The following is a 57671-nucleotide window of genomic DNA, read 5'->3' as shown; positions in this document are numbered from 1 at the left end:
GGGCCCGCGCCGACAGCGGCGGCGCCTCGATCGACCGCACGTTCTCCAGCAGGTGCTCCACGCTGCTCGTCCCCGACAGGATCACGTGCGCGCCGGGCTCGTCCCTGCAGAAGCGGTACGCCGCGTCCGGGAGCGACGCGACGTCCTCCCCCGCGAACAGGCGATCCACCCCTTCGTCGACGAGCGCTCGCGACACCTTGCCCCGCGCCGAGAGCTCGGCGAGCAGCTCCCTCAGCCGCTCGGGCCGGCTCAGCGCGCGCCGGACCGCGAACATGATCAGCGTCCCGATGTCCTTCGCCCGCGTCAGCGGGAAGACCCGCTCACGCGCCGACTGGTTCAGGAGGTTGAACCCGACCATCACCACGTCCCAGAGGTCGTCGCGGAGCGCCTGCGCCAGCATCGCGTGCGTCGGATCGGCGGCGAACGCCTCCGTGATGCCCAGGAAGCGGATCTTGCCCTGCTCGCGCAGGCGCAGCAGCACCGGGACGATCCGCTCCCGCAGGTCGGCGTACCGGTCCGGGAGCACGCCGTGAAGGTGGTAGACGTCGACGTGATCCGTGCCGAGCCGCTCGAGGCTCGCGTGCAGCGACGACACCACGTCTTCCGGCCGGAGGGGCGCGTCGAGGCGCGTCGTCTTCTTCGTGGAGAGCACCACGCGATCGCGCGGCACCTCGCGGAGCGCCTTGCCGATGAGCTCCTCGGTCCCGTACGCCTCCGCCGTGTCGATGAAGCTCACGCCGCGCTCGATGGCCGTACGGACGAGCCGGAGCGACTCCGCCTCGGCGACGCGACCCGACCCGAGCCGGCTGTCGCCGCCCGCGCCCAGGCCGAGCACGCTGACCTCCAGGCCGGTTCGCCCCAGGATGATGCGATTCACGTGGTCCTCTTTCTCTCTGTTCGATGAACGGTGATCCCCCCGGCGCGAGGCGCCCGCCGGCCGGGGGCTCACTCCTTCGGGGCGACCTTCCACGACGTGAAGCGCCGCTCGACGCGCATGAGCAGGTGATTGAACGTCAGCCCGAGCGTCGTGATCGTCAGGATGCCGACATACATGCTCGGGATCTGGAAGTTGTATTGCGCGTAGATGATCAGGTATCCGAGCCCCGCCTTGGCCCCGATCATCTCCGCCGCGACGAGCACGAGCAGCGAGTAGGCGCCCGCCAGGCGGATGCCCACGAAGATCGTCGGGATCGCCGCCGGCAGGATGACCTTGCGGAACAGCTGGAGCGGAGACAGCCCCATCGTCCGCGCCGACTTGACGAGCAGCGGATCGACCCCGCGCACCCCGCTGATCGTGTTGAGCAAGATCGGCCAGGTGCACGAGTAGATGACGAGCGCGATCTTCGAGGCCTCGCCGATCCCGAGCAGCAGGAGGAACACGGGCAGCAGCGCGAGCGCCGCGGTGTTGCGCAGCACCTCGAGCAGCGGGTTGATCGCGTCCGCCACGGCCTTGTACCACCCGATCGCGAGCCCGAGCGGCACGCCCACCAGGATCGCCAGCGAGAAGCCCGTGAGGGAGCGCGACAGGCTCGCCTTGATGTGGCTCAGGAGCTGCCCGTTCTGGAGGAGCTGCCAGCCGGTCGCGAGCACCTCGGACAGCGGCGGCAAGAACGCCCCCTCCACGAGCCCGACCCGCGGCGCCGTCTCCCACAGCGCGGCGACGAGGAGCAGGATCCCGGAGCGCGCGACGGCGCGGCCGAGCCACCTCCCCGCCTCGGCCACGAGCTGCGCCTGCTGCGGCTCCTCGGGCAGCGCGATCGATTGCGGGACGCTAGCCATTGACCGCCACCACGCCCGCCACGGCGCGCCCCTCTGCCGCGCGCTTCTGCTTCCTGAGCCGCTCCTGCTCCTCGGCCTTGAGCACCTCCTCGCGCAGGAGCGCCCAGATCTCGTGCCGCAGCCTGCCGAACTCCGGCGTCGACCGCGCGTCCTCGTAGCCCCGGATCTCCTCGGGGATCTCGATGATCCGCTTCACGCGGCCGGGCCGGGACGTCATGATCGCGACCCGCTGCCCCAGGTACACCGCCTCGTCGATGCTGTGCGTGATGAAGAGGATCGTCTTGCGCGACCGCTCCCAGATCCGGAGCAGCTCGTCCTGCAGCGACTCGCGCGTCTGCGCGTCCAGCGCCGCGAACGGCTCATCCATCATCAGCACCTCCGGGTCGTACGCGAGGCTCCTGGCGATGGCCACGCGCTGCTTCATGCCGCCCGACAGCTCGTGCGGATACCGGTCCTCGAAGCCGGAGAGGCTGACGAGCTCCAGGTAGCGCTGCGCGATCTCCTTGCGCTGGCTCTCCGGGACGCCCTTGGCCTCGAGGCCGAACTCGACGTTCCCGCGCGCCGTCCGCCACGGGAAGAGCGCGTATTGCTGGAACACGATGCCACGATCGAGGGCCGGGCCGGTGATCGGCTTGCCGTCGAGCAGGAGCTTCCCGCTGGACGGCTTCGATAGCCCGCCGAGGAGATCGATGAGCGTCGATTTGCCGCACCCGCTCGGCCCGACGAGGACCAGGAGCTCGCCCGCCCTCACGTCGAGGCAGAGGTCCTCGATGGCCGTGAACCGCGCGCCCTCCTTCGAGCCGGCGGGCCCCTTGACGGCGAACGTCTTGCTCACGTTCTGAAACTGAATCTTGCTCATGGCTCCTCCTGCGGCCGCGCGGGGAGGGACGAGGACGTGATCCTAAAGTCAAGCCCAACCAGCATGGAACGACCGCAACTCCCGCGACGTGGCGCGCCGTCACCCTGGGATCTGCTCCTCCAGGCGTGCCGCGGGGCGCCCTCATCGACCGTGCCGGAGACGCTGAGCACGCGACGTACCAACCGCCCGCCGCCTCACGAGACGCAAATCCGCTATAGCAGAGAGCCGCCTGCTGCTGGCGCAGCAGACGCTGCGCCGGGGGTGTTGCTGTAGCAGCAGTGGAATCGCCCGGAGCAGATCGGCCGGCGCGAAGGAGTAGCCCAAGGACGGAAGCGATCTCGACGACCGGCGAGCGTTCGGGGTACTTTTCCCGTGTACATGACCGTCTCCACTGCGTCTCCGGAAGAAGTCGAGGACGAACGTCTTGCACGCGGGCGCGCGCGCCTTCTTCAGCGCGCGCCGCTTGCGATCGTCCAGTACGGCGCGGATCTCACGATCCAGGACTGGAACGGGGCGGCCGAGCGCCTGTTCGGCCCTGCGCGGCGGGAGGCGCTCGGCCGGCGCGTCGACGAGCTGCTGCCGGCGTCCGGCGACCCCGAGGCGTGGCGCCGGCTGCTGGCGGAGGACGGCGCGGCGCCGCGGGTCTTTCGGCACGTCACCAGGGATGGCGTCGCGGCGCACGTCGAGTGGCGCCATGAGCGCCTCCTCGACGAGCGCGGGGAGGTCATCGGCGTCGGGGTGTTCGGTCACGACGTGACCGAGCGGGTCGAGCAGATCCGCCGCTACGAGCAGAAGGAGCTGGTCCTGCGCACCGTCGCGCAGACGCTGCCGATCATCATCTGGGCGATCGATAGCGAGGGGATTTTCACGTTCCACGAGGGCAGCGGGGTCGCGAACGCGGGGCTTCAGGAGGGCGAGCACGTCGGCAAGAACGTGTTCGAGCTCTACGCCGGCAGCGACGGCATCGACATGCTCCGGCGGGCGCTCGCGGGCGAGGGGAGCCACTCGCTCAACTCGACGCACGGGGTGTTCTGGGAGAACTGGGAGATCCCGGTCCGCGACGAGCGCGGAGAGGTGTACGCGGTCGTCGGCCTCACCCTCGATGTCAGCCAGGCGAAGAACACGGAGCAGGAGCTCCGGACCAAGCTGGAGCTCATCGAGCGGCAACAGCAGGTCATCCGCGATCTGTCGACGCCGATCATCCAGGTGTGGGACGGCATCCTGACGCTGCCGATGATCGGGGTGCTCGACAGCCAGCGGACCGCGGAGGTGATGGACACGCTCCTCGAGGCGATCTCGCGGATGGGCGCGCGGTACGCGATCCTCGATCTCACCGGCGTCGACATGGTGGACACGAAGACGGCGAGCTACCTCCTCGATCTGGTCGGCGCGATCCGGCTCCTCGGCGCCGAGGGCATCGTCACGGGCATCCGTTCGAACGTCGCCCAGACCATCGTGAGCCTCGGCCTCGATCTGAAGAACATCACCACCCTCGGGAACCTCCGCGCCGCGCTCCAGCACTGCATCCGCCAGATGAGCAAGGAGCGCGCGGCCGGCGCGACGCAGCCCGCGCCCGAGCGCCGATGACGGCGCTCCCTATCTCGGACGTCGGATGCAGCGAAGCGAGCTGGAAGGCCGCCGGGAGCGAACAGGATAAAGAGGCCGCGCCGACCACGAGAGGCGTGGCCCCTGCCTAGCGCGCCGTCTTCTCCTTCTTCGCCGCGCCTTCGCCCAGCGCCTTGGCCAGCGTCTCCACGAAGACACGGACCGCCGCCCGCGCGGGCGCCGCGTACACCGCGAAGATGGCGCGCTTCGACGCGCCGTACTCCGGCAGCACGCGCCGCAGCGCGCCGCTCTCGAGGTGCTCCTCTACGACGTAATCAGGCAGGTTGGCCAGCCCGATCCCCGCGACCGCGGCGTCGCGCAGCGTCAGCGTGTCGCTGGAGCGGAGCGTGCCGCTCACCTGGATGACGCGCTCCCCCTCGGGACCCACGAGCGTCCACCGCGGCACTGGCTCCATGTTGTGCGTGATGCAGTCGTGATCGGCCAGGTCCTCCAGGCGCCGCGGCGTCCCGTGGCGCCGCAGGTAGCGCGGGCTCGCGCAGAGCACGCGCCGATCGTCGGCGAGCCGCCGCGCGACCAGCGACGCCGGCGAGATCTCCGCAGCCTGGCGCACCGCCACGTCGATGCGCTCGGCCACCAGATCGACGATGCGATCGGTGATGTCGAGATCGATCCGGAGCTCCGGGTACTTCGCGCGGCAGGCCAGCACGGCGGGCGCGACGCGGATCGTGCCCAAGATCGTGGGCGCCGAGATGCGCAGGGTCCCGCGCGGCGTCCCGTCGAGATCCGCGACCGCGCGCTGCGCCTCCTCGACGTCCGCGAGGATCCGGCCGGCGCGCTCGGCGTAGAGGTCCCCCGCCTCGGTGAGGCTCACGCGGCGCGTGGTGCGCCGGAGGAGCTGCACCCGCAGGCGCTCCTCCAGCCGCGCGACCTGCTTGCTGACCGACGACGACGTGAGCCCGAGCGCCTTCGCCGCCGCCGAGAAGCTCTGCAGCCGCGCGACCTCCAGGAACGCCCTCATCTCGCCCAGATCACCGACCGCCGGCTCCATCCCATTCGTTCCTTCCGCGACGCAATCCTCGTCGGAAGACCAGGATTATCACGAGCATGCGCCGGATCTAGCTTTCCTGGAGCGCGAGGCCGCTGCCTCGCCGCGAAGGAGGATCCCATGCTTACGCAGGCTCGCGGACACACCGGAGTCGCGCTGTTGCTCTTCATCCTGACCTCCGCCTTGACCGCAGATCAGCTGGCCTCGCCGCCCCCGGCGCAGGGCGGGCCGACCACGCTGCGGGCGCTGTACGGCCTCGAACCGGTCGACCGGCTCCACCGGGCGCGCACGGCGCTCGTGCTCGTCGACCTCCAGGAAGAGTTCTTCTCGGGCGGCCTCACGCTGCCGGACGCCCGGGCGGCGCTCGAGAAGGCGACACGCCTGCTCGCCTGGGCCCGGGAGAACGGGATCACGGTCGCGCACGTGCGGAACGTCGGCCCGAAGGGCGCGCGGCTCTTCGCCGAAGGCAGCCCGCGCGCCGACTTCGTCCCCGCGGCGCGGCCGCGCGCCGGGGAGATCGTGATCACGAAATCGATGGCCGGGGGCTTCACGAAGACCGAGCTCGACGCCGAGCTCCGCCGCCGCGGCGTCGACACCATCGTGGTGAGCGGCCTCATGACCCACCTCGCCGTCGACTCGACGGCGCGGGACGGGCTCGTGCTCGGCTACCGCGTCGTGCTCCCGAGCGACGCGTCGGCGAGCCGCGATCTACCCGCCGTCCGGGGCGCGCAGGGCGCTCGCCTCATCGACCATCGCACCCTGCACGAGGTCTCGCTCGCGGCGCTGGCCGATCGCTTCGCCGACGTGCTGCCGACCGACGCCGTCCTCGCGCTGCCGCTCCACGACGCCGCGAGGTGAGCGCGCCGGCCCGCCCCCTCGGCGCCGGCTCACGCCACGCGATCGATCGCCCCCTGAACGCCCTTCTGCTTGGAGCAGTGCGCGCAGCAGTAGAACGCGCCGCCGGCCTCGATGCCGTGCCCCACGATCCGACAGGCGCAGTGGGCGCACGCGGGCGCGAGCTTGTGAATCGCGCACTCGAAGCAGTCGAAGGTGTAGGTCGTGCCGCCCACCATGATCTGGAAGGCCTTGTCGTAGCTGTTACCGCAGCAATCACACGTGTTCATGGGACCTCTCGACGGTTAGGGGTGACGTTGCGCCGCGATTCGAGCTCAGCCGGCCGTCGCGATCACGCCGGGCTCCTTCGGCGGCTGCCCCGGCGCCGGCGGGTCCTCGATCTCCGGAGAGGGCTCTCCGGGCGCAGGAGGCGGGGGCGGGGGATCCCGCCGCGCCGGCTCGCCCGGATCGGGGTCGCGCCGCGGCGGCTTGTCCGGCGTGGGATCCTGCACCGGCGGGCCCTGCTCGGGATCGCCGACCGGCGCGGGGCTGGGTGTTCCTCGGGACGGGGGGGCGTTCACCGACATGCAGGGTCCTTTCCTGGCGCGCGCTTCGTGGATCGCTGAGCTCGCATCGACGCGGCGCGGACAAGGCTGCATGAACCGCGCCACGCGCGCATCCGAGCGGAGCGCCTCGACGGGGCGACGCGCAGCGCTCACCGCGCCTCGTCGTGGAGGGAAAGGCGAGCATTCCTGTCACACTGAGGCGCCGTTGCGCGGGTGAGGCCGGGGTGGCGAGCGGCCGCGAGCGGTCCCGAGGGGCCGCGCGGCGGGCGGCGGCCTCACGCCGGCGACCGGGAGCGCTTCACTTCGGGAGGAAATCGAGGATCTGCCCGAGCGCCTTGGTGAGGCTCGCGGCCTCCAGCACGTCGGGCAGCACCAGCACGCCGAGCACGCTGAGGCCGATGCCCATCAGCGAGCCCCCGGCGATCACGCCCGCGCAGATCGCCTCGGTGTTCTCGGCGGCGAGCGCGTACCAGGGCCGCTTGACCGGCGGGGCGGGCGCCTCCGTGAGCCCGCCGGGCCCCGTCTCGCTCAGCCGCGACTCGCGCTCGCGCGCCCTGTGCCAGGCCGCGGCGCGCCGCTCGATCAGCCAGAAGAGGAACGAGCCGAGGAACATCGACCAGATGTCGGTGAAATTGAGGATGAACGCGAGCCCGAGGGCGACCGCGGAGAGGGGGAATCGGTTCTTCGTGAGCTGCTTCGTGATCTCGACGAGGATCCCGACGATCGCCCCGACCACCACCGCGGACTTGGCGGTCGGGTGGAGGAAGTCGAGCCCCTTCATCAGCACCTCGGCGACGGCCTTCCACGTGAGCGCGCTCGGGACCGGCAGCTGCTCCGTCCCGTAACGGCCGATGTCCCCCTGGATGAGCACGAGATACCAGATGGGGACCGAGAGCACGAGCCCCGCGACCGTCCCGAGCACGTGCCCCATCGCCTGGTGGCGCGGCTTGCCGCCGAGCATGTAGCCCGGCTTGATATCCATCAACAGGTTCGCGGTGTTGCTCGCGACCTCGGCCGTGATCCCGGCCGTCATCAGGTTCGTCGTGATGTTCTTCGGCGCGAGGGCGCCATAGGTGAGCTGCGTCAGCTTGCCGAGCGCCCCGGTCGGGGTGATCGCCGTGATGCCCGTCGAGTTCACGGCGATGAGCGAGAAGACGAACACGAGCGGGACCGCGATGATCCCGAGCCACCAGGAGATGCCGAACCAGAGCTGCCCGAGCACGACGACGACCAGGCCGACGACGGGCACGCCGATGATCGACAGCTTCACCGGCAGCTCGATGTCCGCGAGCACGTCCCTCGCCCCGCCCTTCTTGGAGAGGCCCCGGAACGCGTCGATGATCACCTTGGGCTTGGAGAAGAAGGCGTAAAGGGAGGACGTGGTCATGCACGCGACGCCGCCCCAGAGCGCCCAGAGCGTGATCTGCCCGAACCCATAATGCCCGTTCTTCGGCAGGATGATCCCGTGCTGGATCAAGAGGGGGGCCAGGATCCAGTAGTTGAGGATGCCGCCGAGGAGGAGCGACGCGCCGGTCCGGATCCCCATCAGGCCGCCCGTGGCGACGAAGATGATGCTCGTATCGAAGCGGATCGTGAGCTCGTTCAGGGGGACGCCCCGGATGGCCGGCGAGAGGCCCCATCGCTTGAGCAGGTCGGCGAACCAGCCGTGATAGAAGACCTCGTCGTAATGATGGGGGATGCTCTTGAGCGCGAAGAGCGCGCGCATCACCTTGTCGTCGCGGAGGAGCTCGAGCATGGCGCTCGCGAGGCCGCCGCCGAGGAGGAGCTTCGCCTTGAAGAGGCCCTCCTTCTCGTCGCTCTCGTGCAGCGCGTCCATGACCACGCCGGCGGCCATGCCCTCGGGGAAGGGGAGCTGCTCGTCGTTGATGAAGCGCTTCTTCATCGGGAACGCGAAGAGCACGCCGAGGATGGCGAGGACGAACATCCAGATCATCGCCCGGCCCATGGGGATGATCGTGGTCGTGACCATCGAATAGGCCGCGAGGCTCGTGAAGAGCGGCGCGTTCATGTAGCCGGCCGACGTCGCGATGGACTGCATCGCGTTGTTCTCGAGCACGGTCATGTCGCTCGCGAGGCCCAGCCTGGAGAGGACCTTGAAGAGCCCGAAGGCCAGGATCACGCTCGTGATGCCGACGCCGAGAGACCAGCCGGTGCGCGCGCCGATGTACAGGTTCGTGAGCGAGAGGAAGGCGCCGAGCAGCATGCCCGTGATCCCGGAACGCCACGTGAGCTGGGGCATGTCGCCGCGGTAGACGTTCTTCAGCCACCATGTGTCCTTCTCTTCGAGCGACATGGTGTGGACCTGCTCGGGCGTGAGCTGCTTGATGGCCATCCGGCGACCTCCGCGCACCTTGTACCATGGTGAGCGACGCGCCGTGCATGCCTTCGGCGAGCGCCGGGCGCGCCCGCGCGCCTGGCGTCGAGTCAGGGAAACCCCGAGAGCCGCGAAATAACTGGCCTCGTGTCGCGCGGCCCGCCGCTCTAGTCGCTGTCTCGGCCGCTGCCGGCGAATCCGTCTTCCCGGCGGGCGAAGAGCACGTTGAACGTGGTGAGCGTCCCGTAACAGCCGGTGATGTACGCCTGGAGCTGCACCTTCTCGGCGTCGCTCAGCCCCTCGTGCGCGTTGATCTTCTGCTCCAGCACGCGGAGCTTGTCGCGGAGCATGACGATCTTGTGGAAGAACACGTCGAGCGGGATGTGCTTCTCGGCCGTGCCCTCCTTGCCGGGCCGGAGGACGATCTCCCCGCCTTCCCAGCGGCCGCCCATCTCCGCGCGGCCGACGCCGAGCTCCTCGGAAAGCACCTCGCGCAGCACACGACGGAACTCGTCGATATCCATGTCGATGTCGATCTCCCTTGGCAGTGGCGGACGGAAGGGCTGCGGCGCGGCGCCGGCCCGGCGCTCCGGCGGCGGCGCCCCGGTCGGCCGGGACCTGCCGCCCGAGCCGCGCGGCTGGCCCGCGGCCCGCGGGGGTGGGGGCGGCGGCGGCGCGCCCTTGGCGCGGTAGCGGGCGCACGTCGCGGTCGCCTTGATCGGCGGCGGGTACACCTCGAGGGCGCACTCGCCGACGCGACCGCGCGCTGGATCCTCATGCACCCGGGTGTATGCCGCGCAGCTTCCGCACCGGCCCGCGTAATCGTTCACCGCGGCGCCACTCTACCAGCTTTGCCGGAAACCAGGGGGCGCATTGTCGGCGCGCGGCCGCATCGAGGCCGAAAGGGGCGGCGCGGCGACCCGGCCGGAGCGCGCGGGCCGTCCGGGCCGGCCGCCGCGCTCCCGCCGCGGGGCCACCTCGCGCGCCGCCCGCCGGCCCGCCGCGCCGTGCAGCCTCGTCGCCGCTCGGCCATGCCAGGCGAGCTCATCCACGCTCGCCGGCGAGCTGCTCCCGCCGGCGGGCCAGCCACGCGCGCGCCTCCGCCTCGTCCTCGACGAAGTGGACCGCGACGTCGGCCCCGGTCGCGAGCGCATAGCCGCGGATCACCAGCTCGGTCAGGACCCTGCCCGTGAAGGGCGTGCGGTAATAGACCAGCCCTCGGATGGGGGGCACCCTGCCCGATTCCCTCATGACCGTTTTCCGGGACTCGGCGGGCACCCGGCCGAGCTGGGACACGTCGCCAGTGATCAGCATGTAGCGCTGCCTGGCGAAATGGAGTGCCATGAAGTCGAAGAACCGCGCTGCCTCGTCCGGCGAGACGTCGCCCCGCATCGTCAACTCCAGGGTGTCCGCATGCTCGCCGATGCGGGCGGTATGCTCCCCTATCCTCAGCACGCGCTCGACCATGTGGACTCCCCCTGATGTGATGTTCCGGCACCCCGGGAAAGCTGCGCCGCCGCGTCGCGGGTGAGCGCGAAGCCAGCCAAGGATACGGTTCTACGCGCGGCACCGGCGGCGCGTCAACGTGGGGGGACGCCCGTCGCAGGGAGGGCGAGACCGCCGCCATCGGGCTGCTACCATGGTCGCCCGTGCGTCCCCCGGCCTCGCTCCCCGCCCTCGTCGCGCTCGTCTCCCTCGCCGCCTGCGCCGCCGATCCGTCCCCGCCCGCGTCGGCGCCCCCGCCGGCCGCGGCGGCGGCCGGCAGCCCCGCCGCGGCACCTCCGTCCGGCGCCACGGCGGCGCCCGAGGCGGCGCGGCCGCCGCTCGAGTTCATCCGCGACGACGTGCCGCGGGCGCGCGAGAAGGCCCGGGCCGAGGGCAAGGCGCTGTTCGTCGATGCGTGGGCGCCGTGGTGCCACACCTGCCTGAGCATGAAGCATCACGTGCTGACCGATCCGTCGCTGCGCCCGTTCGCGGATCGGGTGGTGTTCGCCGACATCGACACGGATCGACCGGAGAACGCGCCGTTCCTGGAGCGGCACGAGGTGACGGTGTGGCCGACGTTCTTCGTCCTCGAGCCGGCGGACGGCCAGGTGATCGGGCTCTGGCGGGGCGCCGCCTCGGTGCAGGAGCTGCGCGAGCTGCTCCGCGAGGCGCTGCACACCATGGATTCGAAGGCGGCCTCGGCGCTGCCTCCGGACGACCCGAACCGCCTGCTGGTCGAGGCGAAGCGGGCCCACAGCGCCGGCGACCACGGCGCGGCGGCGGTCGCGTATCAGCGCGCCCTGGCCCGGGGCGGCGAGGCGTGGCCGCGGCGCAGCGAGGCGCTGCTCGGCCTCGTCTCGGCGCTCCGCCGGAAGGACCCCGCGGGGTGCGCGGAGGCCGGCATGAGGCACGTCGCCGAGGTGAAGGGCGCGGCGCTGCCCGCCGATTTCGCGAGCGTCCTGCTCTCCTGCGCGGACGCGCTCACCGACGGCAAGGCCCAGCGCGCCGCGCGCGAGGCGGCGGTCGACCGGCTCCGGTCGATCGTCGCGAGCCCGCCCGCGGACTCGAGCGCGGACGACCGGGCCGACGCGTGGGGCCTGCTCGCCGAGGGGCTCCAGGCGCTCGGCGATGCGGCCGGGGCCCGCGCGGCGAACGAGTCGAAGCTCGCCGTGCTCGAGCGGGCCGCGAAGGAGGCGAAGGCGCCCGAGGCGGCCGCCGCGTACGACTACGGGCGGGCGATGGCGTACCTGGCGCTGTCGCGCGGCGACGAGGCGGTCGCGATGTTGAAGGAGCGCGAGGCGCAGATGCCGGGGTCGTACGAGCCGCCCGCGCGGCTCGCGCAGGTGCTCCACGCGATGGGCCGCGAGGCGGAGGCGCTCGCCGCGGTCGAGCGCGCCATCGGCCGCGCCTACGGCCCGCGGCGGCTGCGTTACCTGAAGCTCCGCGCGGAGATCCATCAGAAGCTCGGGCAGGGCGCGGAGCAGATCGCGACGCTGCGCGAGGAGGTGGCCGGCTACGAGGCGCTCCCGAAGGGCCACGCGAGCCAGGCGGCGCTGGACGACGCGCGTCGGCGGCTCGCCGAGGCAGAGAAGGCGCAGCGCGGGGCGAAGAAGCGCTGACGGAGGCCGCGGGGCAGGTCGCCGCGATAGGGCTTCATCCTCGGGATCTGCGGGGCTCCGCGGCGCCGTCGTCCCGTTACGGGCAGTCACCGCCGATGCTCAGCCCGGTCGCGAAGAGGTGGTGGGCCTCGGGCTCTCCCCGCGCCGTCGCGGTGACGTCCACGCGGATGTTGCACAGGACGTAGTCGCTCGGACCGGCCTCCCACGAGAGGGTCCCGGTGGCGCTGGTCACGCTCGCTTTGCGGCCTCTCGAGCTCCCCGCCGGGCCCTCGCAGTCGGCCGCCCGGTCGGTGATCAACACATAGGCGGCGCTCCAGCCCTCCGGGGCCTCGATGTCGAGGCCCGTCTGGACGAGGGGCGGCGTGATCGCGCTGAGCTGCACGCACCGGTCGAGCTCCCGATCGGCCTTGAGCACGAGCAGGTGATCGGGCCCCGGGTTGTACTGCACGCGGTACTCGGCGGCGGGCGGCGTGTCGCCCTGGCCGTCACCGCCGCCCGTGTCGCCGTGCTCGGAGATGGGCGGCGTCTCGCCCTGGCCGTCACCGCCGCCCGTATCGCCGCGCCCGGGCGCGGGCACGACGACGTTTCCGCAGGCGGCGAGGACGAGCCCGAAGGAGAGCGCGAGGGAAAGGGAAGCAGCGCGGTGCATGAGCCGAGGCTGTCATACCCGGTTGCCGGCGAGGAGCGTCCAGCAGCAATCTGCGCGCGATCGAGCGCTCGGAACGCGCCGGGGAGGAGCGTCGGACGCCACGGGAGCATGGACCCGTGTCGGCGTCTTCCGGCGCTCCGTCGCCTCCCCGTCTACAGGCACCCGTTGTTCACGGCCACGCCTTTGGCGCGGAGGAGCGCGGTCGCGGGCTCCGTCGGGAAGGTGGCGGTGATGTCCACGTCGAGGGTGCACGGCATGGATGTCCCCCCCGAGAGATCCATCGACAGGCTCCCGATGGCGCCCGTCGCGCGCACGGCCTCTCCAGCGGGCTTCGACTCCCCCGGCGCGCAGCCGGCCGCCCCGCTGGTCCTCTCGATGCGCGTCACGGCCCAGGTGTCCGGGGTGGCGACGTCGAAGCCCTCCGACGCGCTCTCGGCCGGCGCGTCGGCGTAGAGCGTCACGCACTGGTCGGTCTCCGGCTCGGCCTTGTAGACGACGAGGTGATCGAGCCCGCCGGCCCAGTAGGTCGCGGCGAAGTCGCCGCCGACGGGCTTGAGGCAGGAGGTGGTCTCCGAGACGTCCACCCCGGCCTGCTGCGCGGAGCACGCATTGCAGTAGAACTGACCGTCGCAGCCGCAGACGCCCGGGCAATCCGCGGGACATACCTCGGGGCGGGCGGAGCAACGGCCCTCGGTGTCGAAGGTCCCGCACGAGTCGTCGGGGAAGTCGCAGAACTCCTCTGCGCTGCAGAGCCCGCCGCTGCGCGCGCCGCAGGCGACCGGCGCGCCGCCGCTGCCCGAGGTCGCGCTCGTGGCGGCGCCGTCGCCGCCAGCGCCGCCGGCGCCGCCCGCTCCGCCAGCGCCGCCGCTGCCGGGCGGATCGTTGACGACGCCGCCGCAGGCAGCGAGAAGGAAGCCGGAGAGGACCGAGAAGCGGAGCGTACGGTTCATGGGCGGAGTATGCCACGACCGGTCCTCGGCCAGGAGCGGCCTGGGCCAGCGGCCGCCCTGCTGAGCAGCGGGACGAGGCCAGGCTTGTGGGGCGCTTGAAGGAGAGAGCCTCGAGACGCCGGAAGGCGGCAAGGTCGAGAAACATCGACGGCGAGCTCTGTCGTCCGATGGCTCGATCTGCTCGGCGGGGTGGTCATCGTTCGCCGCGCGGATGGCCTAGCTCTGAAAAATTCCGTTCAATGTTAAATTTTGAGCATCCGAAGAAAATGGTTCGCGTCGTCACATCGCTGGTCTATAAGGCGGCGGGGGGCGACGGAGACGATGAGGGCAACACGCCGGCGGGGCTCTCAGCGGCAATGTTCGTTCTCGTGCTCGTCGGTGCTCCGACACAGGCTCCGACACAGATGGAGACGTCCGAGCCGAGCGCCGGTGTGAGCCTCGGATGGATTCGGGCCGAGGCCGCGCTACGCATGGCGGCGGGGCCGCATGGGGGGAATATGGTACACGAGATGTGCTGTTGAGAGGCGCCGCCGTCCGCGTGTGAACGGTGCCTGCCCAATGCGCCGCAGACGGGCCGCGCTCGGGAGCAATGGTGGCGCAGAGGCGCCGTCGTGCAGCTCCAGGCCTGCGGCCGTCAGCGTGCCAGCTGGGATTTTCGAATACCCACCGTCTATCATCTCCGGCAACCGGGAGCATGGGGTAACAACCGAGGCGTCCCGCAGGCCGACACGAGCATAGGAACCCGATCGGCACGGGAGAGAAGAAGCGCTCGCCCAGGACGTATCGCCCGAGCAGCAAAGGACCTCGGGCGCAACGCTTCCCACGGACGGGCAGAGCGCTGATAACCGTGCGCGGCGGCTGGCGAATCGGGAGTAGCGCCGTCCGAGCCATGCATCCTGCGCCCGTCGTCGAGCGCAGCGCGTACCTGCAAGGGGCTGCCTCAGCAGCCTCTCCAGGCCGCAGGATGGCCGACGGTTCGCGCACTGATACGCACCTTCATCCGCCAAAGCGGCGCGCCTCATATCCGTTATAACGGACGATAAGGAAGGTCTTGACAAGACACGGACCCGGCAACGAGACTGCGCACCACTCGCTCTGATGCCGCCCGTTAATGTGCGAACGCCAAAGGCGCTCCTCGCCAGCGCCATTCAAACTGCCAGAGGTCAAGGTAGCACCTTGTCCGACGGCGCGCTGACCATCGAATGGACGGCCATTGACGATGTCATCGCGTCCATAGAGGCCTTCCTCGGGGAGCGCGGCATTGCGCCGGACGACATGCTGGCGCTGGAGAGCGCCAACTCGGTGCCGGGCGCGCTCACGCTGCTCGCCCTGCTCTCGCGAGGCGCGAGCTTCGCGTTCTTGCCAGCGCCGGTGTCCACGGCTCCTGCCCAGCCTCTGCCCCGGTTTCTCCGCCACAGGATCCGCGTGCGAAGCCCGCTCGCGGAGGGCAAAGGAGATCCGGTCTCTCTCCTGCGGCCAGAGACGTTCCTCGAAGTCCGCGCGATTGAGGACCACCGCCCGCTTCCTCAAGGCTCGCCGCTCCGCCGCGGCCGGCTGCTCCTGCGCACCTCGGGCAGCCTCGATTCCCCCAAGCTGGTCGTGCATACCCATGAGGGGCTGCTGGGCAACGCCCTCAACGCGGTCGAGCGCCTGTGCCTCGACGGCGCGGATCGCGTCCTCATCCCGGTGCCTCTGGCCCACATGTACGGCCTCGGGGCCGGCTTCCTGCCAGCGCTGTCGGTGGGCGCCAGCATCGCGCTGCTCGAAGGTGCGAACCTCTTGCGGTACATGGAGCGCGAGCGGAGCTTCCGGCCCACGGTCGCTTTCCTGTCCCCGAACCTCTGCGCCATGCTGCTCCGGCCGCGCAGCGCGCCCAGCCATTACCGCCATGTGGTGGTGGCCGGCGACAAGCTCAGCCCTGAAGCGTTCCAGAAGGCCGAGGCGCTCTACCGGCGCGTGGTCAACCTCTACGGCTCCACCGAGATGGGCGTCATCTGCGCGGCGGATGCCCGCGAGACGGAGGGCCCCCGCGCGGTGACGGTGGGCCGCCCTCTCCCCGGCGTCGCGCTGCGCCTCGAGCCACAGCCGGGCTCGTCGGAGGGCGACGGCTCCCCGGGCGATATCCGCTGCGCTCACCCTCACGGCTTCGAGGGCTATGTGGACGGCGACGGCTGTCCCCTGGCGGGCGACGCCGCGGCGCAGGCGGGTTGGTACGCGACGCGGGACCTGGGCCGCCTCCATCCTGGCGGCCACCTGGAGGTGCTCGGCCGAGGCGATCACGCGGTCAAGCGCGATGGCCGGCTCGTGATGCTGGCCGAGGTGGAGCGCGCCCTGGAGCGGCTCTCGGGCGTCGAGCGGGCCGCCGTCGTCGTCGCTGGCGAGACGAAGCGCGGCCGCGGCATCGTCGCCTTTTGCACGCCGCGCGCCGGGGCCGACATCGCGCCGGGCAGCGTGCGCCGCGCCTGTCAAGAATCCCTGCCGGCCTACGCCGTTCCCGACGAGATCCGCCTGCTCCCGGCGCTCCCGCTCTTGCCCAGCGGCAAGCTGGACCGCAGGGCCCTGCAGCGCTCCGTCTCCGCTTCCCACTCACCCCACGAGGCAAGCCCCGACCATGGACACCGCCCGAGCTGACGCTTCCTCCATCCAGACGCCCGCGCCGTCGACCGCCCCGAACACCGTGCAGAACATCATCGCAGAGCTCAAGAAGATGATCGCCCACGAGCTCGACGTGCGCATCGAGGAAAATGACATCGATCCCGCGGTGCCGCTGCTGGAAGGGGGGCTGATGCTCGACTCGATGGTGCTGTTCGAGTTCATCACCCGCATCGAGGAGCGCTTCGGCATCGCCTTCGCCACCCAGAACCTCAGCAGCGAGGTCTTCGCCGACCTCACGGTCCTCTCCCAGCATATCCACGCCATGATGCAGGACCGTGAACGCCACAACGGAGCGAGCCAGTGACCACCCTCCAGATCTCCAGCAGTGAGCCGACCCGCAAAGGGTTCCTGACGAACTACCCGCCCTTCCGGTACTGGCGGCCCGAGGCGGTCGAGCGGTTCGTCGAGCCCCGCCCGCTGAACCTCTACATCCATGTGCCGTACTGTATCCAGCGCTGTGCGTACTGCTTCTACAAGGTCACCACCTTGGGCGACAACCGCAAGGCGGAGATCGATCGGTACGTGTCGGCCCTGTGCCGGGAGATCGAGCACGCGGCGCGACACTTCCACCTCGGAGATCAGCCGGTCAAGACCATCTACTTCGGCGGCGGGACCCCGACCGTCCTCTCCAAGGACAACCTGAGCCGCATCTGGGAGGTGATCCATCAGCACTTCCAGCTGGACGAGCCTGAGATCACCGTGGAGGCCGAGCCCGTCACGCTGATCCAGAGCAAGGCGGACCACCTGAAGGCTCTGGGGGTCAACCGCATCAGCATGGGCATCCAGTCCTTCAGCGACGAGGTCGTCAGGAGGACCGGGCGGGTGGACACGGAGGAGCAGGCGCTCAAGGCGATAGAGCTCGCCAAGAGCACCGGCGCCGTGGTCAACGTGGATCTCATGAGCGGGCTCGCCGGCGACACCGACGAGCTGTGGGCGTACAGCGTGGAGCGCGCGATCGAGAGCGACGTGCACTCGCTGACCGTCTACAAGACGGAGGTGTACGCCAACGCCGGGTATTACAACGACATCAAGCACAAGAGCCTGACGTTGCCGTCGGATGATGACGAGCTGCGCTTCACCGCCCATGCGATCGAGCGCTTCGAGAAGGCTGGCTATCTCCCTGTGAATTTCTTCACCTTCACCAAGGGCGGCGGCTACATGCAGCAGCACGCCACGAGCTCGTGGCAGGGCCGGGAGACCTACGGGTTCGGCGTCTCGGCCTTCGGCCTCTTGCGCGGCCACGCCCTGCAGAACACCAGCGAGCTGTCGCGCTACGTCGCGCTCGTCGAGGAGGGCAAGCTGCCGCTCGCCCGTGGCTGCCGGCTGACGGCGCGCGATCTGATGACCCGCGACCTGGCGCTCGGGATGAAGCTCATCCGCTTCGATCGCAAGGAGTTCCAGCGCCGCTACGGCTTCGACGTGCTCTCCCTGTGTAGACCCACCGTCGAGGCGCTCGCCGCCGACGGCCTGGTCGAGGTGACGCAGGACGCCCTGTCGCTGACCCGGAAAGGCATTCTCTGGGGCGACTACGTGGGCCACCGCCTCGCCGCCGCGCTGGAGACGGCGGGGACCAGCGCGGCTCCGGGGGCGTCATGTACTGCCTGATCAGCGTCGTCATCCGGCAGTGGACGGCCGTGTACGAGGAGGCGCAGGCGTCCAAGCGGCGCCTCGTCGACGTGGCCACCTCCATCGAGCTCGAGCGCTCGCCTGTCTTCAATGCGGCCTCCGGCTTTCTCCTGCTCGTCGACTGGGACGCGGGGCGCGTCCTCGGCGGACTCGAGCTCCCGAAGCCCACTGGCTTCCTCCTGGAAGGCGGGAAGCTCCACGTCGCGCTCTGGGATCAAGACGAGATCGCGACCCTCGCCGGGCCTGAGATCGTCGGTCGACTGCGACACCGCTGGTTCAACCACCTGCACACCCTCGAGAGGACCTCCCGCGGCCTCCTGGTCACGAGCTCCGGGACGGACCTGCTGGCGGAGATCGACGAACGCGGAGAGCTCGTGTGGGAGTTCTTCCTGTTCGAGCATGGCTATGGCGGCAAGCGCTTCCGGCTGGGGCAGAGCTTCGATCGATCGCACGACTACAACCGGCGCTACCTGCCCGCGGCGCTGACGACCCACCCGAACTCGGCCATCCTCGTCGATGAGCACACCGTGCTGGCCACGCTCTTCACGACGGGTGAGCTCGTGCGCATCGACCGCCGGAGCGGTCGGGTGGACGTCGTCCTCGGCGGCCTGCGGCGACCCCACGCGATCCGGCGCCGGGCCGCGGGCGGCTACATGCTCTCCGACACGGAGGGCGGCGCCGTGGTGCTGCTCGACCGGGACCTGCAGCGCGAAGGGCAGATCCAGGTGTCGTCGCCCTGGATCCAGGACGCGGTCCTCGCGGGCGAGCGCCTGCTCGTGGCGGGCAACCGCCGGATCGTCATGAACCCCCTGGCGCCCGGCCCGAAGGAGGCGGGCGGCGACAACTACGTGATCGAGCTCCGCGGCGGAGAGTCGCGCAAGAAGCTCAACTTCGGACCGGACTGCCGCGTCTACATGGTCGAGCCGATCGTCGCGGCCGACGCGGAGGCGCTCGCCCATTCCTGGAGAGGCAGCGCCATGGACACAGGCTGGCTGCGCTGGGAAGTCACATGAAGTTGACACGCGCGCTCGAACGGGTGCCTCGGCGCTTCGATCCAGCGCAGCTCGCCGCAGAGCTCGACCGATTCAGCGAGAGGGACTGGATGCCCTGTCCGAGCGGTGCCCTGGGCAGCTCGGCCATCCCGCTCGTGACGGCGGGAGGCTCGGCGAATCACGAGTTCGCCCTCGCCGGCCCCGCGCGGCCGACCGCGGCGCTGGGGCGTTGCCCTCACCTCGAGGAGGTCATGGGCGCCTTGGGGGTGCCTGTGGCCCGGAGCCGCCTCGTGCGGCTCTCCGGCGCGACCGAGCCGCCAGAGGCCGAGGAGTGGAATTACCACTGGTTCCGGCGGGCCGCTGTTTGCATCCCGCTGGTCACGAGCGCGGCGGTCACGGTCTCCTGCGGAGGCGAGACGGCCCACATGGCCGCGGGAGAGGTCTGGGTCATCGACAACGCGAGGCCCCACAGGCTGCACAACCCCTCCGCGGAGAGCTGTGTCCACCTGATCGTGGAGACGAGAGAGCTCGCCGGCCTCTTCCGCGAGCAGGGCGGCTCGCTCCTCCTGGAGCCTTACCGCTTCGAGGTGCTGAGCGACGAGGAGTTCGCCGCGCTGGCCGAGGAGATCCTCGCCGATCCGGGCCGGCGACCGATGACGGACGCAGAGCGGCTCGCCTTCGTCGACGCCATCGAACGGATCCGGAGGCGATGGGGGGCGGCGTTTCGCCGCTTCGGACACACGAGCGCGGGCGAGCTCGCCTATCAGGACATCATCCTGGACTTCCGGGAGCGGGTCATGCCGAAGCTCGCGCCGAAGGGCGCGGGGATGAAGGCCGCTGCCGTCGTCGACACGATGCTGTGGATGTCGCCGCCCGTGCCGAGGCGGCTCCACCGGCCCCTGACGACCAGGACGAGCACGGACGCCGAGCCGCTCGGGTGTCCGGAGTTCGAGCGCCCCCTCTTCGTCGTCTCCGCGCCGCGGTCCGGCAGCACGCTCCTCTTCGATCTGCTGTCGCGTTTTCCCGACGTCTGGACCATCGGCGGGGAGAGCCATGAGATCATCCGGTCGATCCCGGAGCTCCACCCCGCGGCCAGGGGCTACACCTCGGACAGGCTGACCGAGACCGACGCCTCGCCGGCGGTCGCCGGCGCCCTGCGGGAAGGCTTCGCGCGGCAGCTCGTGGATCGCAGGGGAGAGCGCTACCTCGATCGGCCGGCCCACGAGCGCCCCTGCAGGCTGCGCTTTCTGGAGAAGACCCCCGCGAACGCCCTGCGCATCCCTTTCCTCCGCGCGGTCTTCCCGGACGCTCTCTTCGTCCACCTCGTCCGGGATCCGAGGGAGAACATCAGCAGCTTGGTCGAGGGCTGGCGTTCGCGCCGCTTCCTCTCGTACCGGGGAATGCCCGGCTGGCCCTACCGGGACTGGAGCTTCCTCTTGCCTCCCGGGTGGTCGTCCCTCGAGGGCCGCTCGCTCGTGGAGATCGCGGCCTATCAGTGGAAGACGGCCAACGCCGTCATCGAGGAGGACCTCGCGGCGCTGCCCGCCTCCTCGTGGCGCAGGGTGAGCTACGATGAGCTGATCCAGCGCCCGGCGGAGGTGCTCCTCTCGATCGGGAAGCTCGCCGGGCTCCGGTGGGACGAGGAGGTCGAGAAGACGACGTCCGGCGTCCTGCCGCTGTCGCGCGTGACGCTGTCGGCGCCTTCTCCCGACAAGTGGCGGCGACATGAGCAGGAGCTCGCGGCGCTCCTGCCTTCCCTCGAACCGACGACAGCAAAGGCGGCGACGCATGCAGAAGATCTCCCTCAATGAGAATCAGAAGCGGTACCTCGCGCGCTTCATCGACGAGTACACGCAAAGGACGCGCTCCTCGCTGAAGAGGAGAGAAGAGACCTGGCCTGCCCTCGCCGACGCGCGCTCCTCGCAGGGCTTCTTCCTGCGCCAGCCCCCCGGCGTCAGGGAGATCTGGCTGGCGACCAGGAAGCTCCGCTACCCGATCGTCGCCGAGCGCTGCGAAGGCGCCTACACCTGGGACATCGACGGCAATCGGTACATCGACTTCTGCCTGGGCTTCGGCGTACACCTCTTCGGCCATCGCCCGGCGTTCCTGGACGAGGCGCTGCGGCGCCAGCTCGACCGGGGGATGCCGATCGGGTTCCAGTCGGATCGAGCGAACGACGTCGCCGCCACGATCGCGGCGATGACGGGCGCCGAGCGGGTCGCGCTTTGCAACACCGGCGCCGAGGCGATCATGGGCGCGATCCGCCTCGCGCGCGCCGCGACGAGGCGCGACATGGTCGCGGTGTTCTCTCAGTCCTATCACGGCTCATACGACGCGGCGCTGCCCGCGATCGACGCGGCCCACGGCCTCTCGTCGAGCCAGCAGAAGGACACCCTCGTGCTCGAGTACGGCGCGCCTCGCAGCCTGGAGCAGATCGCCGAGCACGCGGACAAGATCGCTTGTGTGCTGGTGGAGCCGGTGCAGGCGAGGAGCCCCGCGACGCAGCCGGCAGAGTTCCTCAGGCAGCTGCGCAGCCTCACCCGCGACAAGGACATCGCGCTCATCTTCGACGACATCTTGCTCGGGTTCCGCATCCATCAGGGTGGATCCCAGGCACACTTCGATATCCGCGCCGATCTCGCGACGTACGGGAAGATCCTCGGCGGCGGCATGCCCATCGGCGCGGTGGCGGGCGCGGCGCGCTTCATGGATCAGGTCGACGGCGGCAGGTGGAGCTGCGACGACGACAGCTGGCCCGCCGTCGACAAGGTCTGGTTCGCCGGGACGTTCACCAAGAACCCGATGACCATGGCGGCGGCGCACGCCGTGGTGAGGCGCCTGGATGCGGAGGGCAACGGCCTGCAGGAGGGGCTCAACCAGAGGACCGCCAGGCTCGTCGAGCGCCTGAGCGGCTGGCTGACCGAGCAGGCCATGCCCGTGCGCGTCGAGCGCTGCGGGTCGATGTTCCGCTTCATGCTCTCTCCTCCGATGTGGATACTGATCCCTCACCTGAGGATGCGCGGCGCGTACGCGTTCGACGGGATGACGTTCTTCGTCTCGACGGCGCACAGCGACGCTGATCTCGAGCGCCTCGAGGACGCGGTGAAAGACAGCCTGCTCACCATGAGAGCGGGCGGCTTCGTCCCGTGACGCTGCTCCGGTCGCCCCTCCTGCGTTGAACGCCTGACCCCAGCGAACAAGCCTTCATGTCAACCTCGCACGCGAGTCACATTGTAGCTTCCCCGACGGCGCCCGCCGCGGCGCCGCAGAGCATGCCCGAGGCGGAGCGGCAGGAGGTGCTGGCGCAGTGGGGCCGTGGAGCGGCGGCGGCGCCGGTCGAGGACCGGTGCATCCACCAGCTGTTCGAGGCGCAGGCGGAGCGGGCGCCGGAGGCGGTGGCGGTGGTGGCGGGCGACCGGCGGGTGACGTACCGAGAGCTGGACGGCCGGGCCGAGCAGCTGGCGGGCCGGCTGCGCGCGATGGGCGTTGGGCCCGGCGTGGTGGTGGGGGTGTGCATGGAGCGCTCGGCCGAGATGGTGGTCGGGCTGCTCGGGGTGCTGAAGGCGGGCGGGGCGTACCTGCCGCTGGACCCCGTGTACCCGCGCGACCGGCTCGCGTTCATGGTGCAGGACGCGGGCGCGGGGCTTGTGCTGTCGCAGGCGCGGCTCTCGGAGCGGCTGCCGCCGAGCGGCGCTCGGCGGCTGTGGCTCGACGGCGACGGGCGGCTCATGGCGAACGAGGGCGAGGGCGAGGGCGGGCGCGCGGCGACCCCGCAGGACCTGAGCTACGTCATCTACACCTCGGGCTCGACCGGGCAGCCCAAGGGCGTGGCGGTCACGCACGGCAACCTGGTGCACTCGACCAGCGCGCGGCTGCAGGTCTATGCGGAGCCGGTGGGGAGGCTGCTGCTGGTCTCGTCGCTGGCGTTCGACATCTCGACGGCGCAGATCTTCTGGGCGCTGTGCTCGGGCGGCACGCTGGTGATGGCGCCCGAGTCGCAGAGCACCGACCCCGAAGGGGTGACGGGGCTGATCGCGTCGGAGCGCATCACGCACCTTCTATGCGTGCCGTCGCTGTACGCCTTCGCGCTGGAGCAGCCAGGGGCGCGCGAGGCGCTGTCGTCGTTGACGACGGTGGTGCTGGGCGGCGAGAGCATCGCGCCCAGCCTGGTGGCGGCGCACCAGCAGCGGGCGCCAGCTGCGGCGCTGTACAATGAGTACGGCCCGACCGAGGCGACGGTGTGGAGCACCGTGCACCGCATCGCGGCGGGCGCGGCGGCGGGGCGCAGCGTGCCCATCGGGCGGCCGATCCCGGGCGCCGAGCTGTACATCCTGGACGAGCGAATGCAGCCGGTGCCCGCGGGCGCGGCCGGTGAGCTGCACATCGGCGGGGCGGGGCTCGCCCGCGGCTACGTCAACCGGCCCGAGCTGAGCGCGCAGAGGTTCGTGCCGAACCCGTTCTCCAGCGAGCCCGCCGCACGGCTGTACAAGACCGGCGACCTCGGCCGCTTTCTGCCGGACGGCACCATCGAGTTTCTCGGGCGCATCGACCACCAGGTCAAGATCCGCGGCTACCGGGTCGAGCTCGGCGAGATCGAGTCGGTGCTCAGCGCGCACCCCGCGGTGGGCGCCTGCGCGGTGCTCGCCCGCGAGCACGCCCCCGGCGACAAGCGCCTCGTCGCCTACGTCGTCCGGACCAAGAGCCCGGTCGCTCTCGAGGCGATCCGCACGCAGGAGGGCGATCATGTCTCGGCCTGGCGCGCGAGCTCCGATCAAGCTTACCTCCACGGCCAAGATCGGGCGGACCCGATGTTCCGCATCACCGGCTGGAACAGCAGCTACACGCAGCGGCCGATCCCCGAAAGCCAGATGCGCGAGTGGCGCGATCGCACGCTCGAGCGCATCGTCGCGCTCCGGCCGTCCCGCGTCTGGGAGATCGGCTGCGGCTCCGGTCTGCTCCTGCTTCCGCTGGCCCCGCGCTGCACGGAGTATCTCGGCACCGATCTCTCCGCGGCGGCGGTGGACGACCTGCGGGCGGTCGTGGCGTCGCTCGGGCTCGGACACGTCCGCCTGGAGCAGAGGGAGGCCGCGGCGTTCAGCGGCATCCCCGCGGGCCACTTCGACCTCGTGATCCTCAACTCGGTCGTGCAGTGCTTCCCGAGCGCCAGCTACCTTCGCGAGGTGCTCGAGGGAGCGGCGCGCGTCGTGAGGCCCGGGGGCGCGATCTTCCTGGGAGACATTCGCAACCAGGACCTCCTGGGAGCGTTTCATGTCTCGGTGCAGCGCCACCGTCATGGAGGAGAGCTCTCGGAGGCGGCCTTGCGTGAGGCGCGGCGGGCGATCGCGGAGGAGGAGGAGCTCCTCGTCGCGCCCGTCGCCCTGCGCTGGCTCTGCGCCCAGATAGAAGGGCTGAGCCACGCGGAGGTCTACCTCAAGCGCGGCCAGGGCGATAACGAGATGAACCGGTACCGCTACGACGCGGTGCTGTACGTGGGCGAGGCGCCGCCTCCTGCGCAGATCGAGGCGCGCAAGACGTGGAGCGCGGCGCGCGACAGCGTGGAGGGCCTCGAGCGGTGGCTCCTGGACAACCGCCCTGCCAGCGCGGAGCTGCTCGGGGTACCCAACGCGCGGGTGTACAGGGACGCGGTGGAGAGCCGGCGCCTGGCGGGCCTCGAGGACCCGTCCCCGGAGGCAGCGGCCCTGCAGGCCGCCATCGACCCGGAGTCGCTGTGGAGCCTCGGCGAGCGGCTGGGTTACCGGGTCCGCATCCGGTGGTCCGAGCAGCGAGGCCCAGGATGCATGGACGCGCTCTGGGAGCGGGACGACGGCGGGCCGCGGCCAGGGCTGTGGCCGAGCCGCGCCGAGCTCTCCGGCCTGCGCATCGGCGACCACGTGAGCAACCCGCTGCGGGGCGCGCAGGAGCGGGAGACGGCGGCCGCGCTCAGGAGCTTCCTTCAACAGAAGGTGCCCGAGTACATGGTTCCTTCGGCCATCGTCCTCCTGGACGCGCTGCCCCTGACCCCCAACGGCAAGGTCGATCGCAAGGCGCTGCCGGCGCCAGCGCAGCAGCGCCCGCTGGACGGCTACGCGGCGCCGCGCTCGCCGCTGGAGCGGGCCGTGGCGGAGATCTTCGCGCAGGTGCTGCTCGTCGACCGCGTGGGCCTCCACGACGACTTCTTCGCGCTGGGGGGCCATTCGCTGCTGGCGACCCAGGTGATCTCGCGCCTGCGCGGCGCGCTGGGCGTCGATCTGCCGCTGCGCGCCTTGTTCGAGGCGCCGTCGGTCGAGGCGCTCGGCCAGGTGATCGCCAGCCTGCAGGGGGCGCCGCCCGCGCACGAGGCGGACCCGATCGTGCGCGTCTCCCGGGACGCCCCGCTGCCGCTGTCGTTCGGGCAGCAGCGGCTGTGGTTCCTGGACCAGCTCGATCCGGGGCGCTCCGTGTACAACGTGCCCGCGGCCCTGCGCCTGCGCGGGAGGCTCGACCGCGGGGCGCTCGCGCGGGCGCTCGGGGAGATCGTGCGCCGCCACGAGGCGCTGCGCACGACGTTCGAGATCCGGGGCAAGGAGCCCGTGCAGGTGGTGCAGCCAGCCCCGGACGCATGGCCGCTGCCGCTCGTCGAGGTCAAGGGAGAGACGGAAGACGCGCTGGAGTCGGAGGTGCGCCGGCTGGTGCAGGCCGAGACCGCGAAGCCCTTCTGCCTACAAACGGGGCCGCTCTTCCGCACCTCGGTGCTGCGCATCCACGAGGAGCACCATGTCCTGCTGCTGACGATGCACCACATGGTGTCGGACGGCTGGTCCATGGGCGTTCTGTACCGGGAGCTCGAGGCGCTGTACGCGGCGTTCCGCGCGCAGCGGGGCTGCCCGTTGCCGGAGCTCCGGGTGCAGTTCGCGGACGTGGCGGCCTGGCAGCGGGGGTATCTCCAGGGCGAGCGCCTGGAGCAGCACCTTTCGTACTGGCGGGAGCAGCTCCTGGGCTGTCCGGCTCTGGAGCTGCCCAAGGACCATCCCAGGCCTCCTGTCATGAGCCACCGCGGCGGCTGCAGCCGCTGGTCGCTGGAGCCACGGCTCGCCGCCGCGCTCAAGCAGCTGGCGCAGGAGCAGGGAGCGACGCTGTTCATGGTCCTGCTGGGGGCCTTTCAGGTGCTGCTCGGCCGCTACAGCGGGCAGGACGACTTCTGCATCGGCCTGTCGATCGCCAACCGGACGCGGGAGGAGATGGAGCCGCTGATCGGCTTCTTCACCAACACGCTGGCGCTCCGGGCGCGGCTCGGACAGGACCCCACGTTCCTGGAGCTCCTGGAGCGCGTGCGGCGTGGCTGCCTGGAGGCCTACACGCACCAGGACGTGCCGTTCGAGCGGCTTGTGGACGAGCTCGGGGTGGAGCGGGACCTGAGCCGCAATCCGCTGTTCCAGGTGATGTTCATGCTGGAGAACACCCCCAGAGCGCCGCTTCACCTCCCGGGCCTCGAGGCGTCGATCGTGGATGTCTTCAACGAGACGGCGAAGTTCGACCTGGGGCTGCTGGTCCAGGAGCAGGCGGATGGGAGCCTCCTATCGGTGGTGGAGTACGCCAGAGATCTGTTCGAGGGCGAGACCGTGGAGCGGCTGTGGGGCCACTACACGAGGCTGCTGGCAGGGATCGTCGAGCGCCCGCACGGGCGCATCGGCGAGCTGCCGCTCCTGACCGAGGCGGAGCGGCAGGAGGTGCTGGTGCAGTGGGGCCAGTGGGGCCGTGGAGCGGCGGCGCCGCCGGTCGAGGACCGGTGCATCCACCAGCTGTTCGAGGCGCAGGCGGAGCGGGCGCCGGAGGCTGTGGCGGTGGTGGCGGGCGACCGGGAGGTGACGTACGGAGAGCTGGACGGCCGGGCCGAGCAGCTTGCTGGCCGGCTGCGCGCGATGGGCGTTGGGCCCGGCGTGGTGGTGGGGGTGTGCATGGAGCGCTCGGCCGAGATGGTGGTCGGGCTGCTCGGGGTGCTGAAGGCGGGCGGGGCGTACCTGCCGCTGGACCCCGTGTACCCGCGCGACCGGCTCGCGTTCATGGTGCAGGACGCGGGCGCGGGGCTTGTGCTGTCGCAGGCGCGGCTCTCGGAGCGGCTGCCGCCGAGCGGCGCTCGGCGGCTGTGGCTCGACGGCGACGGGCGGCTCATGGCGAACGAGGGCGAGGGCGAGGGCGGGCGCGCGGCGACCCCGCAGGACCTGAGCTACGTCATCTACACCTCGGGCTCGACCGGGCAGCCCAAGGGCGTGGCGGTCACGCACGGCAACCTGGTGCACTCGACCAGCGCGCGGCTGCAGGTCTATGCGGAGCCGGTGGGGAGGCTGCTGCTGGTCTCGTCGCTGGCGTTCGACATCTCGACGGCGCAGATCTTCTGGGCGCTGTGCTCGGGCGGCACGCTGGTGATGGCGCCCGAGTCGCAGAGCACCGACCCCGAAGGGGTGACGGGGCTGATCGCGTCGGAGCGCATCACGCACCTTCTATGCGTGCCGTCGCTGTACGCCTTCGCGCTGGAGCAGCCAGGGGCGCGCGAGGCGCTGTCGTCGTTGACGACGGTGGTGCTGGGCGGCGAGAGCATCGCGCCCAGCCTGGTGGCGGCGCACCAGCAGCGGGCGCCAGCTGCGGCGCTGTACAATGAGTACGGCCCGACCGAGGCGACGGTGTGGAGCACCGTGCACCGCATCGCGGCGGGCGCGGCGGCGGGGCGCAGCGTGCCCATCGGGCGGCCGATCCCGGGCGCCGAGCTGTACATCCTGGACGAGCGAATGCAGCCGGTGCCCGCGGGCGCGGTCGGTGAGCTGCACATCGGCGGGGCGGGGCTCGCCCGCGGCTACGTCAACCGGCCCGAGCTGAGCGCGCAGAGGTTCGTGCCGAACCCGTTCTCCAGCGAGCCCGCCGCACGGCTGTACAAGACCGGCGACCTCGGCCGCTTTCTGCCGGACGGCACCATCGAGTTCCTCGGGCGCATCGACCACCAGGTCAAGATCCGCGGCTACCGGGTCGAGCTCGGCGAGATCGAGTCGGTGCTCAGCGCGCACCCCGCGGTGGGCGCCTGCGCGGTGCTCGCCCGCGAGCACGCCCCCGGCGACAAGCGCCTCGTCGCTTACGTCGTCCCTGCGGACATCGCCTGCGCGGCGAGCGCGCTGCGGGATCACCTCCGCGCGACGGTGCCCGAGTACATGATCCCCGCCGCCTTCGTGTGGCTCGACGCCCTGCCGCTCACGCCGAGCGGGAAGATCGATCGCAGCGCCTTGCCCGCGCCGGACGGCGCGGTCGAGGCCGCGGGCACCTCGTATCAGCCGCCTCGGACCGAGCTGGAGCGCGCGCTCGCGGACGTATGGGCGCAGGTGCTGCGGATCGCCAAGGTCGGGATCCACGACAACTTCTTCTTGCTCGGGGGCGACTCCATCCTGGCCCTCCAGGCGGTCGGACGGTCCAAGCGCGCAGGGCTCCACTTCACGGTGCGCGAGCTGTTCCAGCGCCAGACGGTGGCAGAGCTCGCTCAGGTGACGCGCCGCTCGAGCGCCGTCGAGGCGGAGCAAGGGCAGGTCATGGGGGATGTGCCCTTGACGCCCATCCAGCGCTGGTTCCTCGACGCCGAATCGGCGGATCCCGACCACTTCAACCAGGCGATGATGTGGACGGCTGCGGCGTCGCTGTCGCCGGAGATCGTCGCGCAGGCGCTCGAGGTGGTCCTCCGGCAGCACGACGCGCTGCGGCTGCGCTTCCGGCGGGGGGAGACCGGATGGTCGCAGCGGCATGCGCCGGAGGGGGAGCTCCCGCTCACGAGGGTAGACCTGTCGTCGGTCGGGGCGCACGAGCGCGCGGCGCGCGTGGACGCAGCCGCCAGCGCGCTCCACGCGGGGCTGTCGCTCGAGGCCGGGCCGCTGGCGCGCGCGGCGTGGCTGGATCTGGGCGCGGATGGCGCGCGGCTCCTCTTGGTCATTCACCACCTCGTGGTCGATGGCGTCTCATGGCGCGTGCTGCACGAGGATCTCGAGGAGGCGTGCCGCCAGGTGCTCTCGGGAGAGCCGCCGCAGCTCGGCGCCAAGACGACGTCGTTCCGGCAGTGGTCCGAGCGCCTCGGCGGCTGGGTGGCCGGCGGTGGGCTCTCCGATCAGCTGGCTTACTGGCAGGCGCAGTGCCGCCGTCCCGTGACCGAGCTGCCGGTCGATCGCGAGGCCCCGATCGGCACGCTCGGCGAGAGCCGGACCGTCGACGTGCAGCTCTCGGCGTCAGAGACGACGGCGCTGCTGCGCGACGTCGCCGCGACGTACCGCGCCGAGATCAACGACGTGCTGCTCTCGGCGCTGGCCGAGGCGCTGAGCGCGTGGTGCGGGGTCGATACCGTCTGCGTGGAGCTCGAGGGGCACGGCCGCGAGCAGCTCGTCGACGACCTCGACGTCTCCCGCACGGTCGGCTGGTTCACCTCGCTCTTTCCGGTCTGGTTGCAGGTGCCGGCGGAGGGCGGGACGGCCGCGCTGCTCCAGTCGATCAAGGAGGCGCTGCGGGCCGTGCCGTTGCGCGGGGCGGGCTACGGGTGGCTCCGGCACGTGCAGCCCGACGCGTCCGCGCGGGCGTCGCTCGCCGTGCAGGCGCCGGTGGTGTTCAACTACCTCGGGCAGCTCGACATGGCAGCAGAGGGGCGAGCCCTGCTCTCGCCGGCGCCCGAGCCCGCCGGCTGCGCGCTGAGCCCGCGGGGCAGGCTCCGCCATGTCCTCTCCATCAACGGCGGCGTCTCGCAAGGGCGCCTGAAGCTCGGCCTGACCTACAGCCCCGCGGTCCATGACGCGCCGACGATCGAGCGGCTCGCCGAGCAGCTCCTCTCCTCGTTGCGGCGGCTGATCGCGCATTGTCCCTCCGACGTCCACAGTAAGGCGGCGTCTCCGGAGCGAGCGATCGTGCAGGAACAACGCCCGCCGCGCTCGTGCATGGTCCCGCTCGTCAACGGATCGCAGCCAGGCGCGATCGTGCTCTTTCCTGCGGTGGGAGGATATCTCTCTGCACATATGATCCGCCTGGCTCACGGCATGGGCGGGCGGCGCCCCGTCCTGGGCGTGACCACGCCTCCTCACGCCCGGGCTGGAGCCATGCCCAGGACCCTGGAGGCGCTGTGCAGGCGCTACGGTGAAGAGATCCTGGCCCAGGTCCCCGATGGACCGTTCTCCCTGGTCGGTTACTGCTATGGCGGGTTCTCGGCCCTGGAGGTGGCGATCTACCTGCAGGGCGCTGGACGCGACGTCGAGCAGGTGATCTTGCTGGAAGCCCCCGCTCCCTGGCTGGTGGAGCGCTCGCCGGGGCCCTTCGACCGGATGGCAGCGCTGCGCCGGATCGCCGGCCTCTGGGGGATCCAGGTGGACCCTGCGAAGCTCGTGGGGCTGTCCGAGGAGCAAGCGATCCGGCAGGTGGTCACGACCAACGCCGCGTCGGACCTCGCGAGCGCCGATGCGGAGTCGACCCTGCGCGCCATCATCGATAGCCAGGATGGGCACCTGACGATGCTCGACTGCTGGACGCCGCGGATGCCGGAGGCGCCCGTGCATCTGCTGCGCGCGGCGGAGCCGCCCGAGGAGATGCCCTCGGATTACGGGTGGGGAGCCTACACCGCGCTCGCGGGCGTGCACACCGTCCCCGGTGATCACTTCGCCATCGTCCGGCCTCCGCACATCGAGAACACGACGCGCCTCCTCACACAGCTGCTCAGCCCCGCTGCGGGGGCGCGGCCGCGAGCCGCAGCGGCGGGCGCTCGGCTCGACTCCGGCAACGCTCGTTCATGAGCGCTGGGTGACTCTGCCCGCCTCCGCTGCGGGACGTGATCTGCCCGCATCCCGTCGATTCGCCCGGCTCTCGCCTGGCGGCGCGCCGCTGGGGCCGCGCCGGACACCGCGGCGCTGACGTCGATCCGCGCCGCGCCGGCGGCCGCGCCTGCGGGCCGCGGAGCTCTGCCCCGCGCCGCGACGCCGCGCTCCGCACCGCCTTTATCGGCATCCGAGCGCGAACTTTGATGGATCCTGCCAATTACCGTCGGGGCGCGATGTGTAAAACGATCCTCGTCGAGCCCGCCGTGACGAACGGCGTGTTCGAACCAGGGCCCTGCGGGTAAGCGCAGCTGGCCAGGGCACGGAAGCAGTCTCTCTCGACGTCCGGCGACGATCCGAGCCGCAGACCCGTCACCCGCGCACACAGGTCCTCCAGCGGCACGAGCGCCGCGGGGCCGGTGTGCCCGAGGCGCGAGGCGCGCCCGAGCTCCACCTGCTCGCTCGAGATTGCTTGCCGGGCGTCGATAGCCATCACGGATAGCGAGGCAGGAGAACACGACACATGGCAGACACCACGAAAGCATATCGCCCGATCGGCGACGCGACGCTGACGTTCGACGGCAAGACGCAGCACCGGGCGATCGCCAACTCCGACGAGGTCAACTTCGGGCAGGCTCAGGACTTCACCGTCGCCGTCTGGGTGTATCCCGCGCCGGAGCAGCCGAACCAGCAGGCCAATGAAGCGGACATCGTCGAGAAGTGGTCGGGTACGGGGGGCTACCCCTTCGTGATCCGCTATTTCACGGGGGGGGCCAATCGCGGCAAGATCTTCGCTGCGCGCTACGACGGGAAAAACAACCCGGGCGTCCGGTCGACGACCGTGCTCGGCGACGGCAGGTTCCACCACGTCGCCTTGGTCCGCCGGACCAAGGACGGGAAGGGCGTGCTCGAGCTCTACGTCGACGGCACCCTCGAGGACAGCGCCCCCGACACGACCACCGGGAAGACCAAGAACGACTCCTCGCTCTACCTGGGGTGCCGGGGGGTGGCAGGAGGAGCCGGGATGCTGTACTTCGCCGGGAAGATCAGGGATCTTGAGATCTACAGCGCGGCGCTGTCGCGGGCCGAGATCGTCGGCCTCGCGAGCGCGACGGGCACGCCGAACATCCTGCTGATCGTCGCCGACGATCTCGGCGCCGACGCGGTCCGCATCGACCACGAGACCGGCAAGGTCACCGTCCAGATCGTCGGGCCGGACGGCAAGACAGCGGGGCCCAAGCGGCTCGAGAACCTGGAGAAGCTGCTCAAGCACGGGCTGCATTTTTCCCGCGCGTGGGCGCAGCCCGTGTGCTCGGCGACCCGCGGCAGCCTCTTCACAGGGCTGCAGCCCTGGAGGACCGGGGTGGGCTACCCGAATCCGGGCGGCAAGAACACCCTCGACGAGAAACCCAAGTCCGGCGCCGATGTCCGCAGCCTGGCGCAGGTCCTGAAGCAAGCGAGCTACCGCTGCGGGATGTTCGGCAAGTGGCACCTCGGGCAGCTGGCCCCGGGCGAGGAGAGACCCGAGGCGAAGCCTGCGGAGAAGTACAGCCCCAAGAAGACCCCGTGGGACTGGGGCTGGGAGCGGTTCGCGGGGATCCTCGAGGGGGGCTTCCGCGTCGTCGGCCCCAGGTATGGATACTCGCAGGGGCGCATGCAGCTCAGCGATCTCACGACGAAAGCGCCCCCCCAAGACAGGGCCACGGTGGAACCCGATGTCGATAAGACCAAGTTCGCGAACAAGCGCAAGGACGTGGGGGCGGCGACCAGGGCGTACCTCGAGAAGGTCAACCCCGGTTTCGTGGAGAAGCAGCCCGACGTCCAGTACTACATCTGGGAGAAGTGCTACGAGGACGACCCCTCGGGCAAGCTGCGCTACGATCGTCCCGCCACCGAGCGCACCCACATGTACGCGACGCTGGACCAGGTCGAGTCGGCGAAGAACTGGCTCAAGCAGGTGCTCGGCTCGCCCTGGTGCGCCGCGCTGACGCTCACGATACCCCATGATCCCTTCCATGTCCCGCCGAAGGAGTCCTACTCCATCGAGTTCGCCAACCCCGAGGCGCCGACCACCCAGGAGATGTTCGTGGCCATGGTCGAGTCGATGGATTTCTACATCGGCAGGTTCCTGAACTCGACGGAGCCGGAGATCCGGGAGCAGCTCAAGAACACCGTGATCGTGTTCGTCGGGGACAACGGCACGCAGGACATCGATCCGGATCGGGGCGAAGCGCTGCTCGACGCGGACGCCGAGGACAAGGCCACACCGCACATCGGGGCCGTGCACGTGCCGATGATGATCGTCGATGGAGGGTCGATGTTCGCGGGCAAGCCGTGCTACCTCAGCAGCGCCGCGATCGGCGGCTCCACGAGCGATCTCGTCCACGTCATCGACCTCTTCAAGACCTGCGCCGCCATCGCCGGGACGAGCGCCCCCGAGGGGCTCGACTCGATCAGCCTGAAGCATTACCTGAAGGGCGGAAGCGGCGATAAGCGAGAGTTCAACTTCAGTCAGCAGTTCGGCTACCACAAGTATGGACCGGGGGGGCAGAGGACGACCGACAAGTTCGCGCTCGTCAGCGACGGCAAACACATGCTCAGCTGCGCCCGGTCGAAGTTCGTCGACGCAGACGAGCCCAAGGACGAGTATGAGTACGCGCTCTACGAGCTCGTGCCGCACCAGAGCATCGTCGGCGCCCTCAGAGAGAAGGAGATCAAGCACTTCGCCGACGATCCGGCCTCCCGCGCGGTGGCCAAGAAGCTCTTCGAGGAGATGAAGAAGCACCGCCTGGATGGCGGGAGAAAAAAGGCGGACGTCGCCTTGGACCCGGGCCCCGTGCGAGACCCGCTGCCGTTCCCGCCGCTGAAGCTGGAATCTAGCTGGGAGTCGCTCGGCGGCGACCTGAACTCGACGCCCGCCGTCTCCTCGTGGGCGTCCGGCCGGCTCGACGTCTTCGTGCGTGGCAAGGACAACACGCTCTTTCACAAGTGCTTCGATGATGCCTGGAGCACCTGGGAGTCGCTCGGCGGCGCCTTGACGTCCGGCCCCGCGGCCGTGTCCTGGGGTAACCGCCGCATCGATGTCTTCGCGCGCGGCCAGGACAACGAGCTCTTGCACAAGTATTTCGATGGGACCTGGCAACCCTGGGAGTCGCTCGGTGGTGCTTTGACCTCGAAGCCCGCCGTGTGCTCATGGGCATCCGGCCGGCTCGACGTCTTCGCGCGCGGCCAGGACAACGAGCTCTTGCACAAGTACTTCAATGGAACGTGGAGCGGCTGGGAGTCGCTCGGCGGCGTCTTGTCGTCCGCGCCTGCGGCCGTGTCCTGGGGTGAGCGCCGTATCGATGTCGTCGCGCATGGCCAGAACGGCGCGCTCTTGCACAAGTACTTCAATGGGGCGTGGAGCGACTGGGAGTCGCTCGGCCTCGTCCCGTCGACCGGGGAGCCCGCCGTAGCCTCGTGGGCAGCCCGCCGGCTCGATGTCTTCGCGCGTGGCAAGGACGACACGCTCATGTACAGATACTTCGATGGAACCTGGAGCGGCTGGGAGTCGCTCGGCGGGGGCATGACGTCCGGCCCTGGGGCCGTGTCCTGGGGCGACCGCCGCATCGATGTCTTCGCCCGTGGCCCGGAGGGCGCGCTCTTGCACAAATGGTACAAAGGGTCGTGGCTGCCCTGACCGGCCGGGCGCGGCCAGGACGGTGATTAAAACGTCACCTTCGCGGTCAACCGGAAGGAGCGCGGCGGCTGGTACGCGACAGGCTTGCCGAAGTTCGGGTTCCTGCCGTTCGGGCCGAGCGGTCGCCCGTCGGCGGTGCGAAGGCTGGCGAGATCCTTCGGGGAGCCTCCGATCAGCGGCACGACGGTCGCCTGCGTGTACCGCTCGTCCGTGGCGGTCACCGCCTGGAAGTTGAACACGTTGAACGCGTCGACCGACACGAGGAGCGCGCTCTCCCTGGCCAGCTTCACGCCCACCGCGACGTGGGCGTCGACGTCGTGCACCCAGGGGAGCCGCTCGCCGCTCCCTCGCGGCAGGATGTAGATGCTGTCGAGCCCGTAGAACGGATGAGCTCCGAAATAAGACGTCGGCCCGCCCGAGCGGGCGCGGTAGGACGCGCCCAGGTTGAGGACCAGGCCGTTCGCGAACAGGATATCCTTAGCGCCGAAGAGCTTGATCTGGTGGGTGCGATCGCCCGGCAGCGGCCCTTGCAGGTTGGGCACGAGGGAGACCAGATCGAAATCCGGGTTGACGTTTGGATCGAGCTGCCCCGTCTCCGGCTTGAAGAGGCCGGCCCAGTTGCCGCGCAGGTAGGAGATCGTGTAGCTCCCCTGCGCGAGCCAGGTGTCGGCGAACATCTTCTGCGCGTAGAGGGTGACCGCGTCGTAGTCACGGACGGCCTTCGGGATGTCCTTGGCGACGCCGGAGCCGGGATTGCCGACGAAGAACGTCCTCGCCTCATCGCGGCTCATGTCCTCGATCACCTGGTTCTGGTAGCGCTTCGTGTACTGGGCCCCGAGCACGAGCCTGGGCAGGATCTCGTACTCGCCGCCGACGACGATCTCGTCCGAAGACTGCGGCTCGAGGTCGGGATCCACCATCGCCTTCTCGCTGACGGTCGGGGTCCACGTCGCGTTGGGATTGTAGGGCGCGCCGCCCGCGGGGCGGCGCCCCTCCGGGCCGCACGGCCTCGGGGCGAGGGGGTCCGTGAAATCGCACGCGGCCTTAGGGTAGCGCGACTGGAGCCGTCGCTCGCCCGGGATCCTGCGATCGACGGCGTCGAGCGGGACGCTCTCGTAGAAGCGGGCGTAATTGGCGAAGAGCTTGGCCCGGCCAGCCTGCGTGGGGTCGTAGATGACGCCCACGCGCGGCGACCACTGGTTCGGGAGGCTCAGGGCCATCTGTCCGTCATCTCCGTAGAGGAGCTGCGCGTCATAGCGCAGGCCCGCGTTCAGGGTGACGCGGTCCATGATGCTCCAGCTGTCCTGCACGAACGCGCCGGCGTTGAGCGACGTCGACGTCGCGCTGAACGCAGGGAGGATCACCGCGTCGTCCGGGCCGCGCAGGAAGCCGAACCGGAAATCGGTGAGCAGCCTCCCGTTCCCGGTCTCGGAGTAACGCGCGGTCCCCGAGAAGCCCCGGCTGTTCTCGTAGCGCAGCACCTCGATATCGACGCCGGCCTTGATCAGGTGCTGGCCGAGCCCAGCGAAGATGCTCGTGAGCACGCTCTTGCCCTGGACGCGATCGAGGCTCGCCTCGTTGAGCAGGCCCGGGCCGCCGCTGTAGTAGACGGGCACAGGGCATCGCGTGGCGGCCGGGCGGCCGCTGGAGCTGCACACCGCCGTGGCCTCGGAGGGCTCGAAGTCGCTGATCGCGTAGGGGCCGGGATCGGTCCGCCGCCACAGCACCGTCGGGATGTCAGACAGGCCCTCTCCGCTCGCGAGCCGCGAGCCGTCGGCGCCCCGGGTCGCGTGCTCCTCGTGGTGCCACCCGAGCGTCGTGTCGAGCAGCAGCGTCTTGTTCTCGAACGCGGACGACCACTTCAGCGCGACGTCGGTGGCGCTCGCGACGTAGTTATGGGCGAGGGCGCTGAAGCTCCCGTTGATGAGCCCGTTGCTCTGGGGCGTGTCGAGCTCCACCCGGCTATCCCTCCCCCGGATCCCGAAGGTGCCATCCCCGCCCGACGTCGTGGGCGTGCCGTAGATCGACAGGGTGATGGTGTTGTCCTGGTCGAGGAGGTACGTCAGCTTGCCGATGTAGCTGATGCTGCGCTGGGTGGCATCGTAGATCTGCTGCGTTCCCGGGATCACGTCGGTCTGCGCCAGGCCGTCCTCGATCACGGGCATCCCGTCTCGCTCGCGAAACATGTTGAGGTTCCGCTCGAGGCGGTAGCGCGTGAACGAGGCCACCACGCCGGTATAGAACCAGAGCTTGTCCCTCAGGAGCGGGCCGCCCACCTCGGCGCCATAGCTCTGGATGGAGGAGAGCGTCGTCGCGGTGCTGATCGTGTTCCCCTCGTGCTTGACCGGCGTGTGCGGCGCCTCGAGGAGGCCGGGCGTGGTGCTGAAGAAGAACGAGCCGTGAAACTCGTTCGATCCGGTCTTCGTGGCGACGTCGAGGTATCCGCCTGTCGCACGGCCGTACTCCGGCATGTAACCGCCGGTGATCACGTTGACCTCTTTCACGAAGTCGAGCGCGAGCGGCGTGCCCAGCACGCCGAAGGCCGGGCTGTTCACCGAGAGGCCGTCGATCACGTACTGGTTCTCGGGCGAGGTGGTCCCGCTGATGGACGCGCCGAACTGATCCGCCTGGACGCCGGGCGCCACCTCGGCCAGCGACTCGAAGGATCGCGTCGCGGCCCCCTTGCCGCTCGTGGGGTTGACGGGCAGACGGCTCACGAAATCCGAGTTGACGTGGGCCCCGGTCGCGCTCGATCCGATATCGACCGTGGGCGCGCCGGCGATGACGACGATCTCCTCCGACTGGATCGCCTCCGGGAGCAGCTCGCTGTCCACACGCAGGGTGGTGGCGATGCGGACCTCGATGCCGGTGCGGCTCAGCGGCCTGTACGCCTCTTTCTCGATCCGGAGCGCGTAGACGCCCGGCGGCAGGTTGGGGATGCGGAACCGGCCGGCGCTGTCGGTGACGACCACCTGCTCCTGCTGGAGGGCAGGGGACGTCGCCGTGACGACCACGTCCTCGGCCGGGCGCTTCGTCGCCGTATCCGTGACCGTGCCGGTGAGGACGCCCTCGCCCGCGGCGAGCGCTGGGGCGGCGACGAGCGTGCCGGCCATGGCGAAGATCTGGGTCTGCCACGCACGTCGCCTTGTCATGTGTTCTCTTTCATCTGCGAGGACTGTTCCGGGTCTCGATGAGGCCCGCGCCGAGGGCGGAACCGTTGTGTGATGGCACACGCCTACCACGCTCCTCGTGCGCCCATCAAGCACTCGTCCAGCGATCCGCGCGCATTCCCCTCGTTTCGTCCTCACCGTAGCCGCCCGACGGGCGTCATCGTGCGCCGCCGCGGTCCCGGCCTCGTCGGCGCGCCGGGCGGCCCGCCGGCAGGCGTGGGTCGACGAGGGGCAGCCATTGCCTTGCGGGGCGCTGCCCGGTCGACATGTTCGGCAGCAAAAAGCTCGGTGGCGAGCCTTGGCTCACTGGCTGGAGCGGCAAACGGGTTGAACCGCTCGAAAGAGCAGAAGCCCAAACCGCCGAGGCGCCAAAGAGGCCAAGAGCTCGTCCTCTTCTTGGCGTTCTTAGCGTCCTTGGCGTCCTTGGCGGTTCATTCCTCGGTCGATAAACGTGAACGGTGCTTTAGCACGTCGGCGATTGTGGATGAAGACAGCGGAGCTTCGTGGCGCGGTACACATACCAACCCACCGTACGCGTCAGGTCGTTGTCGCCCACGCGTATATCGAAGACCACCTCCTTCGAATCGTCGTGCTTCACCTCGATGATGCGCGCCCAGTGCTTGCAAGTGTTGTTGTTGTCGGACGGCTCCCCGGGGCTGCCGGTCTCGCCCGGCGGCTTGATGGATTCGTCTGGAACCTTGCAGATGCCTCCGAAGTCGATCAGGATGTTGCCTGTCTCGGGCATCTCCAGAGCGCCGCCCACGGCGGACGAGTACAGGTTCGTGTTGACCTCGTCCCCTGGCACGAGCGGGTGCTCGTACTCCCAGACCATCCGCACACCACCGTTCTGAACGGCGTACTCTGCCACTCGGCTGTTGTTATCGCGGGCGGGGAGCGGAAGGTCCGGCGCGATGGCCTCGAGGTTGTGGTTGTCCATCATCATCACCGTGCGGGCCTTCGTCATGGTCACCCTGTGCGCGTAGTACGGCCAGAAGCGCGCGGTGGCCCCCGCGGGCGGATCGAGCAGATAGGGCGTTAGCTCCGGCGACCAGTAATTGTGATTGCCGAGCAGCCAGTCCAGCGCGCCCGTGCTGCGGTTGAAGCTCGCGATCGCGCCGAGGTGACGCAGCGAGAGCAAGAAGCTGTCCGTGCGCTCGTCATACCAAAATGTGTTGAAATGGCCCCAGTCGTAGCAGGTCCCCGCGCCGGTCGCCCGATCGACCCCGTCGGCGCCGCAGTCGAGCTCGTTCCCCCCCACGTCAGGACCGTAGACATCCGCCCAGAAAATGTTTCTCAACGACTTGTATCCTACCCGTTTGTGGTCCACGGGAGGGTTCATCACGATATGATCGGCGTCCGCGCCGGTGACCGACCAGCGATGGACGACCTTGCCCGTGTCGGGCTCGAACTCCGCGAGCGTAGGGTTCACGAAATTCGCCGGTGCGAGCGTCTGATCCACGTTCGTCTCCTCGGTCGGATAGTCTTCGACGTGCTGTAGCTCGGTGCTCATCGTCACGAAGGTGCCGCTCGGCATGACGCGCACGTCGTGGTGGAAGGTGTCCACGTCGACCTTGATGGCCTCGGAGGACGGGTCGCCGTAGCTGGGGGCCTTTCGCGACACCCACGTGCGCACCGTCTGTCCGAGCATGTCCACCTCGAGCATCGAGGTGTGATGCTCCGGCGCGGACTGAATGAGCAAGTTGCCGTTGCTCAGACGCAGCACCTCGGTGGCCGCAGGCGCCTCGTAGAACCAGACGACGTCTCCGTTGTTGTCGACGATGGTCACGTATCCCACGGGCATGGTGTCGTTCTCAACGGTCGTCGAGGCCGGCGTGAACAGCACGAACCCCTGCTCGGCTTCCGAGCTCCCTGTGACGATCTTCTCGATGGATGGGAACAGCTCCGGCCGGGAGATTGGCGGGATGGAGCCGCTGCCCGCCTCCGTGCGATTGCCAGCTCGGTCCGTCACGGTCACCGACACGGTGTACGGGGTATCGAACGTCAACCCCAGCACCGGAATATCATGAGAGGTGGCATATGAGTCGATCTTCAGCTCTGTCGGCTTTACCCCGTCGTCGATCGTGATGGTCACCTGCGTCGGCTCGTCGGTCGCCACAGTCAGCTTACGTGCCAGGGGCGCCGGCACGGCGTGGAGCTCTGGGCCTGTGATCACGGCCGGAGGAGTAGTATCCCGACCGACCGGCGCTGGTCCCTCGCTTGTCCCGCAGCCTGCCCAGAGGACAACCGAGCACGCCGCGAGCGAGCACGACAAGAGCCAGCCCTCCCTGGGGGCGCGGAGGGCTAGGTAGGGTGCAGTCTTCCTCATCGCCTCGTGCCTCGCCCTGTACGCGCCCACCTCGAATCCGGGGCTCCTGCCGCGGCTAGAGCGTGATCTTCGTGGCTGGATGCCGCTCCTCCCCGCGCAACCGAGCCGAGCTGATCTCATATCGATCCGATCTGGTCTCATGAGAGCCGCCTCCTGAGGTCCGCGCGGAACGCACCGCACCTTCCACCCTGGAGATGCTGCGAGGCGTCCGTTGGACAGCCGTCCCCAGAGATCGTGGGAAGGCGCTTCTTCGCCTACGAACGCTCTCGGCGGAACGGGCTATGAGCGCATTTCAGGATACCACGAGTAAAAAGACTGTCAAACGACGCAATTCCGATGAAGCTCGTTCGGGCGAGGAGCTCGGCTCTGAGCGCAGCGTGATCCTGCCAGCGCCCGGCGAGGGCACGAGGTAGGACGTCCGCGCGCTCACCTCCGTTATGTCGCGTGCGTATTCTCGCCGCATTTTCTCGTTTTGACCTGTTTTCGGTCGGAGAGATCTCCCCCGGCGCCGCGCCGGGAAGGCGGGCAGATCCCGCCGATCCACGCGGCGCTCGCGGTCGCGCCGTCCGCGCGCGGAGCTCCGCGGCGCAGGTCCATCGTGATCTGCGCCGCATCATCCAGAACCCGCGCGTGGTTTTTGATGGGTTTCGCCAATCAACTTCGGGTCGCGATCGATAAAACAACCCATGCCAGGCCCACCGCAATCGACGGAACACTGCAACCCGAACGCCGCGGACGACCGCTGCTGGGCCGGCCGCTGACGCAGTCAATCCCACGTCCGCGGGCGTTCCGAACACCGGCCGCACCAGGGGGCGGCTTCGAAGGTCCTCGGCGCCACGTCGCCGTCGGGCCGACGCACATCGCGGTGCGACGCTCTATCACCTGAGGTGAACGTGGCGAATCGCGATGTTCGCCATCGAATCGCTTTGCTCTTCTCTGCTCTTCCTCTTTCGCCCCTGTGAGGAGAGCAGCGTGAAGACCCACAGGGCGAGCGGCCGCCCGACTTCGACATGCAGCGCATGCCCCTCGCACGGGCTCAGATGGCTCACGGCCTCCAACCATAGGGACCTCAGCTGATGGCAAAACCGAACATTCTGATCATCCTTGCGGACGACCTCGGTGTCGACGTGCTTCGCGTCAACGCTGGCGCCAAGACCGTGGCTGCCCAAGTCAACGCCAAGAACGGCGTCGCCGGTCCGGTCACGCTGCCGACCCTCAGCCGCCTCCTTGGGGCCGGCGTGCACTTCCAGAACGCCTGGGCGCACCCGGTGTGTACGCCGACGCGGGCGAGCTTGTGGACCGGTCTGCAGCCGTGGAAGACCCGGCTGGGCTTTCCGACCGGCGGCGACGACAACCTCGGGGCTCAGGCGGTCACGGGCCAGAACATCCAGACGCTCGCGCAGTCGATGGTCGGCTACAAGTGCGCGATGTTCGGCAAGTGGGACCTCGGCACCCAAAGGACGCCGGTCGAGTGGGGATGGCATACATTCGCGGGGATCTTCCGCGGCGGAGTGCGACCCGATGGAATCACGCAGTACGGCTTCCCCAGCCAGCCTTCGCGAGTCAACTTCGCGCGGCTCAAGGGCGCCACGGGTAGCACCAAGCCGGACAAGTGTGCCGCCGCCGCTAAGGCGCTCGCGGCCAAGTACGATGCGACGTTCCTGAACAACAACCCCGACCTGCGTAACTACATCTGGGAGAAGGACACGGTCGGGGCCAACGGAAAGGCGAATCCTCCGCTCGGCCCGGCAGATCGTAAACACATCTACATCACCGAGGATCAGGTCGAAGACGCCAAGCGGTGGATCCTCGCGAATCAAGGGCCGTGGTGCGTCGCGCTCAACCTCGTCGCGCCGCACGATCCCTGGCACGTGCCGCCGCCGCACACCTTCAAAGCTACGACGATCAAGGACCCCACCAAGCCCACCATCCAGGAGATGCTGGTCGCGATGGTCGAGTCGATCGACTACTACGTCAACGATCTGCTGACCGCGATCTGGAGCCAACTCGCCAATACCGTCGTGATCTTCGTCTGTGACAACGGCACACAGGACTTCGATCCCGACGATCGGCTCGTCAGCATCGACGACGAGCTCGGCGACGACAAGGCCACGTCGTCGATCGGGGGCGTCCACGTGCCGATGATCGTCGCCGATGGCGGCCTGCTGACGGGCGGGGCGCCCTGCTACGTGAAGACGGCGCCGCGCTCGGTCCGCTCGCCCGTGCACATCATCGACGTCTACAACACCGCCGTCGACATCGCTGGACTGCAGCCGAGCCCGCTCCTGGATTCGATCAGCTTCGTCCCGCACCTCGACGAGAGCGTGCGCAAGCCGACGCGCACGCACAACTTCAGCCAGCTCTACCTCAAGCCCGGCCCTGGCGTCAATGCGCCGCGGATCGGCGCGTCGGTCAGCGACACCGAGAGCCAGTACAAGCTCACCTGCGATTTGCTGGTGAACGCCAGCGGGGTGCCCGTGGATCGGTCTTCGCAACCCACGACGGCGCTGGTGCTCGACTACAAGTTTTCGTGCCTCGTCCCCGATCCGGCCATCCCGGGGTCGTTGAAGGAAAAACAGATCAACGCGCTCGCGCCAAACTCCGACGGGTCGTTCACGGTCACCGATCTGGCGTATCAGGACAAGCTCATCGAGCTCTATACCGTGCTGGCCCGCGAGCGTCCGTACGATGATCCCAGGAGCGGCTTCCCCGTCATCAAGAGGTCGTCGTTCGTGTTTCCTCCGGCGTTGCTCGATACGCCCGTCTTGATCGAGAACGTGGAGAGCAAGCGCTATCTGTTCTCGGACGGATCGGCGCTCTCGCGCGATCGCGGAGCGGAGGGCGGGTGGGGGCCGAGCCCCGACGTCGTTGGCGCCGACGCCAACTATTACAACCGGGCGCTCTGGATCATTCGCAGGTCGGGTGAATGTTATCTGATCGAGAGCCTCGAGACCAAGCGGTACCTGTTCTCCACTGGCCAGCCGTTGACAGGCCCGCGCGGGGCGGAAGGCGGGTGGCTGGCGTCGTCCGGCTTCGAGAGCCCCAAGCTCGTCGGCGCCGACGCCAACTACTACAATATGGCGCTCTGGGTGTTTCAGCCGCAGGGGGACGCGTTCCTGATCGCGAACTATCAGACCAAGCGCTACGCGTTCTCCGACGGGCCGGCGCTCTCTGGCGCTCGCGGGGCGGAAGGCGGGTGGCTGGCGTCGTCCGGCTTCGAGAGCCCCAAGGTCGTCGGCTCGGACGCCAACTACTACAATCGAGCCCTGTGGCTGATCAAGCGGCCCTAAGGACTGTCGAGCAGGCCACCGCGCGTACGGCCATCGCGCGGCCCATGGGGGCCGTCTGGCCGGCGCGCGGTGCCGGCGCCGGTGCCCGCGCCGCCGCGCCGGGCACACATCGGCGGGGAGGAGACCATGGCGAGCTGGACAGCCGTCAAAGACTGCTTCGAGAAGGATCGTCAGCAATCCCTCTACGTGCAGATCGATCCTGCGCGGGTCGTGGGCCGGACGCTCGACCCCACGCCCGCCAAGGCGGGGGTGCACTATTTCCGCCTCTGGCTCGCCGACATGCAGCTGTCGAAGGAAATCGCCTGGATGAGGGAGCAGATCCCCGCCGTTCACAGCGTGATCCAGCTCGATTTCGGCGGGAGGCCTGGGCTCGTGATCCCTGGCATCGCCGACGCGAGCACGCTCCGGGCCGAGGAGGGGGCGACGAACATCGTCAGCCGCAACCGCCTGCTCACGCCCACGTTGCCCTTTCACGGCGGCGCCGTCTCGATGCAGGCTGGCCTCCTCGCTCTCCCCGGGAAGGACTACCTCGGCGGGTTCCTGAAGACCCTGAGCGCCTTCTCCGCGCTGCTCGCCGCGCCGCAGCTCTCTGCGGCCCTGGCGCTCGCCGCGCCGCTCGGGGCGGGCATTCAGGAGCTCCTCTCCGGCGGCGCGGGCGGCCGCCTGCACCTCGGCGTCATCGGGTCCTATGCTGGGAGCGACCTCCGTTCGACCTACATGGCCGCGATCCGGGCCACGGCCGGACAGCTCCGCCCGGACAGCCTGTGGGTCGTGGACGATCAGCTGCACGTGGGCTGCGCGAAGGGCCGCGCCCCGCTCACCGGCTTCGATCACATGCTCCTCCGCCTGGAGCTCCTCACCGAGCGTGACGACTGGGATCAGCTGAGGTCCATCGCCGAGCCGTACGCGGAGATGCTCGATGCGCTGGCCGAGGGGAACAAGGCCAGGGCCGAGTCCTGCCTGCGGCAGGCGATCGTGGTGGCGCTCAAGGCGCCGGAGCTGACGCAGGCGGATCGGCGCCGCATCGCCGAGGCGCTCAAGCAGCGCTATGCCGAGTCGCAGAGCGCGCTGCTGCTGCCGACCTTCAGCGAGGCGGAAGGCTGCGACCTGGGCGCGCTCCTGCGCGCCGCTCCGCCAGCGGAGCAGGTGGCCCGGGAGGGGGCGCTGAGCCTGGAGGAGGCGCTCTCCGGGATCTGAGGCGCGAGGGGCGGGCCGTCGCCCGTGCGCAGGCGCGGCCGGTCACCCGCCGAGCCGCGATCGCCCCCCGGCCCGGTACGCGTCGACCCAGCCCCACAACGTCGCCAGCGAGACGCCCGCGCGCGCCGCGATCGCGCGCGGCGTCTCGTCCCCGCAGAAGAGCGCGTCCACCGCCGCCACCTTCACGGCGAGCGGGACGTCCTCGGCGCCGCTCGGCGGCTCGAGCGGAGGAGCGGCCGCCGGCGAGGGCGCCTCGGCGCGGGGGGAGCGGAGGAGGGCGCCCGAGGCGTCCGGCGCCGGCCCGCGGAGCGCGCTCTGCCGGAGCGGCAGCCGCGCCGCGGGATCGCCGAGCAGCACGTAGCCGCGGAGGTCGTTGCGCAGCATCCAGAGGTGCGCTCGATCGGCGCGATCCGTGGGATCAGGCCTGCCTTCGGCGCGGGCGCTCGCCTCGAGCTGGTAGCTCGCCATCAGGGCGTCGTTCGCCTCGCCGTAGGACTGGAGCAGCGTTCCCAGGGCGACGCCCGCGCGGCTCCCGCGGGCCATCACCTGGAGCGCGGACAGGATGCGCGATTTGCGGCTCTCCGACGGGTTGCCCGCGCTCGAGAAGCTGTAGGTCCACGCGAGGTCCATGTGGCCGATGATGGCGAGTGGGCCCTCCGGATTGGCCAGGGCCGCCTGGGGCATGGCCGCCACGAACGGGCGCCGGCCGGGCGCCGGGAGGCCTTGCAGCACGCGCTCCGCGTTGCCGCCGTAGGCGCCCTCCTTCGCGAGCTGCGAGAGCCAGGCGTGATACGCGCTCGCGCTCGGCGTCCCCGCGCCGAAGCAGGCGAGACAGAACCACAGGCCGCCCGGCAGGAACCGCTGCCCCCGCAGCCGCTCGGCGTCGAGCACCTCGCCGCGGCCGAGGAGGAGCGCCCCCTGCCGTCGCTGCTGCTCCTCCTCCGAGCGGAAGCCGCGGCGGGGCGGCCCGAGACCGTGGCTGACGGACAGCAGCACCGATGGCCGCCCAGAGGCGCCCGCGGCGAGCAGCTCGTCGGCGGTCTCGGCCTCGATTCCACGCACCGCGGCCACGGGGAAGCGCCCCTTGTCCTTGCCTTCCTGGACGGCCGCGAGGCTCGGCGCGACGAGCTTCGTGTCGCCGGCGTGCGTGGCCGTCGAGCCGTCCGGCGCCGCGAAGAAGAGCATGTCCGGCGAGGGCTCGGGCGCGCTGCCTTCCCGCGCGTAACGCACGACCTTCTGCGCGTACGCGGCGTAGCTGTCGAGATCGAGCTCGCCGTCGGCTTCGAAATGGACGCGCCCGACCAGCGCGCCGCTCGCGAGCGTGTGCTGGAGCTCGAGGGAGACATGATGCAGATCGCCGAGCAAGAGCAGGTAGTACGGCCACTCGTCCTCCGGAACGTCGTCTCTCCAGCACTCGCTCTCCCGCCACGCCAGAGCCTCCCGGGCGTCCATGTCCGGCGGCGCGCGGTAGATCGTCACGGGCGCGGCCTGCTCCGCCTCGCGCAGCTGGATCAGCGGCGCGACGGCCTCGAGGAGCCGGTCGCCCTCCCTGCCTCTGGGCGCGACGACGGCCCACCGCTGGAGCGTGAGATCGTTCGGATCCGCGTCCGTCCGCTTCCGGTCGAAGCTGTCTTTCTCCCTGGGCCTGGGCCCGCGCTGGGCAGCCTCCCCCGGGAGCCCCTCCTCGAGGACGGGCCTGCGCTCCTCGGCGTCGGCGAGCAAGAGGTCCAGTCGGTCGTCGTCGTGGGCAGCAGTCATCGCAGCCTCCGTCCGGAGCCAGGCGCCTCGCGCCGCAGGCGGAGCCCTGCGTCCCGCGCGCCCGGCCGGCGAGATCACCTCGTCCCGAGCGCGGCGCGCCCGGCCGCCTTGTAGATGTCCTTGAGCTCACGCAGCTTCGCCGGCTCGACGCCGTGCTCGTTGGCCACCGCGTTGATGGGGCTGCCGGAGAGGACCTTTCCGATGGCTCTCTCCACGTCGTCGATGTCCATGTCGGGCGGCAGCCTCGTCGGCGCCTCTGCCCGCGCCCCCGCGGAGGGCGACGCCGCGGCCTTCGCCGCTGCACCGGACTGGACCTCGGGCGCCCTGGGCTCGGCCTCGCTCGCCGCGTCCTTCTTCAGGCGCCTGCGCGCCGCCGGGAGCCGCACCGCCGGGTCGCCGAGCAAGACGTAGCCCGAGAGGTCCTGCCGGAGCATCCACAGGTGACCGAGCCGCGCCGAGTCCGGCGCGTGCGCGGCGCCCTCTCTCTCCGCCTTGTCGTAGAGGCTGGTGAGCTCGGCGTTCGTGAGGAGCGACGCCTTCAAGAGCTCCCGGAACGAGCTCCCCACCCGGCTCGTCTCCAGCGCCGTGCGGATGACGTCCACGAACTTCGAGGGACGCGACACGGCCTTTCCGGTGTCCCGCTCCTCGAAGCTGTAGGTCCACGCGAGATCGATGTGCCCCATCACGGCGAGCGGCCCGTTCGGGTTGGCCAGCGCCACCTGGGGCAGCCGGGCGATGAACGGCCGCTGGCCGCTCTGCGGGAGCCCCGCGAGCACCGATTGCGCCTGGCCACCGAACTGGCCGCTCTGCTTGAGCCGGTCGAGCCAGTGCCGGTACGCGCTGACGTCCGGCGTCCCGCCGCCGTAGCACGCCAGCATGAACCAGATGCCGCCCGGCAAGAACGGGGCGTCGCCGAGATCGCCGCCGGTCAGCTTGCCCTCGCGCCCGAAGCTCATCGCCCCTTGCCGGTCGCGCTGATCGCCCTCGCTCTTCCACCCGCCGCGCGGCGCGCCGGCGCCGTGGCTGACGGTGAACAGCACCGTGGGCTCCGGGCTCCTCACCGCCTGCAGGAACTCGTCCGGAGAGGGCGCTTCCTGGTCTCCGAGATCGGCCGCATCGATCCTGTATTTCTTGAGCTGCGCGAGCGCCGGCTGGGTCAGCGACCTGTAGCCCATCATCGTGGCGGCGGTGCCGTCGTGCACGGTGTAGAACTTCGCGCTCCCGGCGATCTCGGCGCGCGCCCGCTCCCGGCGAAGCACCTTGTCGACGTACGCCTCGTACTCGCGCTCTCGCTGGAAGCACAGCCGCCCGACGAAGCCGTCGATCGACTGGTATTGCTGGAGGGCGAGCGGCACCTCGTGGAGATCGCCGAGGAGGAGCTGGTAACGGGGCAGATCGCGCGCGAGCTCCACGCTGACGTCGAAGTGCTGCTTGCGCCAGCGGGCCGCCTCCTCCGGCGACATCGCGGGCGGCACGCGGTAGAGCTTCACCTCATGGCCGTCCTGCGCATCTCGCCGGGCGTCGATGAGGGGCTGGATCAGCGCGATGAGCCGGTCCCCCGCGGCGCCTTCGGGCGCGATCACCCCCCAGCGCTGCGCTTCGAGATCGTCCGGATCGCCCGTCTCTTCCCAGAAATGCTCGAGCGTATTGTCCGCCTTGCCCGCCACGTCCTGCTGCGCCGCCGCGTCGCTGGAGAGCCCGTCCTTCAAGACGGGCTCCCTGTCGCCATAGGGCGTCAGGAGCAGCTGAAGATCCTTCATGGTCTGCATGGCTCTGCCTTCCTTCAGCTGGCCGATGTCCGCGACAGGCCTTGCAGGCGTTGATCCAGCACCTTGAGCGTCCCCGCCCCGGCCACGCCGTCGGCGCCGAGGCCCGCCTGCGCCTGGAAGCTCTTCAGCGCGTCGGCGGTCCCCTTGCCGAAGGCGCCATCGGCGCCGCCGGGCACCTGGAACCCGAGCGCGATCAGCGCCTCCTGGATCGCCTTGGCCCCTGCTCCACGCGCGCCTTCCTTGATCGCGCCCCTGCCGCCGGCGACCCTCTCGAGATCCTCGACACCCGAGAGCAGCGCGCTCCGGAGGACGCCCCGCGCACGCCGCTCGCGCCTCGCCCGCAGCTCGGCCTCCGCCTCGGCGTAAGGATCCGGCTCCGCCCTGCCCGGGGCCTCCGGCCAGGAGACCGCCTGGGCCTTCCCGGCGCCCTCGGCGCCCGCGGGGAAGGGCGCGTCGGGCTGCCAGACGGCGGGGTTCTTCCGCTCGTGATAGCCCTGCTTCCACTGCCAGCTCCAGTGCATCCGCGCGTTGCCCTTCGCGTCGACCGTGCAGTCGAGCAGCGGGGTCCCCCTGGGGGAGCTCTTCGTCAGGCCAGGCGGCGAGTTGATGCAGAACGTGGCCTCGATCTGGTCCGAGAACGGCGCGCCGCGCAGGCCGCGGAGCAGCCACGAGATGGGCAGCCCTTCCGCTTCCATGTCGATCCACGCGGACCTGAAGAGCAGCGCCTTGTCGCTCCGGCGCTGGAGGATCAGGCGCGCGCGCCCCCGGGGCCGAAGGTCCGCTTTCAGCTGGCCCAGCCCCGAGATCAGCCCGATGCCCCGGAACGGCCAGCTGCCGTTCGAGAGCGACTTCGGGATGAAGTCCCACCAGTGGGATTCCCACAGCATCCGCGCTTGCCTCGCCGCGGTCAGGTGGTTGCTCGGATCGTGGAACGACGTGCCCGTGTCCCAGATCTGCCATTTCCGGTCGACAGGGTGCTTGCGGACGACCAGGACCACGTGGCCGGAGCCGATGGAGTCGGCGGACCAGAACAGGCAGGAGCCCACCTTCACGTCGGCCCAGAGCTCATCGGGCCATTTCTTCAGGTCCAGGGGCACGTCGGTCCAGCCCTTGCCGAGCCTCGCGCAGTAGGGCTGCGAGTCCTTGCCGGCGCCGATATCGCCGCTCTCTCCGCCGTCCCATCCGCCGATGCAGAGCGCCGTCGTCACCGATTGCTGGCACTGGCCCACCAGCGGATACCGGCCCTGGCGCGCGACGCCCTCCGCGACCTTCTTCTGCGAGCCGTAGAAGTAGACGGGCATGGTGTACGGGATCCCCGTCTGGTGCTCGGCGATCGCGCGCGCCCAGGCCTCGGTCGGCTCGCCCTCGTAACCGGCGTAGTCCTCGTGCGCGAAGAGGTCGGCGATCCCCTCCCTCGCCCGGGCGAGGATGTGCGCCGCGATCCCCTCGACGTCCTCGGGGCCGCGCACGCCGTGCTCGGGGATGGGGAGCAGGTTGATCGTGCGCACGAGCTGCGGCGGGGGCGTGTCGTCGAAGCTCCGGGGCGCCTCGGTGTAGTCGTCGGGCAGCTCCGGCTCGGAGGAGACCATGTCCTCCCAGAGGGGGAGAGGTCCCGGCTCGCCGAGGGCCGCGGTGTCGAGTGCATCTTCTCGTGTGCTCATGGTGTCCTCCTCTTCATGGGTCTTGCCCCGCCCTGGGGCCCAGCGTCCTCGGTCCTCGGGCTGGGAGCCGTCGACGAGGCAGGCCAGGTGGGCCCAGGGCCTCGCCCGGCTCGATCATGGGTCAAGAGGCCGCCGGCACGCGGGCCTCTCCCAACGTACGAATCCCCGAGGCGCCATCGCACTCGAGGAGCGCGACGGCCGCGCCCCCGCCCGGCGCTTCGTCGACGCTGACCGCGGTGAACCGGCTGATCAGCCTGGCGCGCCGCTGGCGCTCGGGGGCGAGGCGGGGATTGCTCTTCACCTCGGCGAGGAACTCCGCCCATACGTCGTCGCCTGCGTCGAACGGCGGGAGCTGCATCAGCCAGATCCATGTGCCGGTGTTGGCGAAGAGGAGGCCGCCTTCGTGCTTCCAGCGCGCCGCGTGGGTGTGGCCGAGGATCACCGCGCTCGCCCCGAACTTGGCGGCGAGCCGCTTGACCTCTTTCCACTCGGCCTCGTCGGGCTCGAGCTCGAAGTACGCGTCGCCCGTCTTGCCGGTGAGCTTCCGCTGGAGCCTCGCATAGAGCTTGAGCCCGGCCCGACCGAGCTTGAGCCGCGCCCGGCCGAGCACGCCGTCGTCGTCCTCGTCATCGGAGAAGGCGGCCGCCCCGTCCCCGACCAGCGCCTCCACGGCCTCCTGCTCCTCCGGCGTGAGGCCCGCGTCCGCGACCCGATCGGCGAGGCCGAGATCCTCCTGCTCGGCGAACGCGGCCGGCCCGCTCATCTTCCGGAAGAGCTGCCAGCAGAGGCTCGCGGAGGAGCGCTGGAACAGGAGCTTCATCGCGGACGGCGCGACGGCTAGCGCCGTGAGCGTGGCGCCCTGGAAATCGGGCTTGAGCAGGTTCGCGAAGCGGAGCCCGAACTCGCGGGTGAGCGGGTTCAGGTACTGCTTGACGAGGATCGAGCCGGGTGCGTAGGAGAACGAGGCCCGCTGCGCGGCACCTGCGCTCGAGAGCCCCTTGTAATGGACGATGTTCCAGGGGTCGTTGTGCTCGCCGTGGGTCACGAGGATCCTGGCCCCGCCCACGTCGAGCATGTCCGGGGCCTCTCCGAGCTGGAACGAGAGGCGCGCGGCGACGGCGGGCGGCTGCCCGAGGGCCGAGCGAAAGACGCCCTGGACCTCGGGCAACGCGAGCTCCACGTCGTGGTTGCCGAGGCGGAAGACGACCTGGCCGCCGGCCGCGAGGACGCGGCCGAACGCGGCCAGCACAGCCTTCGTGGCGCGGCTCTCCGCGCAGGCCTTGGCCTGCGCCATGGCGCGGGCGACGTCGAGCTCGAGCTGGTCCTCGTTCATGAGGAAATCGACCCCGTCGCCGTTCACGAGGACGCGGGTCGGCGGCGAGGTGAACCTGTCGAGGAGCGCGGGGAGCTCTCGCTCTCCTGCGAAGACATCGTAGTCACCGCCGTTGCCGAGGTGCAGATCGCTGATGATCAGGGTTCGCATGGACTGGTTCCTGGGGGTGTGGGTGTGATCGTCTTCGGTGAGCAGGGAGGCGAGGAGACGGGCCACGCCTCGACGGAGCGGCCCCCCGCGAAGGGGGCACGATGATCTCGCTCGCGAGATCGAGGCGCCGGGGCAGGAGCGGATCCGCCGCCTGGGATGTCGTCCCGCCGGCGCGCAGGAAGCGAGCGCCGGGGAGGCGTCGCTCGCGGCCTGGTCACCACGACCCCGCTACGGTCACGCCGCCTCCGGACATGCCGATCGCCGGCGCTGCGCGCACCGCCGGGCCGCCTCGGGCGTGCCACTGATTCCACGCCGCGAGGCCGATGGTCCCCAGCATGAGGGCCCCTGCGACCGCGAAGCTCGCGACTGCGCCGCTGCTCAGCGCGTCGCTGGCGCAGAGCGCGTCCTCCAGCGCCTCGCAGGCCGCCGTGCTCCGCCGCGGGTCGTCGCACGCCGACGGGTCCAGGTCCTTCGCCGCCTCCTGCGCCGCATCGGCCTTGTCGTCCGCGGCGACAGACAGCCCCACGCTCACGCCCAGCGCGACCGCCGCGGCGGCGCCGACGACGACCAGCGGGACGAGCGACGGCCCCTGTGCGCCCGGCCCCACGCGCGGGATCGGCGCGGTCCGCGGCGTCGCTCGCCTCGATGGCCGCGGCGGCGCTGCCGGCGCCGGCGGCGCCGCTTCCACCGGATCGAGCCGCCCGTCCACGGCTTCTCTCTGGCCGGCGCGCCCCTCTATCGTTCCCTTGAACGGCTTTCGCCCCTCCGCCCGGATCTCGATGGCATACGTCCGCGCGTCGAGGAATATCGATCGCTCGAACGGCCCTCGCCCGAGCGACCTCCCGTCGAGGAGCACCTCGGCGTCGGACGGATCGGTCCTGATCGTGAGCGTCACGAGCTTCGTCGAGGCCTCGTCCAGCAGCGCCGTGAGCTCGGCGCGCGTGTCTGCTCCGACATCCGCTGGCAGCACGCGTAGCCCGCTCGAGAGGTGCTCCGCGGCGTCCCGGTACATGCCCAGGTTCAGCTCGCACGCGCCCAGGTTCGCCGCGATCCGCCAGTGCTGCCTGATCCCCCACGCCTCGATGAGCTTCGCGCGGCACGCGTCCCAGTCTCTCTCCTCGGCGGCTTTGCTCCCCTCGGTGAACAGGTCCGCCGCCTTGTCCGCAAAGGCGGATCTCGCCTGGACGAGCGGTATGAGGAAGCACGCAAGGGCCACGAACGATCGATTCATGTGCATGTCACTCCAGCTTGGTTCCACCGGGAGGCCTGAAGGCCTTTCCACTCGGGCGAGGGGCCGCCGGGGGCTGCGTCGGAGGAGGCCGCAGGCGAAGCCGCGGAGGAGGCGCTGGCACCGCTTCCACGGCGCGCACCGACGGCTCGGCCGAGGGCACGGGCGGGGGCTCGGCCGAGGGCACGGGCGGGGGCTCGGCCGAGGGCACGGGCGGGGGCTCGGCCGAGGGCACGGGCGGGGGCTCGGCCGAGGGCACGGGCGGGGGCTCGACCGGCGCGCTCGGCGTTGCCGCGGCGGCCTTCGCTTCGACCGGTGTCCTCCGGAACGAGGTCTCGCACCTGGCGTGGCGCGCTCGCGCCTCGTCGGGCGTCTCGCCGAGGTAGAGGGCGCGCATGTTCGCAGGGAGGCAGTCCGTATGCGCCGTCGCCAGGCGCTCGCGCAGCGTGCCGACGTCGGTGACCCACGCGCGCGCGGTGCCGTCCGACGCGACGCCGAGGAGCTTCCGCCCACCTTCGAGGAACCTCATCGCGAGCACGGGCACCCGGGACTCGAGCGCGATGGGCGTGCCCCTCGCGTCGGCGTGCCAGATGAGGACGACGTTGTCCGCCGACGAGGTGGCGACGCGCTCCCCGTCGGGGCTCCAGATCGCGCGGAGCACCGCGCCCTGGTGCCCCCGTTGCGCGGCGAGCTCCTTGCCGCTGTCCGCGTCCCAGAGCCGCGCCGTCTTGTCCTCGGAGGTGGTGACGATGCGCTTCCCGTCGGGGCTCCAGGCAGCGGCGAGCACGCTGCCCTCGTGCCCCCTCAGCACGACCGGCGCGTCCGTGCTGCCGACCTGCCACACGCGCGCGGTGCGATCCACGGAGGTCGTCACGATGCGCGTGCCATCCGGGCTCCACGCCGCCCAGGTCACCCGGTCCTCGTGGTGCCGCGTCAGCAAGGCGGATCCCGAGCCGTCGGCGTTCCACACCTGCGCCGTCCTGTCCGCCGACACCGTGACCACGCGCTTGCCGTCGGGGCTCCAGGCGGCGAAGGACACCTCGGCGTCGTGCCGCCGGACGACGACGGCCTCCCCCTTGCCCATCGTGCGGTAGACCCGCGCGGTGTTGTCCAACGACGACGTGACGATGTGCGTGCCGGCCGGGCTCAGCGCCACGCTCGTGACCGGCGCGACGTGGCCCTTGAGCGCGACCGTCCGCTCGTCACCATCGATGCGCCAGAGGCGCACGCTGCCGTCGTCGTACGCCGAGACGGCGAGCTCTCCGGCGGTGTCGAGGGATGCCGAGCGAACGGCGCCCGCGCCGCGCCGCTCGCGCTGGAGCCGCTCCAGCAGCTCCGCGCTCCACACCTTCGCCGTGCGATCGTTCGTCGGCCCTGCGGGGTCTGCGCCGGCCGCGGTGACCACCTGCGACCCGTCGGGGCTCCACGCCGCCGCCCGGACGGGGGCGTCGTGCTCGCGCAAGACCAGCGGGTCGCTGCCGTCCAGCGGCCACAGCCGCGCGGTCCTGTCGGTCGAGGCTGTGGCCAGGTGCGCCCCGTCCGGCCGGAACGCGACGTGGACCACGGACTGCGCGTGCCCCTTGAGGGTGATCGGCGGCACCAGCTTGCCGTCGGAGGGCCACACGCGCGCGGTCCCGTCGGCGGAGCCGGTCGCAACGCGCGCGCTGTCGGCGCTCCACGCCACATGAAGGATGGCGCCCGTGTGGCCCTGCAGCAGGACGGACGCGCCCGTGCCCTCGGCGTCCCAGACGCGGGCCGTGCCGTCGCGCGAGGCCGTCGCGATGCGCTCGCCGTCGGGGCTCACGGCGAGGAAGATCACCGCGTCCTCGTGGCCCCTGAAGTCCGTGGTGCGCGCGGCGTCGTGGCTCCACCACCGCACCGTCCCGTCCGCAGAGCCCGTCAGGAACCGCGCGCCGTCTGGATGGAACGCCGCGCACGAGATGGGGACCGCGCCGCCCCTCAGCACGAGCGGCTCGCCGGCGCCATCGGCCGCGTGGACTCGAGCCGCGCCGTCGCGCGACACCGTGATCACGCGCTGGCCGTCGCGGCTCCAGGCCGCCGAGACGACGGGCCCCCCGTGGCCCTTCAGGCTCACGGGCTGCCCGGCGCCGTCGGCGCGCCACACGCGCGCGGTCCCGTCCTCCGAGGCCGTGAGGACGCGCTCGCCGTCCGGGCTCCACGCAGCGGAGAGGACGGCCGCGCCGTGGCCCTTCAGGCTCACGGGCTGCCCGGTGCCGTCGGCGCGCCACACGCGCGCGGTCCCGTCCTCCGAGGCCGTGAGGACGCGCTTGCCGTCCGGGCTCCAGGAAGCCGCGGTCAGCGGTCCCTCGTGGCCGCGCAGGCTGGCGCGCAGCGCGTTCTCGCGCAGCGCGTCGCTGGCGAGCCCGACCCAGCCGCGCTGCTCCTCGGGGTGCTTCGCCTCGCTCAAGAGCTTCAGCGCCATCGAGATCTGGCCGCGATCGTTCAGCTCGCGGACCCCCGACTCGACCTTGGCGTCCAGCGCCTCGCTCGCCTTCGCCTCGGCGCGCTGCCTGGTCTCCTCGGCCGCGACGCGCGCCTTCTCCTTCGCGACCCGCTCCTGCCACGCCCAGTAGCCGAGCGCGCCGGCGACGCCCGTGGCCGCCGCCGACGCGATCGCCACGAGCGCGCGCCGCCGCGCGCGCTCCTTCGCGAGCCTCGCCTCGGCCTCGGCGCGCTCCCGCCGGAAGCGCTCCTGCTGCTCCTGCTCGCGCCGCCGCTGCTCCGCTTCGCGCCGCCGCTGCTCCCGTCGCTCGTTCACCATCCGGGCGAGCCAGTCGTGGCCGAGCTCGAAGTAGCGGCTCCCCTGGTGCTCTCCCGCGTGGAGGATGGCCGCTCGCTCGAGCGCCTTCAGGATCGGCGACAGCTCCTCGGCGGGCAGGAGCCGGAGCAGCTCCTTCTCCAGGCGCAGCGTCCTGCCGCCGTCCGGGGTGACGAGGTGCTCCTCGAGCAGCTGCTGCGCCGCATCCCGCCGCGGCCCGAGCTCCTCCAGCGTCGCCTCCAGGTAGCCGCGAAGGATGGGCTCGGCCTCGACCGCCTCGGTCGCGCCGTCCCCCTGGGCGCGCTGCTGAAACAACGCCCGGCACACGATCTGCGCGTACGCCGCCACCGCCTCGGCCCGGTCGGACGCCGCCTGTCCGGGCACGCGCACCTGGAGCATCAACCTCCGCAGCTCGTCGCTGGACCACGCCTGCGGAGGCACCCCCGCGGCCGCCGTCTGGCACATGGCCTCCGTGAGCTCGGCCACCGTGAGCGGACCCACGCGAAACCCGTGGTCCAGGAGCCGCCGCCGATCGCGCAGGCGATCGCGGAAGCGGCCCAGGTAGTCCTCGCGGAGCGAGAGCATCACGCGCGCCTTTCCGAGCGGCAGCTGCGCGAGGTGGTCCACGCACTCGAAGAGCGCCTCGGTGGGCTCGGGGTCCCGCCCCGGGTAGAGGAGCTGCTCGACCTGATCGAGGTAGACGACCAGGAGCCGATCCGATCGCCGCGCGATCCGCTGCGCGGCCGCCAGGATGGCGTCCCGCGGGGACATGTCGCCCGGCGCCTCGCCGAGGCCGGCCCCGGCGTACGCCTTGCTCGCGAGCCAGCGCGAGGCGTCCTCGCCTTCCGGCCAGCCGTCCACCAGCACGACGCGGACCTCGTGGGCCTCGATGAGCGCCGGGAGGACCGCGGCCTGCACGAGCGACGACTTGCCGGCGCCCGACGGCCCGTACACGGTGACGCAGCGGCTCGCGAGGACGCTGCTCTCGAGCGCGCGGGCCATGTCCCCGCGCCCGAAGAATCGCTCCCGATCCGACGTGCGGTACGGCTGGGGGCCGGGGAACGGGTTCGTGACGAGCGCGCTCATCGCGCCTCCACCGGACCGAGGTCCGCGAGCAGCGGCGCGAGCTGCGCCGGGTCCTCGGCGATGGCCGCGATGCGGGCCGCGCCGGGCAGCCCTCCGCCGCTGAGCCAGATCTCCACCTCGCCGGGCTCGGCGTCGGGCGTCAGGATGGCCAGGCTGTCCTTGGGCGCGGAGCGCTGATCGTAGAGCCAGCGCAGGAGCATCCTGTGGCGCCAGTCGAGGATGGACAGCCCGACGAAGAGCCCCGGCTGGATCCTGGGCCGCGCGAGCAGCTCTTCCATCCACGAGGGCGGCCGCAGCCCCTCGGCGCCGAGCAGCCCGTGGATGTGATCGTCCTCGGTCAGGATGGGCGGGGAGAAGATGGGCCGCGTCTCGACCGAGTAGCCCCCGTAAAGGCGGAGCACGACGATCTCGCTCGCGAGATCGAAGTGCCTCGGCAGGAGCGGATCCATCTTCCACGACGTCGCCCCGGCCGGGCGCTTGACGACGCGCGGCTTGCCGCTCGGGTCGGCCATCGACGGCTGGATCGCGTACACGGTGTGCTGCGGGTGCTGCGCCGCGATGGCGCGCTCGAGGTGCGGTCTCCACAGCAGCGTGACGTGGACGCCGGGCCGGACGAAGCGCGCGAGCGCCTCGATGAGCGGCGGGACCTCCGCGGTAGGCGACTGCGTGAGCGACTGCTGGAAGAGGGAATGGAGGACCTCGTGGCCGAAGCGGAGCACGCAGCGCTGGGTGAGCGTGCTCAGCGGCAGGCCCTCGACGTTCGCGTCCCCGTTCTCCTGCATGAAGCTCGTGATCTCCTGCTGGAGCGTCCTGCGATCGTCGTCGACGTCGCCGACGACCATCGTGAAGGCGCCCTCGAGCAGGCCCTGGAGGGCGGGCGCGAGGCGCTTCGAGCCCCGCTTCGGGGCCGGCCTCGAGACGCGCCGCCCCTCGAAGCTGAAGATCACCGAGTCCGAGCCGCGGAGGTACAGCACGGGCGAGAACGCCTCCGCGCTCCTCGCGAGGAGCGTCCTGCGCGCCGCCGCCACGGCGGCGCCGATGTCGCCCGACGTCCGATCGGCGGCCGTGAGCGCGCGGTAGATCTCGGACGAGCAGGCGCGCGCCGCGTCGGCCTTCACTGGCCAGAGGTGCGCCACGACGGCGTCCGCGCCCGCCCTCGCCAGGATCTCGGCGGCGCTGCCGAACGCGCCGGCCTTGGCGCCCTCGCACGCCTCGAGCAGCACGAGGCGCAGCTCCTCGCAGAAGCTCGCGCTGAGCTCCCGGGCGAGCGCCTCTGCGGTGACCCACACCTCCTCGCCGTCCTCGTCGTCGGCCACGCGCAGCACGGGCTTGCCCGAGAGATCGACGCCGCCGTGGCCGAGGAAGTGGACGACGTGGGGCGTCTTGCCGCGCCGGAGCCGATCGAAGAGCACGCTCGGGCCGACGTCGGGGCCGGCGATGGGATCCAGCCACTCGACGTCGCCCGACTCGATCGACGTTGCGAGCGCCTC

Annotated in this window: 33 protein-coding genes (2 of these 33 only partly in view); 13 read left to right on the top strand and 20 right to left on the bottom strand. The window is 70.6% G+C overall.

Features of this window, described 5'->3' with window-relative positions:
* The 3 genes from NQZ70_RS29965 to NQZ70_RS29955 all read right to left on the bottom strand — a co-directional run.
* Positions 1 to 877, bottom strand: the 5' portion of a protein-coding gene (locus tag NQZ70_RS29965; RefSeq protein WP_129577280.1) for an aldo/keto reductase. The gene continues 53 nt to the left of window position 1, outside the view; the window shows 877 of its 930 coding nt (coding positions 1-877); its start codon is at positions 875 to 877; its stop codon lies beyond the left edge, outside the window.
* Positions 878 to 945: 68 nt separating this feature from the next.
* Positions 946 to 1779 (bottom strand): ABC transporter permease, encoded by an 834-nt coding sequence (locus NQZ70_RS29960; RefSeq protein WP_129577279.1) that lies wholly within the window; start codon positions 1777 to 1779, stop codon positions 946 to 948.
* Positions 1772 to 2638: an ABC transporter ATP-binding protein gene (locus NQZ70_RS29955; protein ID WP_129577278.1), complete on the bottom strand. Its 867-nt coding sequence runs from the start codon at positions 2636 to 2638 to the stop codon at positions 1772 to 1774. Before NQZ70_RS29955 ends, NQZ70_RS29960 begins: the two co-directional genes overlap by 8 nt.
* A 378-nt stretch (positions 2639 to 3016) precedes the next feature.
* On the opposite strand from NQZ70_RS29955, the gene NQZ70_RS29950 reads away from it, so the two are divergent.
* Positions 3017 to 4225 (top strand): PAS domain-containing protein, encoded by a 1209-nt coding sequence (locus NQZ70_RS29950; protein ID WP_129577277.1) that lies wholly within the window; start codon positions 3017 to 3019, stop codon positions 4223 to 4225.
* A 106-nt stretch (positions 4226 to 4331) separates the two neighbouring features.
* Here NQZ70_RS29950 and NQZ70_RS29945 read toward each other — a convergent pair whose 3' ends face one another.
* Positions 4332 to 5252, bottom strand: coding sequence for a LysR family transcriptional regulator (locus NQZ70_RS29945; protein ID WP_129577276.1), 921 nt, complete (start codon positions 5250 to 5252; stop codon positions 4332 to 4334).
* Positions 5253 to 5369: 117 nt separating this feature from the next.
* Here NQZ70_RS29945 and NQZ70_RS29940 point away from each other — a divergent pair, with 117 nt between their 5' ends.
* Positions 5370 to 6107, top strand: a complete 738-nt coding sequence (locus tag NQZ70_RS29940) for a cysteine hydrolase family protein (protein WP_129577275.1) — start codon at positions 5370 to 5372, stop codon at positions 6105 to 6107.
* A 29-nt stretch (positions 6108 to 6136) separates the two neighbouring features.
* Here NQZ70_RS29940 and NQZ70_RS29935 read toward each other — a convergent pair whose 3' ends face one another.
* From NQZ70_RS29935 to NQZ70_RS29915, 5 genes are all read right to left on the bottom strand, one after another.
* The gene (locus NQZ70_RS29935; RefSeq protein ID WP_129577274.1) at positions 6137 to 6373 is read right to left on the bottom strand and encodes a hypothetical protein; all 237 of its coding nucleotides are present in this window, start codon (positions 6371 to 6373) and stop codon (positions 6137 to 6139) included.
* A gap of 45 nt (positions 6374 to 6418) precedes the next feature.
* Complete coding sequence (locus NQZ70_RS29930; RefSeq protein WP_129577273.1) at positions 6419 to 6670, bottom strand: hypothetical protein; 252 nt, start codon at positions 6668 to 6670, stop codon at positions 6419 to 6421.
* Between the two features lie 277 nt (positions 6671 to 6947).
* Positions 6948 to 9002, bottom strand: coding sequence for an OPT family oligopeptide transporter (locus NQZ70_RS29925; protein ID WP_129577272.1), 2055 nt, complete (start codon positions 9000 to 9002; stop codon positions 6948 to 6950).
* Positions 9003 to 9151: 149 nt separating this feature from the next.
* The gene (locus NQZ70_RS29920; RefSeq protein WP_129577271.1) at positions 9152 to 9814 is read right to left on the bottom strand and encodes a hypothetical protein; all 663 of its coding nucleotides are present in this window, start codon (positions 9812 to 9814) and stop codon (positions 9152 to 9154) included.
* A gap of 214 nt (positions 9815 to 10028) precedes the next feature.
* Complete coding sequence (locus NQZ70_RS29915) at positions 10029 to 10451, bottom strand: hypothetical protein (RefSeq protein ID WP_129577270.1); 423 nt, start codon at positions 10449 to 10451, stop codon at positions 10029 to 10031.
* Positions 10452 to 10633: 182 nt separating this feature from the next.
* Here NQZ70_RS29915 and NQZ70_RS29910 point away from each other — a divergent pair, with 182 nt between their 5' ends.
* Positions 10634 to 12088 carry a thioredoxin family protein gene (locus NQZ70_RS29910; protein WP_129577269.1) on the top strand — a complete coding sequence of 485 codons (1455 nt, stop codon included), beginning with the start codon at positions 10634 to 10636 and terminating at the stop codon, positions 12086 to 12088.
* Between the two features lie 76 nt (positions 12089 to 12164).
* Here the strand turns inward: NQZ70_RS29910 and NQZ70_RS29905 are convergent, their stop codons facing one another.
* Both NQZ70_RS29905 and NQZ70_RS29900 read right to left on the bottom strand, forming a co-directional pair.
* Positions 12165 to 12737, bottom strand: coding sequence for a hypothetical protein (locus tag NQZ70_RS29905; RefSeq protein WP_129577268.1), 573 nt, complete (start codon positions 12735 to 12737; stop codon positions 12165 to 12167).
* A 152-nt stretch (positions 12738 to 12889) separates the two neighbouring features.
* The gene (locus tag NQZ70_RS29900) at positions 12890 to 13687 is read right to left on the bottom strand and encodes a hypothetical protein (protein ID WP_129577267.1); all 798 of its coding nucleotides are present in this window, start codon (positions 13685 to 13687) and stop codon (positions 12890 to 12892) included.
* A 1176-nt stretch (positions 13688 to 14863) separates the two neighbouring features.
* Between NQZ70_RS29900 and NQZ70_RS29895 the strand changes: the two genes are divergently transcribed.
* The 8 genes from NQZ70_RS29895 (at position 14864) to NQZ70_RS29860 (ending at position 34434) form a co-directional block, all read left to right on the top strand.
* A complete protein-coding gene (locus NQZ70_RS29895; protein WP_165374242.1) occupies positions 14864 to 16318 on the top strand; it encodes a class I adenylate-forming enzyme family protein in 1455 nt (484 codons plus the stop codon).
* Positions 16299 to 16646, top strand: coding sequence for an acyl carrier protein (locus NQZ70_RS29890; RefSeq protein WP_129577265.1), 348 nt, complete (start codon positions 16299 to 16301; stop codon positions 16644 to 16646). Before NQZ70_RS29895 ends, NQZ70_RS29890 begins: the two co-directional genes overlap by 20 nt.
* Complete coding sequence (locus NQZ70_RS29885; RefSeq protein WP_129577264.1) at positions 16643 to 17947, top strand: coproporphyrinogen-III oxidase family protein; 1305 nt, start codon at positions 16643 to 16645, stop codon at positions 17945 to 17947. The genes NQZ70_RS29890 and NQZ70_RS29885 overlap by 4 nt, the downstream gene beginning before the upstream one ends.
* Positions 17935 to 18981, top strand: coding sequence for a hypothetical protein (locus NQZ70_RS29880; RefSeq protein ID WP_129577263.1), 1047 nt, complete (start codon positions 17935 to 17937; stop codon positions 18979 to 18981). Before NQZ70_RS29885 ends, NQZ70_RS29880 begins: the two co-directional genes overlap by 13 nt.
* Positions 18978 to 20771, top strand: coding sequence for a sulfotransferase (locus NQZ70_RS29875; RefSeq protein WP_129577262.1), 1794 nt, complete (start codon positions 18978 to 18980; stop codon positions 20769 to 20771). Before NQZ70_RS29880 ends, NQZ70_RS29875 begins: the two co-directional genes overlap by 4 nt.
* The gene (locus NQZ70_RS29870) at positions 20749 to 22110 is read left to right on the top strand and encodes an aspartate aminotransferase family protein (RefSeq protein ID WP_165374241.1); all 1362 of its coding nucleotides are present in this window, start codon (positions 20749 to 20751) and stop codon (positions 22108 to 22110) included. The genes NQZ70_RS29875 and NQZ70_RS29870 overlap by 23 nt, the downstream gene beginning before the upstream one ends.
* 56 nt (positions 22111 to 22166) lie before the next feature.
* Positions 22167 to 30734: a non-ribosomal peptide synthetase gene (locus NQZ70_RS29865; RefSeq protein WP_129577260.1), complete on the top strand. Its 8568-nt coding sequence runs from the start codon at positions 22167 to 22169 to the stop codon at positions 30732 to 30734.
* 544 nt (positions 30735 to 31278) lie between these two features.
* Positions 31279 to 34434, top strand: a complete 3156-nt coding sequence (locus NQZ70_RS29860) for a sulfatase-like hydrolase/transferase (RefSeq protein ID WP_129577258.1) — start codon at positions 31279 to 31281, stop codon at positions 34432 to 34434.
* 26 nt (positions 34435 to 34460) lie between these two features.
* On the opposite strand, the gene NQZ70_RS29855 is transcribed toward NQZ70_RS29860, so the two are convergent.
* Together NQZ70_RS29855 and NQZ70_RS29850 are read right to left on the bottom strand one after the other, a co-directional pair.
* Positions 34461 to 37586 carry a TonB-dependent receptor domain-containing protein gene (locus NQZ70_RS29855; protein WP_129577257.1) on the bottom strand — a complete coding sequence of 1042 codons (3126 nt, stop codon included), beginning with the start codon at positions 37584 to 37586 and terminating at the stop codon, positions 34461 to 34463.
* Positions 37587 to 38067: 481 nt separating this feature from the next.
* The gene (locus tag NQZ70_RS29850) at positions 38068 to 39930 is read right to left on the bottom strand and encodes an aryl-sulfate sulfotransferase (protein ID WP_257792727.1); all 1863 of its coding nucleotides are present in this window, start codon (positions 39928 to 39930) and stop codon (positions 38068 to 38070) included.
* A 1076-nt stretch (positions 39931 to 41006) separates the two neighbouring features.
* Here NQZ70_RS29850 and NQZ70_RS29845 point away from each other — a divergent pair.
* Positions 41007 to 43220 (top strand): sulfatase-like hydrolase/transferase, encoded by a 2214-nt coding sequence (locus NQZ70_RS29845; RefSeq protein WP_129577255.1) that lies wholly within the window; start codon positions 41007 to 41009, stop codon positions 43218 to 43220.
* Positions 43221 to 43346: 126 nt separating this feature from the next.
* Complete coding sequence (locus NQZ70_RS29840; protein ID WP_129577254.1) at positions 43347 to 44417, top strand: hypothetical protein; 1071 nt, start codon at positions 43347 to 43349, stop codon at positions 44415 to 44417.
* A gap of 42 nt (positions 44418 to 44459) precedes the next feature.
* Here the strand turns inward: NQZ70_RS29840 and NQZ70_RS29835 are convergent, their stop codons facing one another.
* From NQZ70_RS29835 to NQZ70_RS29805, 7 genes are all read right to left on the bottom strand, one after another.
* Positions 44460 to 46175, bottom strand: coding sequence for a hypothetical protein (locus tag NQZ70_RS29835; RefSeq protein ID WP_129577253.1), 1716 nt, complete (start codon positions 46173 to 46175; stop codon positions 44460 to 44462).
* Positions 46176 to 46249: 74 nt separating this feature from the next.
* Entirely contained in the window at positions 46250 to 47944 is a 1695-nt protein-coding gene (locus tag NQZ70_RS29830) for a hypothetical protein (RefSeq protein ID WP_129577252.1), read from the bottom strand.
* Between the two features lie 14 nt (positions 47945 to 47958).
* The gene (locus tag NQZ70_RS29825; protein ID WP_237244164.1) at positions 47959 to 49605 is read right to left on the bottom strand and encodes a peptidoglycan-binding protein; all 1647 of its coding nucleotides are present in this window, start codon (positions 49603 to 49605) and stop codon (positions 47959 to 47961) included.
* Between the two features lie 121 nt (positions 49606 to 49726).
* Positions 49727 to 51088 carry a metallophosphoesterase gene (locus tag NQZ70_RS29820; RefSeq protein ID WP_129577251.1) on the bottom strand — a complete coding sequence of 454 codons (1362 nt, stop codon included), beginning with the start codon at positions 51086 to 51088 and terminating at the stop codon, positions 49727 to 49729.
* Positions 51089 to 51302: 214 nt separating this feature from the next.
* Positions 51303 to 52325: a PEGA domain-containing protein gene (locus tag NQZ70_RS29815; protein WP_129577250.1), complete on the bottom strand. Its 1023-nt coding sequence runs from the start codon at positions 52323 to 52325 to the stop codon at positions 51303 to 51305.
* A gap of 1 nt (position 52326) precedes the next feature.
* On the bottom strand, positions 52327 to 56181 hold the full coding sequence (locus tag NQZ70_RS29810) for a PD40 domain-containing protein (protein WP_129577249.1): 3855 nt from the start codon (positions 56179 to 56181) through the stop codon (positions 52327 to 52329).
* On the bottom strand, positions 56178 to 57671 hold the 3' portion of the coding sequence (locus NQZ70_RS29805; protein ID WP_129577248.1) for a CHAT domain-containing protein. It continues 501 nt past the right edge of the window; 1494 of the gene's 1995 nt are visible here — the last part of the coding sequence; its start codon lies beyond the right edge, outside the window; it ends in the stop codon at positions 56178 to 56180. The genes NQZ70_RS29810 and NQZ70_RS29805 overlap by 4 nt, the downstream gene beginning before the upstream one ends.

This window comes from Sorangium sp. So ce836 (assembly GCF_028553905.1).
In the GTDB taxonomy this organism is placed as follows: domain Bacteria; phylum Myxococcota_A; class Polyangia; order Polyangiales; family Polyangiaceae; genus Sorangium; species Sorangium cellulosum_D.
This window is presented reverse-complemented; position numbering and strand designations above follow the sequence as displayed.

Excerpts from the sequence above, each read along its gene's own strand:
- NQZ70_RS29960 (WP_129577279.1), bottom strand. The coding sequence starts at position 1,779 with ATGGCTAGCGTCCCGCAATCGATCGCGCTGCCCGAGGAGCCGCAGCAG.
- NQZ70_RS29955 (WP_129577278.1), bottom strand. The coding sequence starts at position 2,638 with ATGAGCAAGATTCAGTTTCAGAACGTGAGCAAGACGTTCGCCGTCAAG.
- NQZ70_RS29950 (WP_129577277.1), top strand. The coding sequence starts at position 3,017 with ATGACCGTCTCCACTGCGTCTCCGGAAGAAGTCGAGGACGAACGTCTT.
- NQZ70_RS29945 (WP_129577276.1), bottom strand. The coding sequence starts at position 5,252 with ATGGAGCCGGCGGTCGGTGATCTGGGCGAGATGAGGGCGTTCCTGGAG.
- NQZ70_RS29940 (WP_129577275.1), top strand. The coding sequence starts at position 5,370 with ATGCTTACGCAGGCTCGCGGACACACCGGAGTCGCGCTGTTGCTCTTC.
- NQZ70_RS29935 (WP_129577274.1), bottom strand. The coding sequence starts at position 6,373 with ATGAACACGTGTGATTGCTGCGGTAACAGCTACGACAAGGCCTTCCAG.
- NQZ70_RS29930 (WP_129577273.1), bottom strand. The coding sequence starts at position 6,670 with ATGTCGGTGAACGCCCCCCCGTCCCGAGGAACACCCAGCCCCGCGCCG.
- NQZ70_RS29925 (WP_129577272.1), bottom strand. The coding sequence starts at position 9,002 with ATGGCCATCAAGCAGCTCACGCCCGAGCAGGTCCACACCATGTCGCTC.
- NQZ70_RS29915 (WP_129577270.1), bottom strand. The coding sequence starts at position 10,451 with ATGGTCGAGCGCGTGCTGAGGATAGGGGAGCATACCGCCCGCATCGGC.
- NQZ70_RS29905 (WP_129577268.1), bottom strand. The coding sequence starts at position 12,737 with ATGCACCGCGCTGCTTCCCTTTCCCTCGCGCTCTCCTTCGGGCTCGTC.
- NQZ70_RS29900 (WP_129577267.1), bottom strand. The coding sequence starts at position 13,687 with ATGAACCGTACGCTCCGCTTCTCGGTCCTCTCCGGCTTCCTTCTCGCT.
- NQZ70_RS29890 (WP_129577265.1), top strand. The coding sequence starts at position 16,299 with ATGGACACCGCCCGAGCTGACGCTTCCTCCATCCAGACGCCCGCGCCG.
- NQZ70_RS29880 (WP_129577263.1), top strand. The coding sequence starts at position 17,935 with ATGTACTGCCTGATCAGCGTCGTCATCCGGCAGTGGACGGCCGTGTAC.
- NQZ70_RS29875 (WP_129577262.1), top strand. The coding sequence starts at position 18,978 with ATGAAGTTGACACGCGCGCTCGAACGGGTGCCTCGGCGCTTCGATCCA.
- NQZ70_RS29870 (WP_165374241.1), top strand. The coding sequence starts at position 20,749 with ATGCAGAAGATCTCCCTCAATGAGAATCAGAAGCGGTACCTCGCGCGC.
- NQZ70_RS29865 (WP_129577260.1), top strand. The coding sequence starts at position 22,167 with ATGTCAACCTCGCACGCGAGTCACATTGTAGCTTCCCCGACGGCGCCC.
- NQZ70_RS29860 (WP_129577258.1), top strand. The coding sequence starts at position 31,279 with ATGGCAGACACCACGAAAGCATATCGCCCGATCGGCGACGCGACGCTG.
- NQZ70_RS29855 (WP_129577257.1), bottom strand. The coding sequence starts at position 37,586 with ATGACAAGGCGACGTGCGTGGCAGACCCAGATCTTCGCCATGGCCGGC.
- NQZ70_RS29850 (WP_257792727.1), bottom strand. The coding sequence starts at position 39,930 with ATGAGGAAGACTGCACCCTACCTAGCCCTCCGCGCCCCCAGGGAGGGC.
- NQZ70_RS29845 (WP_129577255.1), top strand. The coding sequence starts at position 41,007 with ATGGCAAAACCGAACATTCTGATCATCCTTGCGGACGACCTCGGTGTC.
- NQZ70_RS29840 (WP_129577254.1), top strand. The coding sequence starts at position 43,347 with ATGGCGAGCTGGACAGCCGTCAAAGACTGCTTCGAGAAGGATCGTCAG.
- NQZ70_RS29835 (WP_129577253.1), bottom strand. The coding sequence starts at position 46,175 with ATGACTGCTGCCCACGACGACGACCGACTGGACCTCTTGCTCGCCGAC.
- NQZ70_RS29830 (WP_129577252.1), bottom strand. The coding sequence starts at position 47,944 with ATGCAGACCATGAAGGATCTTCAGCTGCTCCTGACGCCCTATGGCGAC.
- NQZ70_RS29825 (WP_237244164.1), bottom strand. The coding sequence starts at position 49,605 with ATGAGCACACGAGAAGATGCACTCGACACCGCGGCCCTCGGCGAGCCG.
- NQZ70_RS29820 (WP_129577251.1), bottom strand. The coding sequence starts at position 51,088 with ATGCGAACCCTGATCATCAGCGATCTGCACCTCGGCAACGGCGGTGAC.
- NQZ70_RS29815 (WP_129577250.1), bottom strand. The coding sequence starts at position 52,325 with ATGCACATGAATCGATCGTTCGTGGCCCTTGCGTGCTTCCTCATACCG.
- NQZ70_RS29810 (WP_129577249.1), bottom strand. The coding sequence starts at position 56,181 with ATGAGCGCGCTCGTCACGAACCCGTTCCCCGGCCCCCAGCCGTACCGC.